The 54,925-nt window shown below is 67.5% G+C and carries 59 protein-coding genes (2 of these 59 only partly in view); 27 read left to right on the top strand and 32 right to left on the bottom strand.

The genetic code is table 11. The features are described 5' to 3' along the window. The 3 genes from fadD17 to AC0KS4_RS27695 all read left to right on the top strand — a co-directional run. Window positions 1-519, top strand: partial view of a long-chain-fatty-acid--CoA ligase FadD17 gene (gene fadD17, locus AC0KS4_RS27705; protein WP_238955703.1) — the 3' portion only. It extends 993 nt beyond the left edge of the window; only the last 519 of its 1,512 coding nucleotides appear in the window; its start codon lies off the left edge, out of view; it ends in the stop codon at window positions 517-519. A 57-nt stretch (window positions 520-576) separates the two neighbouring features. Continuing rightward, window positions 577-810, top strand: a complete 234-nt coding sequence (locus AC0KS4_RS27700) for a hypothetical protein (RefSeq protein ID WP_238955702.1) — start codon at window positions 577-579, stop codon at window positions 808-810. Window positions 811-948: 138 nt separating this feature from the next. Further along, window positions 949-1,662: a serine hydrolase gene (locus AC0KS4_RS27695; protein ID WP_238955701.1), complete on the top strand. Its 714-nt coding sequence runs from the start codon at window positions 949-951 to the stop codon at window positions 1,660-1,662. On the opposite strand, the gene AC0KS4_RS27690 is transcribed toward AC0KS4_RS27695, so the two are convergent. Genes AC0KS4_RS27690 through AC0KS4_RS27675 form a run of 4 tightly spaced genes read right to left on the bottom strand, consistent with a single transcriptional unit; the run spans window position 1,648 to window position 6,506 of the window. Then, window positions 1,648-3,198 carry an acetolactate synthase large subunit gene (locus AC0KS4_RS27690; protein WP_238955700.1) on the bottom strand — a complete coding sequence of 517 codons (1,551 nt, stop codon included), beginning with the start codon at window positions 3,196-3,198 and terminating at the stop codon, window positions 1,648-1,650. The genes AC0KS4_RS27695 and AC0KS4_RS27690 overlap by 15 nt on opposite strands. Next, window positions 3,195-4,019, bottom strand: coding sequence for an amidohydrolase family protein (locus AC0KS4_RS27685; protein WP_238955699.1), 825 nt, complete (start codon window positions 4,017-4,019; stop codon window positions 3,195-3,197). Before AC0KS4_RS27685 ends, AC0KS4_RS27690 begins: the two co-directional genes overlap by 4 nt. Before the next feature lie 36 nt (window positions 4,020-4,055). Then, the gene (locus tag AC0KS4_RS27680) at window positions 4,056-4,823 is read right to left on the bottom strand and encodes a fructosamine kinase family protein (protein ID WP_238955698.1); all 768 of its coding nucleotides are present in this window, start codon (window positions 4,821-4,823) and stop codon (window positions 4,056-4,058) included. A 30-nt stretch (window positions 4,824-4,853) separates the two neighbouring features. Then, entirely contained in the window at window positions 4,854-6,506 is a 1,653-nt protein-coding gene (locus tag AC0KS4_RS27675; RefSeq protein WP_225326290.1) for an acyl-CoA synthetase, read from the bottom strand. A gap of 64 nt (window positions 6,507-6,570) precedes the next feature. On the opposite strand from AC0KS4_RS27675, the gene AC0KS4_RS27670 reads away from it, so the two are divergent. Beyond that, on the top strand, window positions 6,571-7,383 hold the full coding sequence (locus tag AC0KS4_RS27670) for a crotonase/enoyl-CoA hydratase family protein (protein ID WP_308193076.1): 813 nt from the start codon (window positions 6,571-6,573) through the stop codon (window positions 7,381-7,383). A 110-nt stretch (window positions 7,384-7,493) separates the two neighbouring features. Beyond that, window positions 7,494-8,369: an endonuclease domain-containing protein gene (locus tag AC0KS4_RS27665; RefSeq protein ID WP_238955697.1), complete on the top strand. Its 876-nt coding sequence runs from the start codon at window positions 7,494-7,496 to the stop codon at window positions 8,367-8,369. Here the strand turns inward: AC0KS4_RS27665 and AC0KS4_RS27660 are convergent. Continuing rightward, a complete protein-coding gene (locus AC0KS4_RS27660; protein ID WP_275254105.1) occupies window positions 8,341-9,564 on the bottom strand; it encodes a cytochrome P450 in 1,224 nt (407 codons plus the stop codon). The two genes, AC0KS4_RS27665 and AC0KS4_RS27660, sit on opposite strands and share 29 nt — an antisense overlap. 42 nt (window positions 9,565-9,606) lie before the next feature. Here AC0KS4_RS27660 and AC0KS4_RS27655 point away from each other — a divergent pair, with 42 nt between their 5' ends. Further along, window positions 9,607-10,329, top strand: coding sequence for an acetoacetate decarboxylase family protein (locus AC0KS4_RS27655; RefSeq protein ID WP_238955696.1), 723 nt, complete (start codon window positions 9,607-9,609; stop codon window positions 10,327-10,329). A gap of 149 nt (window positions 10,330-10,478) precedes the next feature. Here the strand turns inward: AC0KS4_RS27655 and AC0KS4_RS27650 are convergent, their stop codons facing one another. After that, window positions 10,479-11,510 (bottom strand): LLM class F420-dependent oxidoreductase, encoded by a 1,032-nt coding sequence (locus tag AC0KS4_RS27650; protein ID WP_238955695.1) that lies wholly within the window; start codon window positions 11,508-11,510, stop codon window positions 10,479-10,481. Between the two features lie 63 nt (window positions 11,511-11,573). On the opposite strand from AC0KS4_RS27650, the gene AC0KS4_RS27645 reads away from it, so the two are divergent. Genes AC0KS4_RS27645 through AC0KS4_RS27630 form a run of 4 tightly spaced genes read left to right on the top strand, consistent with a single transcriptional unit; the run spans window position 11,574 to window position 15,264 of the window. Beyond that, window positions 11,574-12,569, top strand: a complete 996-nt coding sequence (locus AC0KS4_RS27645; protein ID WP_225326286.1) for a Zn-ribbon domain-containing OB-fold protein — start codon at window positions 11,574-11,576, stop codon at window positions 12,567-12,569. A 15-nt stretch (window positions 12,570-12,584) separates the two neighbouring features. After that, window positions 12,585-13,649: a thiolase domain-containing protein gene (locus AC0KS4_RS27640; protein WP_225326285.1), complete on the top strand. Its 1,065-nt coding sequence runs from the start codon at window positions 12,585-12,587 to the stop codon at window positions 13,647-13,649. Continuing rightward, a complete protein-coding gene (locus AC0KS4_RS27635) occupies window positions 13,649-14,848 on the top strand; it encodes a thiolase domain-containing protein (RefSeq protein WP_225326284.1) in 1,200 nt (399 codons plus the stop codon). Before AC0KS4_RS27640 ends, AC0KS4_RS27635 begins: the two co-directional genes overlap by 1 nt. Further along, window positions 14,845-15,264, top strand: coding sequence for a nuclear transport factor 2 family protein (locus AC0KS4_RS27630; protein WP_225326283.1), 420 nt, complete (start codon window positions 14,845-14,847; stop codon window positions 15,262-15,264). Before AC0KS4_RS27635 ends, AC0KS4_RS27630 begins: the two co-directional genes overlap by 4 nt. Here AC0KS4_RS27630 and AC0KS4_RS27625 read toward each other — a convergent pair. Continuing rightward, window positions 15,261-15,785, bottom strand: a complete 525-nt coding sequence (locus AC0KS4_RS27625; RefSeq protein ID WP_225326282.1) for a gamma carbonic anhydrase family protein — start codon at window positions 15,783-15,785, stop codon at window positions 15,261-15,263. The genes AC0KS4_RS27630 and AC0KS4_RS27625 overlap by 4 nt on opposite strands. A 114-nt stretch (window positions 15,786-15,899) precedes the next feature. Here AC0KS4_RS27625 and AC0KS4_RS27620 point away from each other — a divergent pair, with 114 nt between their 5' ends. Then, window positions 15,900-17,057 carry a Rieske 2Fe-2S domain-containing protein gene (locus AC0KS4_RS27620; RefSeq protein WP_225326281.1) on the top strand — a complete coding sequence of 386 codons (1,158 nt, stop codon included), beginning with the start codon at window positions 15,900-15,902 and terminating at the stop codon, window positions 17,055-17,057. A gap of 7 nt (window positions 17,058-17,064) precedes the next feature. Then, window positions 17,065-17,514: a hypothetical protein gene (locus AC0KS4_RS27615; RefSeq protein ID WP_225326280.1), complete on the top strand. Its 450-nt coding sequence runs from the start codon at window positions 17,065-17,067 to the stop codon at window positions 17,512-17,514. A gap of 69 nt (window positions 17,515-17,583) precedes the next feature. On the opposite strand, the gene AC0KS4_RS27610 is transcribed toward AC0KS4_RS27615, so the two are convergent. The 7 genes from AC0KS4_RS27610 to AC0KS4_RS27580 form a co-directional block, all read right to left on the bottom strand. After that, window positions 17,584-18,729: a sulfotransferase family protein gene (locus AC0KS4_RS27610; RefSeq protein ID WP_238955694.1), complete on the bottom strand. Its 1,146-nt coding sequence runs from the start codon at window positions 18,727-18,729 to the stop codon at window positions 17,584-17,586. Between the two features lie 47 nt (window positions 18,730-18,776). Beyond that, complete coding sequence (locus AC0KS4_RS27605) at window positions 18,777-19,559, bottom strand: SDR family oxidoreductase (protein ID WP_225326278.1); 783 nt, start codon at window positions 19,557-19,559, stop codon at window positions 18,777-18,779. After that, window positions 19,556-20,695: a hypothetical protein gene (locus AC0KS4_RS27600; protein ID WP_225326277.1), complete on the bottom strand. Its 1,140-nt coding sequence runs from the start codon at window positions 20,693-20,695 to the stop codon at window positions 19,556-19,558. The genes AC0KS4_RS27605 and AC0KS4_RS27600 overlap by 4 nt, the downstream gene beginning before the upstream one ends. A gap of 88 nt (window positions 20,696-20,783) precedes the next feature. Beyond that, window positions 20,784-21,086, bottom strand: coding sequence for a hypothetical protein (locus AC0KS4_RS27595; protein ID WP_225326276.1), 303 nt, complete (start codon window positions 21,084-21,086; stop codon window positions 20,784-20,786). A 43-nt stretch (window positions 21,087-21,129) separates the two neighbouring features. Then, a complete protein-coding gene (dmpG, locus tag AC0KS4_RS27590; protein ID WP_225326275.1) occupies window positions 21,130-22,191 on the bottom strand; it encodes a 4-hydroxy-2-oxovalerate aldolase in 1,062 nt (353 codons plus the stop codon). After that, window positions 22,188-23,120: an acetaldehyde dehydrogenase (acetylating) gene (locus AC0KS4_RS27585; protein WP_225326274.1), complete on the bottom strand. Its 933-nt coding sequence runs from the start codon at window positions 23,118-23,120 to the stop codon at window positions 22,188-22,190. The genes dmpG and AC0KS4_RS27585 overlap by 4 nt, the downstream gene beginning before the upstream one ends. A gap of 51 nt (window positions 23,121-23,171) precedes the next feature. Further along, window positions 23,172-23,957: a 2-keto-4-pentenoate hydratase gene (locus AC0KS4_RS27580; protein WP_225326273.1), complete on the bottom strand. Its 786-nt coding sequence runs from the start codon at window positions 23,955-23,957 to the stop codon at window positions 23,172-23,174. Between the two features lie 72 nt (window positions 23,958-24,029). On the opposite strand from AC0KS4_RS27580, the gene kstD reads away from it, so the two are divergent. Both kstD and AC0KS4_RS27570 read left to right on the top strand, forming a co-directional pair. After that, window positions 24,030-25,712, top strand: a complete 1,683-nt coding sequence (kstD, locus tag AC0KS4_RS27575) for a 3-oxosteroid 1-dehydrogenase (RefSeq protein ID WP_225326272.1) — start codon at window positions 24,030-24,032, stop codon at window positions 25,710-25,712. A 1-nt stretch (window position 25,713) separates the two neighbouring features. Beyond that, window positions 25,714-26,574, top strand: coding sequence for a MaoC family dehydratase (locus AC0KS4_RS27570; protein ID WP_225326271.1), 861 nt, complete (start codon window positions 25,714-25,716; stop codon window positions 26,572-26,574). 70 nt (window positions 26,575-26,644) lie between these two features. Here AC0KS4_RS27570 and AC0KS4_RS27565 read toward each other — a convergent pair whose 3' ends face one another. From AC0KS4_RS27565 to AC0KS4_RS27535, 7 genes are all read right to left on the bottom strand, one after another. Beyond that, window positions 26,645-27,484 carry a hypothetical protein gene (locus AC0KS4_RS27565; protein WP_225326270.1) on the bottom strand — a complete coding sequence of 280 codons (840 nt, stop codon included), beginning with the start codon at window positions 27,482-27,484 and terminating at the stop codon, window positions 26,645-26,647. A 137-nt stretch (window positions 27,485-27,621) separates the two neighbouring features. Then, on the bottom strand, window positions 27,622-28,803 hold the full coding sequence (locus AC0KS4_RS27560; protein WP_225326269.1) for a lipid-transfer protein: 1,182 nt from the start codon (window positions 28,801-28,803) through the stop codon (window positions 27,622-27,624). Continuing rightward, the gene (locus tag AC0KS4_RS27555) at window positions 28,804-29,205 is read right to left on the bottom strand and encodes a MaoC family dehydratase (protein ID WP_238955692.1); all 402 of its coding nucleotides are present in this window, start codon (window positions 29,203-29,205) and stop codon (window positions 28,804-28,806) included. It lies immediately after the preceding gene. Further along, window positions 29,202-30,164, bottom strand: coding sequence for a bifunctional MaoC family dehydratase N-terminal/OB-fold nucleic acid binding domain-containing protein (locus tag AC0KS4_RS27550; protein ID WP_238955691.1), 963 nt, complete (start codon window positions 30,162-30,164; stop codon window positions 29,202-29,204). The genes AC0KS4_RS27555 and AC0KS4_RS27550 overlap by 4 nt, the downstream gene beginning before the upstream one ends. Then, on the bottom strand, window positions 30,161-31,324 hold the full coding sequence (gene fadE29 / locus AC0KS4_RS27545; protein ID WP_225326266.1) for an acyl-CoA dehydrogenase FadE29: 1,164 nt from the start codon (window positions 31,322-31,324) through the stop codon (window positions 30,161-30,163). The genes AC0KS4_RS27550 and fadE29 overlap by 4 nt, the downstream gene beginning before the upstream one ends. Further along, the gene (locus tag AC0KS4_RS27540; RefSeq protein WP_225326265.1) at window positions 31,315-32,328 is read right to left on the bottom strand and encodes an acyl-CoA dehydrogenase family protein; all 1,014 of its coding nucleotides are present in this window, start codon (window positions 32,326-32,328) and stop codon (window positions 31,315-31,317) included. Before AC0KS4_RS27540 ends, fadE29 begins: the two co-directional genes overlap by 10 nt. Continuing rightward, entirely contained in the window at window positions 32,328-33,578 is a 1,251-nt protein-coding gene (locus tag AC0KS4_RS27535; protein WP_225326264.1) for a cytochrome P450, read from the bottom strand. The genes AC0KS4_RS27540 and AC0KS4_RS27535 overlap by 1 nt, the downstream gene beginning before the upstream one ends. 132 nt (window positions 33,579-33,710) lie before the next feature. On the opposite strand from AC0KS4_RS27535, the gene AC0KS4_RS27530 reads away from it, so the two are divergent. Genes AC0KS4_RS27530 through AC0KS4_RS27515 form a run of 4 tightly spaced genes read left to right on the top strand, consistent with a single transcriptional unit; the run spans window position 33,711 to window position 36,315 of the window. Next, on the top strand, window positions 33,711-34,874 hold the full coding sequence (locus AC0KS4_RS27530; protein WP_238955690.1) for a steroid 3-ketoacyl-CoA thiolase: 1,164 nt from the start codon (window positions 33,711-33,713) through the stop codon (window positions 34,872-34,874). 6 nt (window positions 34,875-34,880) lie between these two features. After that, window positions 34,881-35,273 (top strand): DUF8021 domain-containing protein, encoded by a 393-nt coding sequence (locus AC0KS4_RS27525; RefSeq protein WP_238955689.1) that lies wholly within the window; start codon window positions 34,881-34,883, stop codon window positions 35,271-35,273. 60 nt (window positions 35,274-35,333) lie between these two features. Further along, window positions 35,334-35,780, top strand: coding sequence for a nitroreductase family deazaflavin-dependent oxidoreductase (locus tag AC0KS4_RS27520; protein WP_225326261.1), 447 nt, complete (start codon window positions 35,334-35,336; stop codon window positions 35,778-35,780). A 37-nt stretch (window positions 35,781-35,817) separates the two neighbouring features. Further along, window positions 35,818-36,315, top strand: coding sequence for a nitroreductase family deazaflavin-dependent oxidoreductase (locus tag AC0KS4_RS27515; protein WP_238955688.1), 498 nt, complete (start codon window positions 35,818-35,820; stop codon window positions 36,313-36,315). 19 nt (window positions 36,316-36,334) lie between these two features. Here the strand turns inward: AC0KS4_RS27515 and AC0KS4_RS27510 are convergent, their stop codons facing one another. Then, window positions 36,335-37,240 (bottom strand): SDR family oxidoreductase, encoded by a 906-nt coding sequence (locus AC0KS4_RS27510; protein ID WP_238955687.1) that lies wholly within the window; start codon window positions 37,238-37,240, stop codon window positions 36,335-36,337. 14 nt (window positions 37,241-37,254) lie between these two features. Then, complete coding sequence (locus tag AC0KS4_RS27505; protein WP_238955686.1) at window positions 37,255-38,013, bottom strand: SDR family oxidoreductase; 759 nt, start codon at window positions 38,011-38,013, stop codon at window positions 37,255-37,257. Window positions 38,014-38,112: 99 nt separating this feature from the next. Between AC0KS4_RS27505 and echA20 the strand changes: the two genes are divergently transcribed. The 4 genes from echA20 to ipdC are packed head-to-tail and all read left to right on the top strand — an operon-like array spanning window position 38,113 to window position 41,565. Then, window positions 38,113-38,871: a (7aS)-7a-methyl-1,5-dioxo-2,3,5,6,7,7a-hexahydro-1H-indene-carboxyl-CoA hydrolase gene (gene echA20, locus AC0KS4_RS27500; RefSeq protein WP_238955685.1), complete on the top strand. Its 759-nt coding sequence runs from the start codon at window positions 38,113-38,115 to the stop codon at window positions 38,869-38,871. Then, a complete protein-coding gene (ipdA, locus tag AC0KS4_RS27495) occupies window positions 38,868-39,752 on the top strand; it encodes a cholesterol ring-cleaving hydrolase subunit IpdA (RefSeq protein ID WP_238955684.1) in 885 nt (294 codons plus the stop codon). The genes echA20 and ipdA overlap by 4 nt, the downstream gene beginning before the upstream one ends. Then, window positions 39,749-40,492 carry a cholesterol ring-cleaving hydrolase subunit IpdB gene (gene ipdB / locus AC0KS4_RS27490; protein WP_238955683.1) on the top strand — a complete coding sequence of 248 codons (744 nt, stop codon included), beginning with the start codon at window positions 39,749-39,751 and terminating at the stop codon, window positions 40,490-40,492. Before ipdA ends, ipdB begins: the two co-directional genes overlap by 4 nt. After that, window positions 40,492-41,565 (top strand): (3aS,4S,5R,7aS)-5-hydroxy-7a-methyl-1-oxo-octahydro-1H-indene-4-carboxyl-CoA dehydrogenase, encoded by a 1,074-nt coding sequence (gene ipdC / locus AC0KS4_RS27485; protein WP_225326254.1) that lies wholly within the window; start codon window positions 40,492-40,494, stop codon window positions 41,563-41,565. Before ipdB ends, ipdC begins: the two co-directional genes overlap by 1 nt. 69 nt (window positions 41,566-41,634) lie before the next feature. Here ipdC and AC0KS4_RS27480 read toward each other — a convergent pair whose 3' ends face one another. The 5 genes from AC0KS4_RS27480 to ipdE1 form a co-directional block, all read right to left on the bottom strand. Next, the gene (locus tag AC0KS4_RS27480) at window positions 41,635-42,504 is read right to left on the bottom strand and encodes a hypothetical protein (RefSeq protein ID WP_238955682.1); all 870 of its coding nucleotides are present in this window, start codon (window positions 42,502-42,504) and stop codon (window positions 41,635-41,637) included. Between the two features lie 101 nt (window positions 42,505-42,605). Continuing rightward, window positions 42,606-43,766 carry a steroid 3-ketoacyl-CoA thiolase FadA6 gene (gene fadA6 / locus AC0KS4_RS27475; protein ID WP_238955681.1) on the bottom strand — a complete coding sequence of 387 codons (1,161 nt, stop codon included), beginning with the start codon at window positions 43,764-43,766 and terminating at the stop codon, window positions 42,606-42,608. Window positions 43,767-43,820: 54 nt separating this feature from the next. Next, complete coding sequence (gene kstR2 / locus AC0KS4_RS27470; RefSeq protein WP_225326252.1) at window positions 43,821-44,423, bottom strand: TetR family transcriptional regulator KstR2; 603 nt, start codon at window positions 44,421-44,423, stop codon at window positions 43,821-43,823. A 46-nt stretch (window positions 44,424-44,469) separates the two neighbouring features. Further along, entirely contained in the window at window positions 44,470-45,258 is a 789-nt protein-coding gene (ipdF, locus tag AC0KS4_RS27465) for a (5R,7aS)-5-hydroxy-7a-methyl-1-oxo-2,3,5,6,7,7a-hexahydro-1H-indene-carboxyl-CoA reductase (protein ID WP_225326251.1), read from the bottom strand. Then, window positions 45,255-46,403 (bottom strand): acyl-CoA dehydrogenase IpdE1, encoded by a 1,149-nt coding sequence (gene ipdE1 / locus AC0KS4_RS27460; protein ID WP_238955680.1) that lies wholly within the window; start codon window positions 46,401-46,403, stop codon window positions 45,255-45,257. The genes ipdF and ipdE1 overlap by 4 nt, the downstream gene beginning before the upstream one ends. Window positions 46,404-46,519: 116 nt before the next feature. Between ipdE1 and fadD3 the strand changes: the two genes are divergently transcribed. From fadD3 to AC0KS4_RS27435, 5 genes are read left to right on the top strand one after another with little or no spacing between them, the layout of a single operon-like run. After that, window positions 46,520-48,055, top strand: a complete 1,536-nt coding sequence (gene fadD3 / locus AC0KS4_RS27455; RefSeq protein ID WP_238955679.1) for a 3-((3aS,4S,7aS)-7a-methyl-1,5-dioxo-octahydro-1H-inden-4-yl)propanoate--CoA ligase FadD3 — start codon at window positions 46,520-46,522, stop codon at window positions 48,053-48,055. Next, entirely contained in the window at window positions 48,055-49,200 is a 1,146-nt protein-coding gene (locus AC0KS4_RS27450; protein WP_225326248.1) for an acyl-CoA dehydrogenase family protein, read from the top strand. Before fadD3 ends, AC0KS4_RS27450 begins: the two co-directional genes overlap by 1 nt. Further along, window positions 49,197-50,150, top strand: coding sequence for an acyl-CoA dehydrogenase family protein (locus AC0KS4_RS27445; RefSeq protein ID WP_225326247.1), 954 nt, complete (start codon window positions 49,197-49,199; stop codon window positions 50,148-50,150). The genes AC0KS4_RS27450 and AC0KS4_RS27445 overlap by 4 nt, the downstream gene beginning before the upstream one ends. Then, window positions 50,147-51,097: an acyl-CoA dehydrogenase IpdE2 gene (gene ipdE2 / locus AC0KS4_RS27440; RefSeq protein WP_238955678.1), complete on the top strand. Its 951-nt coding sequence runs from the start codon at window positions 50,147-50,149 to the stop codon at window positions 51,095-51,097. The genes AC0KS4_RS27445 and ipdE2 overlap by 4 nt, the downstream gene beginning before the upstream one ends. Continuing rightward, the gene (locus AC0KS4_RS27435) at window positions 51,094-52,260 is read left to right on the top strand and encodes a pyridoxal phosphate-dependent aminotransferase (protein ID WP_238955677.1); all 1,167 of its coding nucleotides are present in this window, start codon (window positions 51,094-51,096) and stop codon (window positions 52,258-52,260) included. Before ipdE2 ends, AC0KS4_RS27435 begins: the two co-directional genes overlap by 4 nt. 7 nt (window positions 52,261-52,267) lie before the next feature. On the opposite strand, the gene AC0KS4_RS27430 is transcribed toward AC0KS4_RS27435, so the two are convergent. The 4 genes from AC0KS4_RS27430 to hsaD form a co-directional block, all read right to left on the bottom strand. Further along, on the bottom strand, window positions 52,268-53,098 hold the full coding sequence (locus AC0KS4_RS27430; RefSeq protein WP_238955676.1) for an arylamine N-acetyltransferase family protein: 831 nt from the start codon (window positions 53,096-53,098) through the stop codon (window positions 52,268-52,270). A gap of 114 nt (window positions 53,099-53,212) precedes the next feature. Next, window positions 53,213-53,776: a 3-hydroxy-9,10-secoandrosta-1,3,5(10)-triene-9,17-dione monooxygenase reductase subunit gene (gene hsaB, locus AC0KS4_RS27425; protein WP_225326243.1), complete on the bottom strand. Its 564-nt coding sequence runs from the start codon at window positions 53,774-53,776 to the stop codon at window positions 53,213-53,215. A gap of 2 nt (window positions 53,777-53,778) precedes the next feature. Beyond that, a complete protein-coding gene (gene hsaC, locus AC0KS4_RS27420) occupies window positions 53,779-54,681 on the bottom strand; it encodes an iron-dependent extradiol dioxygenase HsaC (RefSeq protein ID WP_238955675.1) in 903 nt (300 codons plus the stop codon). Beyond that, window positions 54,678-54,925, bottom strand: partial view of a 4,5:9,10-diseco-3-hydroxy-5,9,17-trioxoandrosta-1(10),2-diene-4-oate hydrolase gene (gene hsaD, locus AC0KS4_RS27415; RefSeq protein WP_225326241.1) — the end only. 628 nt of this gene lie beyond the right edge of the window; the window shows 248 of its 876 coding nt (coding positions 629-876); its start codon lies beyond the right edge, outside the window; it ends in the stop codon at window positions 54,678-54,680. Before hsaD ends, hsaC begins: the two co-directional genes overlap by 4 nt.

Here is a 54,925-nt window from a genome sequence, read left to right as displayed (position 1 = left end):
TCATGCCCACCGGGCGTGGTCGGCGAACTGGTGAACGTCGCCGGGCCGGGCCGTTTCGAGGGTTATTACAACGACGACGTCGCCGAGGCCGAGCGGATGGCCGGCGGGGTCTACCACAGCGGCGATCTCGCCTACCGTGACGACGCCGGCTATGCGTATTTCGCTGGCCGGCTGGGTGATTGGATGCGCGTCGACGGCGAAAACCTCGGCGCCGCGCCGATCGAGCGGGTGTTGCTGCGCCACCCCGACCTCAGCGAGGTGGCGGTGTACCCGGTGCCCGACGCGATAGTCGGCGACCAGGTCATGGCCGCGGTGGTGATGGCGCCGGGCACCGAGTTCGACGAAGGGAAGTTCCGCGCGTTCCTGGCCGAGCAGCCGGACCTGGGACCCAAGCAATGGCCGTCGTACGTGCGGGTCAGCGCCGAGCTTCCGCGGACGGTCACGTTTAAAGTGCTGAAGCGACAGTTGGCCGCTCAGGGTGTCGACTGCGGCGACCCGGTCTGGAAGATCCACCGCTAGGGGTGCGGACGGGCGTTGCGGCCGGATGCGCCGCCCAAGCAGTAAACTCAGCGCTTGATGAAAATCCGCGAAATGATCGCCGGCTCGATCCTGGTTGGGTCGCTGGGTGGCGCCGCACTCGGGCTGGGCGCCGGTTTCGCCGCCGCGGAACCGCCCCCGCCGCCTCCCCTGCCTCCACCACCGCCGCCGCTGGTGTGGTCGCCGCCGACGCCGGACTCCGAACCCTGGGAAGCCCCTCCCCCGCCCGAGGACGGGCCGCCGCTACCGCCGCTGCCCCCGCCATCGGGCTGATGGTTATCGCCCGGCGCACGGCGTAGCTGAGCGCCGATCCGCACCGAACACGCCGCAACGACAAGGAGACCCGATGGTTGATGCGCCGGTCCCCCACCTCGGCGTCGCTGTCCCGCACGCCGAAATCGGCACCAGCGCATGACGGCACGGCCTCTCGAGCTCGCGTTGGAAGCCAGCTTCGAACAGCTTTCCGCCGCGGTGCCGGCGAACGTCGGCGTCGCGATCGCCCGGCCGGATAGGACATTTTCGCTGGGCAGCTGGTGGTCCGGCGTGGCATGGTCGACGATCAAGGTGCCCCTGGCGGTGGCGGCGCTGCGCAACGATTGGCTGGGCGCCCGCGATTTCGCCGTGAAGGCCATCACCGAATCCGACAATCGCGCGTCCGAACAGTTGTGGTCGCAGTTGGGCGAGCCGGCCGACGCGGCACGGCAGGTTCAGGCGGTGGTGGCCGAAGGCGGTGACACCGCGACGGTGGTCGAGTCACGCCGACTTCGTCGCGGCTTCACCGCGTTCGGCCAAACGCAGTGGAGCCTGCAGCGCCAGGCGCGCTTCGCCGCGGAGCTACCGACCATCCCCGACGCCGGCGAGGTGATCGACCTGATGCAACGACTCACCAGCGGTGACCAATGGGGGCTGGCGGCCAAAGGGATCGCCGCAAAAGGGGGTTGGGGGCCGGGCGTGCACGGCGAGTACCTGGTCCGGCAATTCGGGATCGTTCCCACCCCGTCCGGGCAGTGGGGCGTGGCGCTGGCGGCGGACGCGCACGACGGCGCGTTCGAGACCGGCGTCGACGTGGTCAATACGATGACTGACTGGTTGCTGAGCCGGCTGCCGACCCTAGCCCGTTATTGACGGCACCACGGCGTCGATCAGATGCGGGCCGGGTTCCGCGAACGCGGCGCGCAGCGCATCGGCGAACTCCTCGGCGGTGGTGACGCGACGGGCCGGCACCCCCATGCCCTCGCTGAGTTTCACGAAATCCATTGTGGGGTCGGACAAGTCGAGCAGGGACAGGGCCTCGGGCCCGGGGGCCGACCCGGCGCCGACCCGTTGCAGCTCGATGCGCAGGATGTCGTAGGCGCTGTTGTTGTACACCACGGTGGTGACGTTGAGGTTCTCCCGCGCCTGGGTCCACAACCCCGCAATCGTGTACATGGCTGAGCCGTCGGATTCCAGGCACAGCACCGGCCGGTCCGGGGCGGCGATCGCCGCACCGACCGCCGCGGGAATGCCGTAGCCGATCGCCCCACCGGTCAGGGTCAGCCAGTCGTGTGCCGGCGCCCCGGCGGTGGCCTGCGCGAGCAGCAGTCCGGAGGTGTTCGACTCGTCGACCACGATCGCCCGTTCCGGCATCAGCGCCCCGATCACGTCGGCGGCCGACGCCGACGTCAGCGCGCCGGTCGGCAGCTTCGGGCGCGACGCGGCCGCCACCGCCGCCACCGTCCCGGGCGCGACCTGATCCGCCAAGGCGGTCAACGCATCCGCCGCGCCGCTGTGTTCGGCGAGCACGTGCACCTCGCAGCCGGCCGGCACCAGGTCGCTGGGCATGCCGGGGTAGGCGAAGAACGACACCGGCGACTTGGCGCCGGCCAGCACCAGATGTTTGGCGCCGTCCAGCTGGGCCGTGGCGGCTTCGGCGAAATAGGCCAGCCGGTCGACGGCGGGGATGCCGGCGCCGCGTTCGAGCCGGGCGGGGAACGTCTCGCACAGCACCCGCGCGCCGGTGGCCGCGGCGATCCGGGTGGCCGCGGCCAGGCCCGCGCGGCGGGTGGCGTCGCCGCCCACCATGATCACCGTCGGCTCCCCGGAGCCGAGCACCTCGGCCACCTCCGGCGCCAGCAGGGGGTCGGCGCCCGCCGGCTGTGCCTCCAGGTTGGAGAACAGCTGGGCGCCGTCGGACCAGGACACGTCGGCGGGCAGGATCAGCGTCGAGATCTGCGAACCCCACCGGCTGGCGGCGATGCCCTCGACGGCGTCGGCCGAAACCTGGGAGGCGTCACCCGTTCGGCGCACCCACCCCGAGACGGTGCCGGCGAGGGCGTCGATGTCGGATTCCAGTGGGGCGTCGTACTTTTTGTGATACGTGGCGTGGTCACCGACGACCACCAGCATCGGCACCCGGGCGCGGCGCGCGTTGTGTAGATTGGCCAGGCCGTTGCCCAATCCGGGGCCCAGATGCAGCAGCACCGCCGCCGGGCGATCGGCGATGCGGGCATAGCCGTCGGCCGCGCCGGTGGCGACCCCCTCGAACAAGGCCAGCACGCCGCGCATCCGCGGAACGCTGCCCAGGGCCGCGACGAAGTGCATCTCCGACGTGCCCGGGTTGGCGAAGCACACGTCGACGCCGCCGTCGACCAGGGTGTTGATCAGGGCCTGAGCGCCGTTCACGTGTTTGCCTCCAGTCGGAACACTCGTTCGGCATTGCCGCGCAAGAAGTCTCGGCGAGCGTCGTCGGACAGCCCGAGGTCGTCCAGGCCCGCCAACGCGTGCTCGTGGGTGATCATCGGGTAATTGGTGCCGAACAGCACTTTCCGTTGTCCGGTACCGGTTTTCATGAATCTGATGAGCTCGTCGGGCAGCCGCTTGATCGTGTACGCCGAGGTGTCGATGTAGACGTTTTCGTGCTTGCGGGCCACCGCGACCATCTCTTCGGTCCACGGGTAGCCGACGTGGCCGCAGACGATCGCGAGTTCCGGGAAGTCGAGGGCCACCTCGTCGATGTAGGGAATCGGCCGGCCGGTCTCCGAGGGGCGCAGCGGGCCGGTGTGGCCGACCTGGGTGCAAAACGGCACGCCGGACTCCACGCACTGGGCGAACAGCGGATAGTAGCGGCGATCGGTGGGCGGGGCGTTCCACAACCACGGCACCACCCGCAGGCCGACGAATCCCTCTTCGACTCGCCGTCTCAACTCCCGGACCGCCTCCATCGGGCGGTCGAGGTCGACGGTGGCAAGCCCGGCGAACCGGTCCGGATGCGCGGCAATCCATTGCGCCACCTCGTCGTTGGAGACGAGGTCTTGGCCGTTCGGGCCGCGCCAGGCGCTGAGTATGCCCAGTTGAACGCCGGCGGCGTCCATCGACGCCAGCGACGCCTCGATCGGGATCTCGGTGTCGGGGATCGACCCGCCCGTCCAGCGCCGCAGGGACGCGAGCATGTCGCTGCGCAGGAACCGCAGCGTCGGGTGTTGCATCCAGACGTCGATCGTCATCGGGATCGACAGTAACCCGGCTGCCGTAGACGGCGTTCAGACGGCCAGCGCGGCGCGGGCGGCGGCGGCGGTCTGCCGCGCGTACCCGCCGCCGAACAGCACGACGTGGGCCAGCAGCGGGAAGAGCTGGTGCAGCCCGATGCGGTTACGCCAGCCGGGTCGCAGCGGCCGCACCCGCTGGTAACCGTCGACGATGGCGTCGTGATGCGGGCAGCCGAACAGCGCGAGCATCGCCAGGTCGGTCTCGCGGTGGCCGCCGTGCGCGGCCGGGTCGATCAGCACCACCCCGCCGGGGGTCCACATCACATTGCCGCTCCACAGGTCGCCGTGCAGGCGGGCCGGCCGGTCGTCGTCGTCGAAATCGCCCGCACGGCAACGGGCCGCGACGGCGTCGACGGCCTCGCGGGTCGCCGCGTCGAGCCGCGGTGCCGCGAGTTCGGCCATCGGGGCCAGCCGCTCCTGCGCGTAGAACTCGCCCCAGCGTCGGTGCGGCCGCAGCGACATCGGCAGGGGCTGGGACAGCGGCCCGAAGAAGCCGGGCCCGTCCCACCCGTCGGGCCCCGCGCCGAAACCCGCAGCGCCGGCGTCGTGCGTGATGGCCAGCTGGCCGCCGAACGCGCGCGCCGCACCGGGCGTCGGGCCCACCGAATCGAGGCGCCGCAGCGTCAGGCTGGTCGCGGTGACGGAAACGACTTGCGCGCACGGCACACCGCCGTCGACACCGGAAAGCCATTGCAGGCCCGCGGCTTCCGCCGCGAAGAAACGGGCTGGCGCGTCCGGGTTGTGCTTGACGAAGTCGGTCACGCCGCGCGCGGTCCTAGCGCTTGGAGCGTGTCACGCAGTGGCGTGAGCGGCGTGCACGTCGTCGGCCGGGCGCGCCTCGGTCTGCTCCTTGGCCCAGCGGTAGTCGGGTTTGCCGGCGGGCGAACGCTTGACCTCGTCGACCAGCCACAGGCTGCGCGGCACTTTGTATCCCGCGATCTCGGAACGCACGAAGGCGTCCAGCTCCGACAGCGGGGGCCGGGTTCCCGGCCGCGGCTGGACGACGGCCGCGACGTGCTGGCCGTATCGGGCGTCGGGCACGCCGACCACCAGGGCGTCGAAGACGTCGGGGTGCCCCTTGAGCGCGGCCTCGACCTCCTCGGGGTAGATCTTCTCGCCGCCGCTGTTGATCGACACCGAGCCGCGGCCCAGCATCGTGACGGTGCCGTCCTCCTCGACCGTCGCGAAGTCGCCGGGGATGGCGTAGCGCACGCCGTTGATGGTCTTGAACGTCTCGGCGGTCTTCTTCTCGTCCTTGTAGTAGCCGACGGGAATGTTGCCCTTCTTCGCGATGAAGCCGCGCACACCGGAGCCGGGCTTGACCTCGTTGCCGTCCTCGTCGAGGACGACGGTGCGGTGATCGATCGTCACGCGCGGGCCTCCGCTGTGCGGCGCGTCCTTGGCCACGACGCTGGTGCCGCCGAACCCGGTTTCCGACGATCCGATCGAGTCGGTGATGACCCGGTTGGGCAGCAGCTCGAGGAACTTCTCCTTGATGCTCGGCGAGAACAGCGCCGCGGTGGAAGCGAGCAGGAACAGCGACGACAGGTCGTACTCGTTACCCTTGTCCTGGTGCGCCAGCAGCGCGTCCAGCAGCGGCCGCGCCATCGCGTCACCGGTGAAGAACAGCAGGTTCACCTTGTGGTCGTGAATCGTGCGCCAGACCTCGTCGGCGTTGAATTCCGGTGCCAGCACCGTGGTTTGGCCCGAGAAGATCGACATCCAGGTCGCCGACTGGGTGGCACCGTGGATCATCGGCGGAATCGGGTGGCGGACCATCGGCGGATTGGCGGCCGCGGCTTTGGCGAGGTCGTACTCGTCCTTGACGAATTCGCCTGTGGCGAAGTCGGTTCCGCCGAACAGCACCCGGTAGATGTCCTCGTGGCGCCACATCACGCCCTTCGGGAACCCGGTGGTGCCGCCGGTGTAGAGGAGGTAGATGTCGTCGGCGCTGCGCGGGCCGAAGTCGCGCTCGGGTGAGCTCTGGGCGATCGCGGAGTAGAACTCGACGCCGCCGTAGCGCTGGTAGTCGTTGTCGCTGCCGTCCTCGACGACGAGGATCGTCTTGACGCCTGGGGTCTCGGGCAGCACGTTGGCCACCCGGTCGGAGTACTGGCGCTCGTGGACCAGCGCGACCATGTCGGAGTTGTCGAACAGGTAGCGCAGCTCGCCCTCGACGTAGCGGTAGTTGACGTTCACCAGGATGGCGCCCGCCTTGACGATGCCGAGCATCGCGATGACGATCTCGATGCGGTTCCGGCAGTAGAGGCCCACCTTGTCGTCCTTTTTCACCCCCTGCTCGAGCAGGTAGTGGGCAAGGCGGTTGGCCTTCTCCTCCAGTTGGGCGTAGGTCAGCTTCTCGTCGCCGCAGATCAGGGCGACACGCTCGGGCACCGCGTCGATGGCGTGCTCTGCAAGATCGGCAATATTCAAGGCCACGGCCACCAAATTAGAACGTGTTACATTTCGAGGCAAGCTCGTGACCATTGTCGAGGGAAAGGCGGTAGCCGTGTCCGTGGCGTCAGCAAACGAGGAAACCGGTCCTGACGCGCTGGTGGAGCAGCGTGGTCACACCCTCATCGTGACCATGAACCGGCCCCACCGCCGCAACGCCCTGAGCACCGAAATGATGGAAATCATGGTCCAGGCCTGGGATCGCGTCGACAACGATCCCGACATCCGCTGCTGCATCCTGACCGGCGCCGGTGGCTACTTCTGCGCGGGCATGGACCTCAAGGCCGCAACCCAGAAGCCGCCGGGGGAGTCGTTCAAGGACGGCAGCTACGACCCGTCACGAATCGATGCCCTGCTGAAGGGCCGCCGGCTCAAGAAGCCGCTCATCGCCGCCGTCGAGGGCCCGGCCATCGCCGGGGGCACCGAGATCCTGCAGGGCACCGACATCCGGGTGGCCGGCGAGAGCGCCAAATTCGGCATCTCCGAGGCCAAGTGGAGCCTGTACCCGATGGGCGGGTCCGCGGTGCGACTGGTGCGCCAGATCCCCTACACGGTGGCGTGCGACCTGCTGCTGACCGGACGGCACATCACCGCCGCCGAGGCCAAGGACATCGGCCTGATCGGCCACGTCGTTCCCGACGGGCAGGCGCTGACCAAGGCCCTCGAAATCGCCGAGGTGATCGAGAACAACGGGCCGCTGGCCGTGCAGGCGATCCTCAAGACGATCCGCGAGACCGAGGGGATGCACGAGGACGAGGCCTTCAAGCCCGATACCGCCAACGGGATACCGGTGTTCCTCTCCGAGGACTCCAAGGAAGGCCCCCGGGCGTTCGCCGAGAAGCGCAAGCCCAACTTCCAAAACAAGTAAGCGGCGGGGCCGGTTGCGCCGAACGTGACGTCACGGCGACTTCTCGGCCGATTTTTCGGCCTGACGTCACACTCGGCGTCGCTGTCAGTCCTTGGCGCCACACTGCTCGCGTGCGCGAACCCTTCATCGGCAGCGAGGCGCTCGCAGCCGGCACCCTTACCCGGTACCGGCTGCGGAGCCGGTTCGTCGCGCTGCACCCCGACGTCTACGTGGACCCCGGCACGGAACTGACCGCCACAAGACGCGCATGCGCCGCGTGGCTGTGGTCGCGGCGGCGGGGCATCGTCGCAGGACGCTCCGCCTCGGCACTGCATGGGGCCAAATGGGTCGACCACCGGGCGCCCGCGCAATTGGTCTACCAGCACCGCCGTCCGCCGGCCGGCATCACCACGTGGTCGGATTCGCTGGCACACAACGAAATCCGCTTGATCGGCGACATACCCGCGACCTCCGCGGCCCGTACGGCCTTCGATATCGCTTGCCGCAATCCCATCGGCAAGGCCGTCGCGGCTCTCGACGCGCTTGCTCGGGCGACGAGACTCGCCTTCGCCGAAGTCGAGTTGCTCACCGAACGCTACAAGGGCCATCGGAATGTCCGCCGGGCGCGGCGCGCGCTGACCCTGGTCGACGCGGGGGCGGAGTCACCACGCGAGACGTGGTTGCGATTGCTGCTCATTGACGCCGGTTATCCACGCCCGAAGACGCAGATCCCCGTCTACGGCGAGTACGGCGAGCTTGTCGCCGTACTCGATATGGGTTGGGAAGACATCAAAGTCGCGGTCGAATACGACGGAGATCATCACCGTAGCGATCAGCGGCAATTCAACAAGGACATTCGACGCGCGGAGACCCTGGCGGAGATTGGTTGGACGGTCGTTCGCGTCACGATCGAAGACACACCGGGCGGCATCATCGCCAGGGTGGCAGCGGCGTGGGCGAAACGGGGCCCAAACGCGATCAGCCCAGCAGCGGCGCGCTCGGCGTGAACACCATGGGCATCGCTTCCAGGCCGCTGACGAAGTTCGCCGGCCGCAGCGGCAGGGTCGAGTCGTCGTCGGCCAGTCTCAGATCCGGCAGCCGCTTGAGCACCCGCTCGGTCATCATCGACAGCTCGAGGCGGGCCAGCTGGTTCCCCAGGCAGAAGTGGGTGCCGAAGCCGAAAGCCATGTGGCTATTCGGGTTTCGCCGGATGTCGAAGCTGTCCGGGTCCTCGAACACAGACTCGTCGAAGTTGCCCGACTCGAACAGCAGCATGATCTTCTCGCCCTCACGCAGCGAGGTGCCGTGGAAGTCGGTATCAGCCGTCAAAGTCCTGCACATGTTCTTGACCGGCGACGTCCAGCGCAGCATCTCCTCGATGGCGCCCGGAAGCAACGACGGATCGCGCACCAGGGCGTCCCACTGGTCGCGGTGGCGCACCAGCTGTTCTGTCCCCCCGCTCAACGTGTGCCTCGTGGTCTCGTCGCCGCCGATGAGGATGAGCAGCGTCTCCATGACGATCTCGTCGTCGGACATCCGCTGCCCCTCCACCTCGGCGTTGACCAGGATGGAGAACAGGTCGTCGGTGGGCTCGGCGCGCCGCTTGGTGATGATGTCCGTGGTGAATTCGGTGTACGCGGCGAATGCGGCCATCACCGCCTGGGCCACGTCCGACGTGGGGTCGATGTGCGAACTCAACCCGCAGACCAGGTCGTCGGACCACTTCAACAGCATGCTGCGTTCGTCGGGCAGCACACCCAGCATGTCGCCGATCACTGCCATCGGCAGCGGGGCGGCGATATCGCGGACGAAGTCACACTCACCGCGCTCACACACCGCGTCGATCAGGGTGTCGCACAGCCTCGCGATCGACGGCTCCTTCTCCTTCACACGCTTGCGAGTGAAGCCGGCGTTGACCAGCTTGCGCCGCAACAGATGTGCGGGATCGTCCATGTCGATCATGTAGGGCATGCCCGGCTGGTCGGGACGGATGCCGCCCGTGCTGGAGAACAACTCCGGATTGCGCTCGGCGTCGAGGATGGCCTGATAGGTGGTGGCGCCGGCCAGCCCGTTGCGATCGCGAAACACCGGCTGGTTGGCGCGCATCCAGCGATAGGCCTCGCGCGAGGTGTGACGGTCGGCGTAGAAATTGCCGTCGGTCAGGTCGATGTTCGAGATTGCTTCCGGGATGGTCGAAGTCATCTACAGCCTCCAAATGTTGACGAACGGATTACAGTAACCGGCATGGCTGAGTCACAACACGTCGTTGCAGGGACAGTCCTCACCATGCCGGTGCGGATACGAAAAGCGGACGTGCACACCGCGATGTTTTCGGTGGATGCGCAAGCGGCGCAACGCCTTATCGACTACAGCGGTCTGCGAGTATGCCAGCACCGCCCGGGCCGGGCGGTGGTCAACCTGATGCTGGCCCGCTATATCGACGGCGACCTGGGGCAGTACCACGAATTCGGCACCTGCGTGATGGTCAATCCCCCCGGCTCGACCGCGCGCGGCTGGCGCGCGCTGGGCGACGCGGCCGCGTTCATCCACCATCTGCCGGTCGATCAGAGCTTCACCCTGGAAGCGGGACGCTCCATTTGGGGGTTCCCGAAAATCATGGCCGACTTCACCATTCGCGAGCAGGGCCGGTTCGGATTCGACGTCAGCGCCGACGGCGCACACATCGCGGGCATCGACTTCGCCCGCGGATTGCCGGTGCCGTCGCTGTTCACCTCGCGTCCGCAGGTCCTCAAGACCTACACCTACGCCGACGGCACCACCCGGGAAGTGCCCTGGGAGATGCGGGTGCGCGGGCTGCGCGGTCAGGTCGGCGGCGCGACGTTGCGACTGGGCGACCACGCCTACGCCAAGGAGCTGGCGTCGCTGGGCCTGCCAAAGCGGGCCATGATCTCTGGATCCGTCGGACACGTCGAGATGACATTCGGCGACGCCCACCCGCTCGGCTGACCGGTCGGGCCGGTGTCGATTGCCCGGCTCCGCCTCATCGCGCTGCGCGCTCGGCATCGTCGTCGGGCGTGTCATCCGGACAATCTAGAACGCGTTCTCACCCGCTGGCAAGAAAATTAGAACGTGTTCTAGTCCGCGCTGGGCTGGGGTCAGATCAGGCTCGCCAGCTCGCGGACCTGCTCTGTACTGCGCCCGGACACCACCATCATGGTCACGCCGGCGGCCTCCCAGGCCTTGATCTGCTTACGCACGTAGTCGATGTCGCCGACGATCGCGGCGTCATCGATCACCTCGTCCGGGATGATCTCCGCCGCCTTGTCCTTCTGGTTGCTGCGGAACAGCTTCGTCACGTCGTCGACGACCTCGGAGTAGCCCATCCGCCGGTAGACGTCGGCGTGGAAGTTGGTGTCCTCGGCGCCCATCCCGCCCATGTAGAGCGCGATGTAGGGCTTCATGGCCGCGAAGGCGGCGCTGCGGTCCTCGGTGATGACGATGTTGGCCGTCGCGCAGATCTCGAAGTCCTCGCGGCTGCGGCGCGCGCCCGGGCGGGCGAACCCCTCGTCCAGCCATTCGTTGTAGGTGTCGGCCATGCGCGGCGTGTAGAAAATCGGCAGCCAGCCGTCGCAGATCTCGGCGGCCAGCGCGACGTTCTTCGGCCCCTCGGCGCCCAGCATGATCGGGATGTCGGCCCGCAGCGGATGGGTGATCGGCTTGAGCGGTTTGCCCAGACCTGTTGCGCGCTCGCCGTTCAGCGGCAGCGGGTAGTGCGGCCCGCCGCTGGTCACCGGCGCCTCCCGCGCCCACACCTGCCGGATGATGTCGATGTATTCGCGGGTACGGGCCAGCGGCTTGGGGAACGACTGGCCGTACCAGCCCTCGACCACCTGCGGCCCGGAGACTCCGAGGCCCAGCACATGCCGGCCGCCGGACAGGTGGTCGAGCGTCAGGGCGGCCATCGCGCAGGCCGTCGGGGTCCGCGCGGACAGCTGCACCACCGAGGTGCCCAGCCGCACCCGGGACGTCGACGATCCCCACCAGGCCAGCGGCGTGTAGGCGTCGGATCCCCACGCCTCGGCAGTGAAGACGGCGTCGTACCCGGCCTCCTCGGCCGCGGCGACGAGCTCACCGTGGTTCTCCGGCGGTTGCGCGCCCCAATATCCCAGCTGCAGTCCCAGCTTCATCGTCTTCGCCCTTCCGCAGACCCGATGTTGAATCCGTTCTTAGAACCTGTTCTACTCGATGGCGTGACAGCCAGCTCGAGTAGCCCGCCCCTGATGGATCACCCTGAGCCACCGCTCTCCGCGCCACTGACGTTGGCCTTCGACTACACCCGTTCAGTCGGCCCCACGCTGAGTAAGTTCTTCACCGCACTGCGTGACCGCCACGTCCTGGGTGTACGCGGATCGGATGGCCGGGTACATGTGCCGCCGCCGGAATATGACCCGGTCACCTATGAGCCGCTGGGCGAGATGGTACCGGTCTCCAGCGTCGGCACCGTCGTCTCGTGGACCTGGCAGCCCGAACCGATCGAGGGCCAGCCGCTCGACCGGCCGTTCGCCTGGGCGTTGATCAAGCTCGACGGCGCCGACACCCCGTTGATCCACGCGGTGGATGCGGGCGAGCCCAACGCCATCAAGTCCGGCACCCGGGTGCATGTGCACTGGGCCGACGAGCCGGTGGGCGCCATCACCGACATCGCGTATTTCGCGCTCGGCGAGGAAGCTGAAGCCGTCGCGGAGCGGTCGGACGGCGACAAAGACCCGGTGACCATGGTCGTCACACCGGTCTCGCTGACCATTCAGCACACCGCCTCGCACGAGGAGAGCGCCTACCTTCGCGCCATCGCCCAGGGCAAGCTGCTGGGTGCGCGCACCGGCGAAAGCGGGAAGGTCTACTTCCCGCCGCACGGCGCCGACCCGGCCACCGGTCAGCCGACCACCGAGTTCGTCGAGCTGCCGGACAAGGGCACCGTGACGACGTTCGCGATCATCAACATCCCGTTCCAGGGCCAGCGCATCAAGCCGCCCTACGTGGCCGCCTACGTGCTGCTCGACGGGGCCGACATCCCGTTCCTGCATCTCGTCGCCGACATCGACGCGCACGAGGTGCGGATGGGCATGCGCGTCGAAGCGGTGTGGAAACCCCGCGAGGAGTGGGGTTTTGGCATCGACAACATCGAGTACTTCCGGCCGACCGGGGAACCCGACGCCGACTACGACACCTACAAGCATCACCTGTAAAGGGCTTACGAACACATGAGCGCTCGCAACGTTGCGGTGGTCGGCTTTGCCCACGCCCCGCATGTCCGCCGCACCGACGGCACCACCAACGGCGTCGAGATGTTGATACCGTGCTTCGCCCAGCTGTACGAGGAGCTGGGCATCGAAAGGACCGACATCGGCTTCTGGTGTTCCGGATCGTCGGATTACCTTGCCGGAAGGGCCTTTTCGTTCATCTCGGCGATCGACTCCATCGGCGCCGTTCCGCCGATCAACGAATCGCACGTCGAAATGGACGCGGCATGGGCCCTCTACGAGGCCTACATCAAAATCCTGACCGGTGAGGTCGACACCGCACTGGTGTACGGCTTCGGCAAGTCCTCGGCCGGGATCCTGCGCCAAATCCTCTCGCGGCAGACCGACCCTTACACCGTCGCGCCGCTGTGGCCCGATTCGATCTCGATGGCCGGGCTGCAGGCCCGCATCGGGCTCGACACCGGCAAGTGGACCGAGGAGCAGATGGCGCGCGTGGCCTTCGACTCCTTCGCGAACGCGCGCCGGGTCGACAAGATCGAGGGGTCGATCAGCGTGGCCGAATTGCTCGAACGGCCGTTTTACGCCGACCCGCTGCGGCGCCACGACATCGCGCCGATCACCGACGGTGCCGCGGCGATCGTGCTCGCGGCCGGCGACCGGGCACGCGAACTGCGCGAAAACCCGGCCTGGATAACGGGAATCGAGCATCGCATCGAAACCCCGTCGCTGGGCGCGCGCGACCTCACCGAGTCCCCGTCGACCAAGGCCGCGGCCCACGTGGCCACCGGCGGCAGGACCGACAACCTGGACGTGGCCGAGATCTGCGCACCCTTCACCCACCAGCACCTGATCATCGAGGAAGCCATCCGGATTCCGGGACCGACCAAGGTCAACCCGTCCGGCGGCGCTCTGGCGGCCAATCCCATGTTCGTCGCCGGCCTCGAGCGCATCGGCTTTGCAGCACAACACATCTGGAATGGTTCGGCTGAGCGGGTGCTGGCGCACGCCACCAGCGGGCCTGCGCTACAACAGAACCTGGTCGCGGTCATGGAAGGAAAGAACTGATGGCCGGTGCAGGGCCAAACATCGCTGCGGTACTAGGTACCGGACAGACGAAGTATGTCGCCAAGCGCCAGGACGTTTCGATGAACGGCCTGGTGCGCGAGGCGATCGATCGGGCGCTGGCCGACTCGGGTTGCACGTTCGACGACATCGACGCCGTCGTGGTCGGCAAGGCGCCGGACTTCTTCGAGGGCGTCATGATGCCGGAGCTGTTCATGGCCGACGCCATGGGCGCGACCGGCAAGCCGCTGATCCGGGTGCACACCGCGGGATCGGTCGGCGGCTCCACCGGCGTGGTGGCCGCCAGTCTGGTGCAGTCCGGCAAGTACCGGCGCGTGCTGGCGATGGCCTGGGAGAAGCAGTCGGAATCAAACGCGATGTGGGCGTTGTCAATTCCGATCCCCTTCATCAAGCCGGTGGGCGCCGGCGCGGGCGGCTACTTCGCCCCGCACGTGCGCTCCTACATCCGTCGCTCGGGGGCGCCGACCAACATCGGTGCCATGGTCGCGGTCAAAGACCGGCTCAACGGCGTCCGCAACCCGCTGGCGCACCTGCATCAGCCCGACATCACCGTGGAGAAGGTGATGGCGTCGCCGATGCTGTGGGACCCGATCCGTTACGACGAGACCTGCCCGTCCTCCGACGGCGCGGCGGCGGTCGTGATCGGCAACGAGGAGGCCGCCGAAGCCCGCCTGGCGCAAGGCAATCCGGTGGCATGGATTCACGCCACCGCGTTGCGCACCGAGCCGCTGCAGTTCTCCGGGCGCGACCAGGTCAGCCCGCAGGCCGGCCGTGACGCGGCCGCCGCGCTGTGGAAGGCCGCCGGCATCACGAGCCCCGTCGATGAGATCGACGCCGCGGAGATCTACGTTCCGTTCTCCTGGTTCGAGCCGATGTGGTTGGAAAACCTGGGGTTTGCGCCCGAGGGCGAAGGCTGGAAGCTCACCGAAGCGGGCGAGACCAGGATCGGCGGTCGGCTGCCGGTGAACCCGTCGGGCGGCGTGCTGTCGTCCAACCCGATCGGCGCCTCGGGCCTGATTCGCTTCGCCGAAGCGGCGATCCAGGTCATGGGCAAGGGTGGCGACCACCAAGTACCCAACGCGCGAAAGGCCTTGGGACACGCCTACGGCGGCGGCTCGCAGTACTACTCCATGTGGGTCGTCGGCGCCGACAAGCCGGCGGCCCAAAAGGTCGAGGCGTGAGCGCGCCCAAGACTGAGCATCCCGCGCACGAGGCCGGCCGCCGCTCCCGCGAGGCGGTGGCGGCCCGGGACAAGGACGCCTGGCTGGCGGTGTTCGCCGACGACGCCATCGTCGAAGACCCGATCGGCCCCTCCGCGTTTGACCCCGAAGGCAAAGGGCATCGGGGGCGCGACGCGATTTCGGCGTTCTGGGACAAGGCGATCGCCCCGACCGCGAAGATCGAGTTCGTGTTCCGCGACACGTATCAGTGCGGCAACGAGGAGGCCAACGTCGGGCACATCCTCATCACGACGGGCGAATACCAGACGACCGCCGAGGGCGTGTTCACCTACAAGGCCAACGACGAGGGCAAGCTGGTGGCCCTGCGCGCCTATTGGGAGATGGACCGCGCGGCGGCCAACACGCGCAAGGTCTAAATCGGTTCCAGCCCGGCCAGATGCCGCTGTGCGAGGTCGCGGTAGGCCTGTGGATTCAGCTTGAGCCACATCTCCGCGCCGGTGCCGGCGACCGGGCCGCGGATTTGGGCGGGGGCGCCGACCGCCAGCATCCCGGCCGGGATCTGGGTGCCGGCGGTGACCAATGAGTGCGCGGCGACCAGGCTGCGCGCGCCGATGACCGCGCCGTCCAGCACGGTGGCGTGGTTGGCGATCAGCGCCTCGGGCCCCACGTGCACCCCGTGGACGACGCACAGGTGCGCCACGGTCGCGCCAGGACCGATGTCGACCGGGATACCGGGCGGGGCATGCAGCACCGATCCGTCCTGCACGTTGGCGCCCTCCCGGACCACGATGGGCGCGTAGTCGCCACGCAGGACGGCGTTGAACCAGATCGAGGCCCCCGCCTCCACGACAACGTCGCCGATCAGAGTGGCCGTGGGGGCCACGAAAGCGGTGGGATCGACCCGTGGTGACCGGCCCTCGAATGCAAACAGCGGCATCGTTTACATATACCCCAGCACGCATATGTCCCAGCCAGGCTCGCCGTCGTTGCGCGCCCCCGCCGCAAAACTGTAACGTGTTCTAGTTAGAGGGCTACGAGTTGGAGGTGACAGGTGAGTACCGACACCAAGGCGGTCGGCATCCGGGAGATTGATCCCGGCGCGTTGCCGACCAGGTACGCCCGCGGCTGGCACTGCCTGGGCGTCGCGAAGGACTTTCAGGACGGTAAGCCGCATTCGATCGAGGCTTTCGGCACCAAGCTTGTGGTCTTCGCCGACTCCCACGGGGACATCAAGGTCCTCGACGGCTATTGCCGACACATGGGCGGAGACCTGTCGGAGGGCACCATCAAGGGCGACGAGGTCGCCTGCCCGTTCCACGACTGGCGCTGGGGCGGTGATGGCCGCTGCAAGCTGGTGCCGTACGCCAAGCGCACGCCGAAGACGGCCCGCACCCGGTCGTGGGCGACCGATGTGCGCGGCGGCCTGCTGTTCGTCTGGCACGACCACGAAAACAATCCGCCGGACCCCGCCGTGCAGATTCCGGACATCCCGGAAGCCCACAGCGACGAGTGGACCGAGTGGCGGTGGAACAGCATCCTCATCGAGGGGTCCAACTGCCGCGACATCATCGACAACGTCACCGACATGGCGCACTTCTTCTACATCCATTTCGGATTGCCGACGTACTTCAAGAACGTGTTCGAGGGGCACATCGCGTCGCAGTACCTGCACAACGTGGGCCGGCCCGATGTCAACGATCTCGGCACGTCTTACGGTGAGGCGCACCTGGATTCCGAGGCGTCCTACTTCGGCCCGTCGTTCATGATCAACTGGCTGCACAACAGCTACGGCGGCTACAAGGCCGAGTCGATCCTGATCAACTGCCACTACCCGGTCACCCAGAACTCGTTCGTGCTGCAGTGGGGTGTCATCGTCGAAAAGCCCAAGGGCATGGACGAAAAGATGACCGACAAGCTGGCGAAGGTGTTCACCGAGGGTGTCAGCAAGGGCTTCCTGCAGGACGTCGAGATCTGGAAGCACAAGACTCGCATCGACAATCCGCTGCTGGTCGAAGAGGACGGCGCGGTCTACCAGCTGCGCCGCTGGTATCAGCAGTTCTACGTCGACGTCGCCGACATCGAGCCGGAAATGGTGGAACGCTTCGAGATCGAGGTCGACACCACCCGCGCCAACGAGTACTGGAATTCCGAGGTCTCCGAGAACCTCAAGGCCAAGGAATCCGAAGACGTTCCGGCGGAGCAGCACTAAGGACCCCATGGGCGACGATCAGCCGCAGGTACCTGACGTCGATCGGCTTGCGCGATCGATGTTGGCGCTGCACGGCGATCATCACGACCACGAGGAGAAGCCGGGCCGCGACAGCGGCTCCGGATCGTGGTCGAAGTCAAGGGATTTCGCCAACGATCCGCAGCGCGCGGCCGCCGTGGCCGAAGCCAGCCGCGCCGACCGTGAGCGCTACCTCAACTCGGGCCTGCTGCCGGTGGACTGCCGCTTCTGCCACGTCCGCGTCACGGTGCGCAGGCTTGGCCCCGGACACACTGCGGTGCAATGGAACACCGAGGCGTGGCAGCGCTGCGCGCACTTCACCGAAGTGCGGGAGGCCGGCGGTGACACCGCGCGCACCCGGTCCTGCCCCAAACTGAGCGACAGCATCGAGCATGCCGTCGCCGAGGGCTACCTCGACGACGATCCGGACGCAGACTGACTCCGCGAGACTGTAACTACCGACGGCGCCACTCGGGAAATGTGTCGCCAGTTGCAGTCTCGCGACGGATCACAGGCCCGCGAACCGCTCCTTGACCGTCTCGGTGCTGAGGCCATAGTCGGCCAGCGAGTAGGTGTGCTTGGGCGCCCGCTCGCCGGACCGGCTGTCGGCATGGGTCTTTTCCATGGCGGCTTTGGCCTCTTCGGTCAGGGTCAGGCCGAAGTGCCGGTAGATGTCGGCCACGGTGCCCATCGGGTCGGCGATCAATTCCTTGTAGTCGACGTCGTAGAACTGGTCCGGGCTGTATCTGGCCCGGGCGGTGTTGAACCGCTCCAACCCCCGCGACCAGGTTTCCATTGCGTCAGCACCGATTTGGGCGCCTGTGAACGTCGTCGACCAGCCCTCGGCGGTGTGCTGCGCGAGCGAGCACATCGAGGCCATGATCGTTTCGACCGGCCGATGGGTCTGGATCACCAGCGCGTCGGGGTAGGTCGCCATCAACGCGTCCAACGCGAACAGGTGACTGGGATTCTTCAGCACCCACCGCTTGTCGGCGTCGTTGAGCCCGATCAGCTGAAGGTTCTTGCGGTGCCGCCGATATGACGGCGTCCAGTCCTGCTCGGAGAGCCACTGCGCGTAGCTCGGCAGGTGCGCCAGCGTTTCGTAGGACACCGAGTGCAGCGACTGCCGCAGCAGCTGCCAGCACTCCTCCAGCTCGTAGGCGGCCATGAAGTGCAGCCCGGTGTAGCCGGGGTTTTCCTGGTGGTGCTGGGTGAATTGCGCGTCGAGCTGGCGATACAGCGGGTGCGACTCCCAAGTCTCGCGCGGGGGGCGCGGTTGCGGGAATTCCGCCAGCCACATGTGCAGGCCCTGATGCGCGGGATCGGCGCCCAGGAGCCGGTGCAGCGCCGTGGTTCCGGTGCGCACCAGACCGGTGACGAAGATGGGGCGTTCGATGGCAACGTCGGCGTACTGCGGGTACTGCTTCCAGGCGGCCTCGGACAGCAACCGCGCCACCAGCGCCCCACGCAGGAAGAAGCGATTCATCTTGCTGCCCAACACCGTAAGCCCGGCCTCGGTCCGGTAGGAGTCCAGCAGCACCGAGAGCGCTTCGCGATAGTTGTCGTCGTCGACGCCGAAGTCGTCGAGCCCTGTCAGCTTGGTGGCCGATGCGTGGAGCTCGTCGACGGTACCGATATCGGTGCGATCACTCATTGTTGCGCCGCTTCCTCCTCATCGCTTCTGCATCGTCAGCGCCGACATCACGTGTGATACTCCCCGCAGTTGACGTCCAATGTCTGGCCGGTGATGCCGCTGGACAGATCGCTGGCCATGAACAGGATCGCCGAGGCAACCTCGTCCTCGGTTGGCAGCCGCTTCAGATCGGAGCCGGCCGCGGTGGCCTCGTAGATCTGCTCGGCCGTGGTGCCGTACTTGCCGGCCTGGTGGTTGAAGTAGCCCTGCAATGTCTCGCCCCAGATATAGCCGGGTGCAACGGAATTGACCCGGATCCCCTGCTCGCCCAGCTCGGTGGCCAGCGAATGCGACATGGACAGCAGCGCCGACTTGGCCATCTTGTAGGCGCCGTACTTCGCCTGCGAGTGCCGCAACACCATGGAGTTGACGTTGACGATCGAGCCCTTCGACTCGGCCAGCGCCGGCGTGAACCCCTGGATGAGCCGCAGTGCGCCGAGCGCGCTGAGTTCGATCGCGTCGCGGATATGCTGAAAGCTGGTGCCGGAGAACGGTTTCAGCGACGGCACCCGGAATGCGTTGTTGATCAGCACGTCGACCTTGCCGTAGGCCTCCAAGGTGGCATCGACCAGGTTGCTCACCTGGTCGTCCTCGGTGATGTCCGTGCGCACCGTCGTCGCCCGGCCTCCGAGGTCGGCGATCTGCTTGGCGACGTCGTCCAGGCGTTCCGGCGTGCGGGCCGCCAGCACCAGGTCGGCACCTTCTCGCGTGCATCGGTGCGCCAGCGTCGTGCCCAGACCCGGGCCGACGCCGCTGATCACCACTACCTTGCCGTCGAGCAACTTCGTCATCCCAGCATCCTCGCCTGAATTTGTTGGTGGCGCAACGCAATACGCGCGCGCCAGTCGCCCTCTGAGATCTTGTTGTGATCGTAGTACGGCAACGCGGCCGGAACCTTGTCGATGTCGACCACCTCGACGCTCGGACCGTCGGCATCGGTGAGCTCACGCGACACCCGCTGCCAGCGGAACTGCAGGAAGCCCCGCCGATGGCCGAGCGTCTCGACCCAGTTGGTCACTCCCGGGTTCTGGTCGGCGACGACGATGCGCACCTTGCCGTCCGGATCCGCCTGCGCCTGCGTGTTGTTCAGCGAAGTCTGGTGGTTGATGTAGTCCAGCGAGATGTACCAGAGGCTGCCCAGCTGGAAGCCGAGGTAGGGCGCGTCGGTGACCGGGATGGTGATGACCATCGCCTGATCCGGTCGCAGGTCGAAGTGCCCGACCGACGAGTACTGTGTGGCCAGTCCGCCCGGAGTCAGCCGCGGCGCCACCATGGTGTTGACCGGCAGGTCGAGATAAAACCATTGCGGGAATTGCAGCCAGGTCTTCACTCGCTGGACAAGCTGCTTTCCCGCCGTGGCGTAACGCTTTTCGATGAGCTCGCGGGTCAGCGGCGGCGGTGCGGTGCCCGCCGTGTCGAGCCGCGAGATCGCCAGCGTGCCGCGCTGGGCCGACCAGTCCCCGTACACCTCGCGGATCACCAATTGTCCGGGGCTGGTGGGTCGCACCCGCCACTCGAAGCTGCCGTCGGGCGCGATCTCGAGCTCGCGATCGTCGAACGCGGCCTGGCTGACGGGCACGAAGTCGTCCGTGTATTCGCCGCCGAGTAGCTGGAAACTCAAATCGGTGGTGGTTCCGCGCCTGCCGGTGACCACGTAATCGTGGTTGGCGTGCACCCGGGTACCGAAGTAGAGGGTGTCGGGGTTGTCCAGGCCCATCTTGGTGAACGGCCCGGTACCCGACTGCAGGAAGGGATGGTCGCGGTCGTAGTCCACGGCCAGATGGATGCAGGCCGAGATGCAGCCGGCCAGGTACTGCAACCCTTCGAGGAGGTCGGCTTCGGTCTCGATGAACGGCGCATCGGCCACCAGCTGTTCGGCCTCAGCGATCGCTTGGGTGAGCGGGCCGGAAAAGGAATTTGCGGACACGCCTAGACGCTAGAACGTGTTCTACTTTTTCGTCAATGGCGAACATTCCGGCGCGTCGGCCGCGGGGTTCAAGGACGAGGCAGCTTCGCTACGGCGGGCAGGCGTGGGACAGCTCGATCAGGTGCTGGCGCACGTCGGGATGCCGGTTCAGGTAGTCGATCACGCTGCCGTTACCGCCCTCGCCCTTTGACTTGTCGATCAGTTGCTGGTGGAGGTCGGGATGGCGCTGCAGGTACGAGTCGATGGAACTACCCACGTCCTGATTACACCCGGGATCCGCGTTGGCCACCGGCAGCGCGATCAACGTTGCCGCGGTGGCGGTTAGTAGCCCCCCGACGAGCAGGCCGTGCAGCCCACGGCGGCGGGCGCCGACTGTCTTGGATGTGCTCATGCGCGCCAGGTTACTCGCGCTACCTTTGCGTGCCCTGTGTGTGCTAGCGAGCGGTCGCGGCGCCGCTTTCCTGCTCGCGCTTGATCTCCAGCGCGATGTCGATCAGCTGGTCCTCCTGGCCGCCGATGAGCTTGCGCTGGCCGGCCCGGTGCAACAGCTCATGCGGCGGGACGCCGTAGCGCTCACCCTGGCGGATGGCGTGCTTGAGGAAGCTGGAGTAGACCCCGGAGTAGCCCATGATGAGGGCGTTGCGGTCGAGCAGGCACTCGGCGGGCATGGCGGGGGCGACGACCTCTTCCGCGGCGTCGGCGATGTCGAAGAAGTCGATGCCGGTTTTGACGCCGATCTTGTCGAACACCCCGATCAGCGCCTCGACGGGCGCGTTGCCCGCCCCGGCGCCGAAGCGGCGGCACGAGCCGTCGATCTGCTTGGCGCCGGCGCGCACGGCCTCGACGCTGTTGGCCACCCCGAGTCCGAGGTTCTCGTGGCCGTGGAAGCCGACCTGGGCGTCGTCGCCGAGTTCGGCGACCAGCGCGGCGACCCGGTCCCGCACGCCTTCGAGGACCAGCGCCCCGGCCGAGTCGACCACGTAGACGCACTGGCAGCCGGCATCGGCCATGATGCGGGCCTGGGCGGCCAGCTTCTCCGGGGAGATGGTGTGGCTCATCATCAAGAAGCCGACGGTTTCCAGGCCGAGTTCGCGGGCCAGGCCGAAGTGCTGGATCGAGACGTCGGCCTCGGTGCAGTGCGTGGCGATCCGGCAGATCGAGCCGCCGTTGTTCTGGGCCTCTTTGATGTCCTCCTTGGTGCCCACACCGGGCAGCATCAAGAAGGCGATCTTGGCCTCTTTGGCGGTTTCGGCGGCGAGCTTGATCAGCTCCTGCTCGGGGGTCTTGGAGAACCCGTAGTTGAAGCTCGAGCCGCCCAGCCCGTCGCCGTGGGTGACCTCGATGACGGGCACACCCGCGGCGTCCAGGGCGGCCACGATGGCGCCGACCTCGTCCTTGGTGAACTGGTGGCGTTTGTGGTGCGAGCCGTCGCGCAGCGACGTGTCGGTCATCCGGACGTCCCAGACCGGGTTGAAGAAGATGTCGGTGGTACTCATGCTTGCGCTCCTCCGGCCGTCGCGGTCAAGGATTCCTTGGCGATCTCCTCGCCGACCTTGGTCGCCGCGGCGGTCATGATGTCCAGGTTGCCCGCATAGGGGGGCAGGTAATCGCCGGCGCCCTCGACTTCGACGAACGTGGTGACCAGCGCCTGGCCTCCGGAGTTGATCGACGGATCGTCGAACTGGGGTTCGTTGAGCAGCCGGTAGCCGGGCACGTAGGTCTGCACCTCGGCGACCACGTCGTGGATGGATTGGGCGACCGCGTCGCGGTCGGCGTCCTCGGGGAGGGCGCAGAAGATGGTGTCGCGCATGATCATCGGCGGGTCGGCCGGGTTCAAGATGATGATCGCCTTGCCGCGGGCGGCACCGCCGATGGTCTCCACGCCCTTGCTGGTGGTCTTGGTGAACTCGTCGATGTTGGCCCGGGTGCCCGGCCCCGCCGACAGCGAGGCGACCGAGGCGACGATCTCGGCATACGGCACGCCACCGAGGTCGGCGACCGCGCGCGACACCGCGTACACGATCGGAATGGTGGCCTGGCCACCGCAGGTGATCATGTTGACGTTCGGCGCATCCAGGTGCTGGCGCAGGTTGGCCGGCGGGATCACCGCCGGACCCACCGCGGCCGGCGTCAGGTCGATGGCCCGGATGCCGGCGGCCTCGTACTTGGGTGCGGCGTCGCGGTGCACGTAGGCGCTGGTCGCCTCGAAGACCAGGTCGGGTTTGTCCGACTGCGCCAACAGCCAGTCCACGCCCTCGTGGGTGGTCTCCAAACCCAGCTTGCGGGCCCGCGCCAGACCCTCGCTTTCGGGGTCGATGCCGACCATCCAGCGCGGCTCCAGCCAGTCCGACCGCAACAACTTGTAGAGCAGGTCAGTGCTGATGTTGCCCGACCCGACAATGGCCACACTCGCCTTGGACGGCATGATGCCCCTTTTCGAACTACTGAGATTTAAGTTGGTCGATTTAATTCGAGCCTATTCGAACGCCAGACGCACCGAACCGAGGCCTGCGAAGTCGGCGACGAACTCGTCGCCGGGGTGCGCGTCGATCGCCCGCGTGCACGATCCGGGCAGCACGACGTCGCCCTTGCGTAACCGCACGCCGAACCCGTCCACCTTGCGGGCCAGCCACGCCACCGCGGTGACGGGGTTGCCCAGCACCGCGTCGGTGCGGCCCTCCGCGACGACCTCGCCGTTGCAGCGCAGCACCGCGTCGATCCCCTTGACGTCGATGTCGCGGGGGGACACCCGGGCCTGACCCAGCACGAAACCGGCCGACGACGCGTTATCGGCGATGGTGTCGCACAGCTCGATCTTCCAGTCGGTGATCCGGGTGTCGATCAACTCGATGGACGGGACCAGCGCCTCGGTGGCCGCCAGTACGTCGTCCTCCGTGCAACCGGCCCCCGGCAGGTCCGCGTTCAACACGAAACCGACCTCGACCTCCACCCGCGGATACAGGTAGCGGTTCGCCTTGACCGGGGTGTCTTCGAACAGCTGCATCTCGTCGAGCAAATGCCCGTAGTCGGGCTCGTCGACGCCCATCATCTGCTGGATCGCCAACGACGACAGCCCCACCTTGTGGCCCAGCACGCGGGCGCCCTCGGCGACCCGCTGGCGGATGTTGATCAGCTGAATCTCGTAGGCGTCGACGACGTCGATGTCCGGATAGGCGGCGGTCAGCGGCGGGATCGGCTCACCGCTGCGCTCAGCCTGCGCCAAGTCGGCAGCGAGCTCGTCGCGGGTAGCAACACTGAGCATTTCTCTACGTCTCCTCGTACGGTCGACCGGGCCAGTAGCGGCCGCCCCGGGCAATTCTATAACGTGTTCTACATGTCAGCGCAGGAGTACGACGTCGTCGTGGTCGGGAGCGGCGGGGCCGGCATGGTGGCCGCCCTTACCGCCGCTCACCGGGGTCTTTCCACAATAGTCATCGAAAAGGCCCCGCACTTTGGCGGCTCGACCGCACGCTCGGGCGGCGGCGTTTGGATCCCAAATAACGAAGTGCTCAAGCGTGACGGGGTCAAGGACACCGCGGAAGCCGCCCGCACGTATCTGCACGGGATCATCGGCAACGTCGTCGAGCCGGAACGCATCGACACCTACCTCGAGCGCGGGCCCGAGATGTTGTCGTTCGTGCTCAAGCACACGCCGCTGAAGATGTGCTGGGTGCCGAAGTACTCCGATTACTACCCCGAGTCGCCGGGCGGGCGCGCGGAGGGCCGCTCGATCGAGCCGAAGCCGTTCAACGCCCGCAAGCTCGGGGCCGACGAGCGCGGCCTGGAGCCCGCGTACGGCAAAGTGCCGCTCAACGTCGTGGTGATGCAACAGGATTACGTGCGGTTGAACCAGCTGAAGCGGCACCCGCGCGGCGTGCTGCGCAGCCTGAAGGTCGGCGCCCGCACGATGTGGGCCAAGGCGACCGGCAAGAACCTCGTCGGCATGGGCCGGGCGCTGATCGGGCCGCTGCGAATCGGGTTGCAACGGGCCGGTGTTCCGGTGGTGCTCAACACCGCCCTCACCGACCTGTACGTCGACGACGGCGTGGTGCGCGGGGTCTACGTACGCGGCGCCGGCGAAGCCGAATCGGGTGAGCCCCAACTGATCCGGGCCCGTCGCGGCGTGATCCTGGCGTCGGGCGGGTTCGAGCACAACGAACAGATGCGGGTCAAGTACCAGCGCGCGCCGATCACCACCGAATGGACCGTCGGCGCGGTGGCAAACACCGGCGACGGCATCGTCGCCGCCGAAAAGCTGGGCGCCGGACTCGAATTGATGGAAGACGCCTGGTGGGGGCCCACCGTCCCGTTGGTCGGTGCGCCGTGGTTCGCACTGTCGGAGCGCAACTCGCCGGGATCGATCATCGTCAACATGTCCGGCAAACGGTTCATGAACGAGTCGATGCCCTACGTGGAAGCCTGCCATCACATGTACGGCGGCGAATACGGCCAGGGGCCGGGGCCGGGTGAGAACATTCCCGCGTGGCTGGTCTTCGACCAGCAGTACCGCGACCGCTACATCTTCGCGGGATTGCAACCTGGACAACGCATTCCGCGTAAGTGGCTGGAGTCGGGCGTCATCATCACGGCCGACACGCTGGCGGAGCTGGCGACCAAGGCCGGACTCCCGGTGGACGAATTCACCGCGACCGTGGAACGTTTCAACGGTTTCGCGCGCTCCGGTGTGGACGCGGACTTCCAGCGCGGCGAGAGCGCCTACGACAGGTACTACGGCGACCCGACCAACAAGCCCAACCCCAACCTCGGCGAGATCAGCCACGCGCCGTACTACGCCGCCAAGATGGTGCCCGGCGACCTGGGGACCAAGGGCGGAATCCGCACCGATGTCCACGGCCGGGCGCTGCGCGACGACGGCAGTATCATCGAAGGGCTTTACGCCGCGGGCAATGTCAGTGCCCCGGTGATGGGCCACACGTATCCCGGTCCGGGTGGCACCATCGGTCCGGCCATGACGTTCGGCTACCTGGCGGCATTGCATATAGCGGGAGAGAACTGACATGCCTATCGACGTAGACGTCGCGCTGAACGCCGAGCTGGATCCCATCGAATTCTCTTGGGCCAGTAGCGATGTGCAGCTTTACCACCTCGGGCTGGGCGCGGGCGCCGATCCGATGGATCCGCGCGAGCTGCGCTACCTGGTCGACGACACCCCGCAGGTGCTGCCCACGTTCGGCAACGTGGCCGCCACCTTCCACGCCACGAAACCGCCAACCGTGCAGTTCCCGGGCATCGACATCGAACTGGGCAAGGTGCTGCACGCCAGCGAGCGGGTGGAGGTGCCCGGGCCGTTGCCGCCGTCGGGCTCGGCGAAGGCCGTCACCCGGTTCACGGACATCTGGGACAAGGGCAAGGCCGCGGTGATCTGGAGCGAGACCACGGTGACCGCGCCGGACGGCACGCTGTTGTGGACGCAGCGACGGTCCATCTTCGCCCGCGGCGAAGGCGGTTTCGGTGGTGAGCGCGGGCCGTCGGGGGGCGACGCCGCGCCCGACCGCGCCCCCGATCTCGAGGTCGACGTGCCGATCCTGCCGCAGCAGGCGCTGCTCTACCGGCTGTGCGGCGACCGCAACCCGCTGCACTCCGATCCCGAATTCGCCGCTGCCGCAGGCTTTTCGCAGCCCATCCTGCATGGGCTGTGCACGTACGGGATGACCTGCAAGGCGATCACCGACGCGCTGCTCGACGGTGACACCGCCGCGGTGGCCGCCTACGGTGCGCGTTTCGCCGGGGTGGCATTCCCCGGCGAGACGCTCAAGGTCGGCATCTGGAAGGAGAGCGGCCGGTTTGTGGCCAGCGTCGTCGCGCCCTCGCGCGACAACGCCGTCGTGCTCTCCGGCGTCGAGCTGGTCCCGGCGTAGGGTTCCGGCCCTTCCGCCGAGCTCCAGCGCGCGGCTAGCTTCACGTTCGCGCTCTACTGTGCGGCCAGCTTCACGTTCGGCTGGCGCGGGCCGCTCGGACCCGACGAACGATATCGGCCGGTCGATTCCCAGCCACCACCCGGATTATCGTCCATCCACGACGCTGCATTCTCTCTAATCGCGTGATGTCCCAGTTGTATTGCGAACGATCGCTGCGATGGTGGTCGCCGTCGTACTCAACAGCGACTTTGACATCCTCCCAACCCATATCCAGATAGCCGATCACGCTGGCGAATTCGTCGAGCACCGGGATCTGTGTCTGCGGCTTCGGCAGGCCGGCTTGGATCAAGACAACGCGCAGCCACGACTCCTTGGGTGACTGGGCCCCAGCGTCGAATAGCTCCAACGCATGTCGTGCTCGCGCAATACCCCTGCGTCCCGCATACCTGCGACCCAACAAGTCGATATCCGCTGCTTTGATCTCCGTCGCTCGGGCGAGCGCATCGATGCCCGCAACAGCAGCCATGAGCGGGTACCAGCAACCCAGATCGAGTGCGGTCCTTGCCGGTGTCGTGACCGGCACCCCGCCAATGATTTCGACTTCGTCGTCCTCGATGAAATCGCCATGCACCTGGATTCCCGGAACGCGGTGGCGATTGTCGTGGATCAGCTCCACCACCCGCCGGTCATCCACCCACTTGCTGCCGTGTAGGGCCGCCGCCGAAAATCCCGCGACCACTCCCCGACGCCCGGCCCACAACCACCCCGCCTTCGCCCTCAGTGCCGCTGTGACGTCGGTGTCGGGATCGACGTAGACATCGCGGAACAACCGCATGTAGCGCGTGTACAGCCGGCTTTTGGTCACGATGCCACGCGCAACCGCCTCACTGCCTATGAACGGCTCGGCCATGACCGCAGCGTTGCATGCGACCGCTAGGGCGTCACTTCAGTTGACGAACGTGAAGCTAGTTTCACGTTCGTCGTCGAGCGTGCGGCTAGTCGCACGCTCGGCGGCAAGCTCGGCGGCAAACCGGCAGCCGAAGGCGGCTAGCCGAGGATGAGGCCGGAGGTGGGCACGCCCGTACCCGCGGTGACGAGGACGTGCTCGACATCGGGCACCGGGTTCACCGAGGTGCCCCGCAGTTGCCGCACTCCTTCGGCGATGCCGTTCATGCCGTGGATGTAGGCCTCACCGAGTTGGCCGCCATGGGTGTTGATGGGGAGCCGGCCGCCGATCTCGATCGCGCCGTCGGCGATGAAGTCCTTGGCCTCGCCACGACCGCAGAACCCCAACTCCTCCAACTGAATCAGCGTGAACGGGGTGAAGTGGTCGTACAGCACAGCGGTCTGGATGTCGGTCGGCTTCAACCCCGATTGCGCCCACAACTGCCGGCCGACGACCCCCATCTCGGGCAGGCCGAGTTCGGGCCGGTAGTAGCTGACCATCGTGTACTGGTCGGGGCTGGAGCCCTGCGCCGCCGCCTCGATGATCGCCGGACGCTGCTTGAGGTCCCGCGCGCGCTCGGGCGAGGTCACCACGATCGCGACCGCACCGTCGGTCTCCTGGCAGCAGTCCAGCAGCCGCAGCGGCTCGGCGATCCACCGCGAATTCTGGTGGTCCTCAATGGTTATCGGCTTCTCGTAGAAGTATGCCTTCGGGTTCTTGGCCGCATGCTTGCGGTCGGCCACCGAAATCGCGCCGAAGTCCCGGCTGGTCGCCCCGGACAGGTGCATATAGCGCTGGGCGATCATTGCGACCTGCGCCGCAGGCGTCGAAAGCCCGTGCGGGTAGGAGAAGGAATTGTCGGCCGTGGTCGAATCCGCTTGTGCGCGGGCATCTCCCGCCAGCCGGGTCTGGACCTGACCGAACCGCATGCCGGAGCGCTCGTTGAACGCCCGGTACGCGACGACGACGTCGGCCACCCCGGTGGCGACGGCGATCGCGGCCTGCTGAACGGTCGCGCACGCGGCGCCGCCGCCGTAACCGATCTGCGAGAAGAACTTCAGGTCACCGATGCCGACCGCACGCGCCACCGCGGTCTCGTTGTTGGTGTCCATCGTGAAGGTGGTCAGCCCGTCGACGTCGGACGGGCTCAGCCCGGCGTCGTCCAGGGCATCCAAGACCGCCTCGGCGGCCAACCGCAACTCGCTGCGACCGGAGTCCTTCGAGAAGTCGGTCGCGCCGATGCCGACGATGGCGGCTCGGCCGTTCAATAAACCCGCTGACATCTACGCACCCCCCATCGTCAGCGTCACGGTCGCGATGACGTGGTCGCCAAGGCTGTTGCGCCCGAACACCTTCACGGTGGCCAGGCCATCCTCCACGGCGGTCACCTCACCGGAGAACGTCACGCTGTCGTAGGCGTACCACGGCACCCCGAGGCGCAACCCGATCGACTTGATCAGCGCCGACGGCCCGGCCCAGTCGGTGACGTAGCGCTGCACCAGCCCGGTGTCGGTCAGGATATTGACGAAAATGTCCTTGGAGCCCTTCGCGACCGCCTTGTCACGGTCGTGGTGCACGTCCTGAAAGTCCCTGGTGGCCAAGGCGGTTGAGATGATGAACGTCGGGTCGCCGTAGAGCTTGAGCTCCGGCAGCGTGGTGCCGACCTCGATGACCGGCGCGCTCATGCCCGAGCCTCCGCGGGCTCCCAGGCATAAAGGCTCCAATCCGGCCCGGTGTCACCGGCCGGGAAGTCGATATAGGTTGCCCGCACAGGCATTCCAATCTTCACGTTGGCGGCCTCGACGTTGCGCAACTCGCCGAGCATACGCACGCCCTCCTCGAGTTCGACGAGGGCAATCACGAACGGCAGGGTGCGGCCGGGCACCTTCGGCGCGTGGTGCACCACGAAACTGAACACCGTGCCCTTGCCGCTGGCCACCACATAATCGATCGGTGCGGCCTTTTCCTGCCACACCGCCGGCACCGGCGGGTGCTGCAGGCTGCCGTCGGGACGCCGCTGGATCCTCAGCTCGTGCTCCTTGACGCCTTCCCAGAAGAACGCCGTATCGCGCGACGACGAGGGCCGCATCATCGCGGCCGGGTCGAGGTCGTCGGGCACCGACGACGCGGGCGCCTCTGCCTCGCGGGGCTTGAACTTGAGGATGCGCCAATTCATCTCGGCGACGTCCTCGTCGCCCACCCGCCAGATGATGTGCTGGTTGATGAAATAGCCTTCACCCAAACCGGTCTGCTTGGGCCCGACCACATCACCCATCTCCGAGGTGATGCTGACCTGCTCACCGGGCTGCAGGTAGCGGTGATAGGTCTGCTCGCAGTTGGTGGCGACCACGCCGATGTAGCCGGCGTTGTCGAACAGCTCCATGATGGGGCCCATGGCGTCGTCCTTCGGACGCTCCCCGCCCAGGCCGAACATGGTCCACACCTGAATCATGGCCGGTGGGGCCACAATCCCGGGATGCCCGACGGCGCGGGCGGCGGCCTCGTCGACATAGATCGGGTTGCTGTCGCCGATGGCCTCCACCCAGTTGTTGATCATCGGCTGGTTCACGGCATCACGGCCGGCGCGCGGCTTGGGCCCACCGGCGGCCTTGATTTCCGCGATGGCGTCCTGGATTTCGGTCATCGAGGCACCCTCGGCACTTTGAGTCCGGCGGCGGCGATCATCTCGCGCATCACTTCGTTCACCCCACCTCCGAACGTGATCACCAGGTTGCGCTTGGTCTGGGAGTCCAGCCAGTTGAGCAGGTCGGCGGTGTCGGAGTCCGCGGGGTTGCCGTACTTGCCGACGATTTCCTCGGCGAGCCGGCCGATGTACTGAACCCGCTCCGTGCCAAAGACTTTGGTCGACGCGGCGTCGGCGACGTTGATGTCCTCGCCGGCTGCGGCCACCTGCCAGTTGAGCAGTTCGTTGATCCGCCACATGGCGTGAATCTCGCCGAGCGCCCGCTTGACGTCGGCGTGGTCGATCGGCGTGACCCCGTCACTGCCCGGCTTGGACGCCCAGGCGTGTACCCGGTCGTAGATGCCGGCGGTGCGGCCGGCCGGGCCGAGCATGACCCGTTCGTTGTTGAGCTGGGTGGTGATCAACCGCCACCCGCCGTTCTCCTCGCCGACCAGCATGTCGGCGGGCACCCGCACGTCGTTGTAATACGTCGCGTTGGTGTGGTGGGCGCCGTCGGACAGGATGATCGGCGTCCAGGAGTAGCCGGGATCCTTGGTATCGACGATCAGGATCGAAATGCCCTTGTGCTTCACGGCTTCCGGGTCCGTGCGGCAGGCCAGCCAGATGTAGTCGGCGTCGTGGGCGCCGGTGGTGAAGATCTTCTGCCCGTTGACGATGTACTCGTCGCCCTGACGCACTGCGGTGGTCCGCAGGGAAGCCAGGTCGGTACCGGCCTCGGGCTCGGTGTAGCCGATCGCGAAGTGCACCTCGCCGGCCAGGATCGCCGGAAGGAACTTCTTCTTCTGCATCTCGCTGCCGAACTGTTGCAGGGTCGGACCCACCGTCTGCAACGTGACCGCGGGCAGGGGCACGTCGGCCCGATGCGCCTCGTTGACGAAGATCGACTGTTCGATCGGTCCGAAGCCCAAGCCGCCGAACTCCTTTGGCCATCCGACGCCGAGCTTGCCGTCGCGGCCCATCCGCCGGATCACCGCGCGGTAGGCCTCGTTGTGGCGGTCCTGCTCCATCGCCTTCATCTCGTCGGACGAGATCAGGTTCGAAAAGTATTCCCGTAGTTCCGCTTGCAGCTGACGCTGCTCCGGAGTCAGGTCTATGAACATTGCGCTCCCACCAGATCGAGACGATGAGAAGGACCGCCGAGCAACCGGGTCAGGTCCTTGATCGTGGAGTAGTACCGGTGCATCGGATAGGTGATGTCCATGCCCATGCCGCCGTGCAGGTGGTGGCAGAGCTGCATCACCGGCGGCGCCTGCGAGGTGACCCAGTACCCGAGGACATCGAGATCGTCGTCCGCGTCGCGGCCTTCGGCCAGCCGCCACACGACCGACTTCGCCACCAAATCGATGGTGCGCGAGGCGATGTAGACCTCGGCGAGCTGGGCGGCCACGGTCTGGAACGTCGACAGCGGCTTGCCGAATTGCTTCCGGTTGGCCACGTAGTCCGCGGTGAGGCGCAGCGCGCCCGCCACCAGCCCGTCGGCGTAGGCGCCGATGGAAGCCAGCGCCAGCTGGTTGACGCGGGGTGCGGTGGCACCCGCCAAGACATCGGAGTCGTCGACGGCGACGTCGGTGAACGTGACCGTGTACTCGTCGGAGTCGTTCGATGTCGGCGTTTGGACCACCTCGACGCCGCCGGCCTTCGGCGACACCACGACCACCGCGCTGTCGGCGGTGACGATCATCCAATCCGCTTGTCCGGCAAAGCCGACGCCGACCTTGGTGCCCGACAACCGGCCGCCCGCGAACGTGGTCGACGGCCGGTCCGGCAGCGCGGCGCCGGGCTCGTTGAGCGCCGCGGTCAGCACCCCGCCCTTCGCGACGCCCGCCAAAAACCGGTCCTGCTGGTCGTCGGAAGCCAGATCAAGCAGCGGCACCACGCCGAAACCCAGCGTGGCCAGGGCCGGTGTGATGGCGCCGTGGCGACCGATCTCCGTCAGCACGGTGGCGACCTCGGGCAGTCCCACCCCGTCGCCGCCGAGGCGCTCGGGCACCGGCAGCGCCGTCACACCCCCGTCGACCAAAGCGTCCCAACTCAATTCACGCTCGGACACCGACGTCACGACGTCGGCGACCGCCTGTTGCGTCGCGGTGAGATCGAAGTCCATCAGGACGTCACCGCGGACTTACCCGTGTAGTCGACCTGCCAGTGCTTGATCCCGTTGAGCCATCCCGACCGCAGCCGCTCGGGCTCCGAAATCGGCTTCAGGTCGGGCATGTGGTCGGCCACGGCGTTGAAGATCAGGTTGATCGTCATGCGCGCCAGGTTCGCGCCGATGCAGTAGTGGGCGCCGGTGCCGCCGAAGCCGACATGGGGATTCGGGTCGCGCAGGATGTTGAAGGTGTGCGGGTCTTCGAAGACCTCTTCGTCGAAATTGGCCGACCGGTAGGACATGACGACCCGCTGGCCCTTCTTGATTTGCACGCCGGCCAACTCGGTGTCCTCGTTGGCGGTGCGCTGGAAGGCCGATACCGGGGTGGCCCACCGGATGATCTCGTCCGCGGCGGTCGATGGGCGCTCCTTCTTGAAGAGCTCCCACTGATCGGGGTTGTTCGCCATCGCGATCATGCCGTGGGTGATGGAGTTTCGCGTCGTCTCGTTGCCCGCCACGGCGAGCATGACCACGAAGAAGCCGAACTCGTCATCGGAGAGCTTTTCGCCGTCGATGTCGGCTTCGATGAGCGTGGTGACGATGTCGTCGGTGGGATTCTTGCCCCGCTCCTCGGCCATCGCCATCGCGTACGTGATCAGCTCCATCGACGACTGCGCGGGATCGACGTGCGCGTACTCCGGATCGGTGCCGCCGGTCATCTCGTTGGACCACCGGAAGAGCTTGTCGCGATCCTCCTGAGGGACACCGAGCAGACCCGCGATGGCCTGCAGCGGCAGCTCGCACGACACCTGCTCGACGAAGTCGCCGGCGCCCTCGGCCGCCGCGGTCTTGGCAATGTTCTGGGCCCGCTGGTCCAGCTCGGCCTCCAGCCGCCCGATGGCCCGTGGCGTGAACCCGCGGGAGATGATCTTGCGCAGCCGGGTGTGGTGGGGCGCGTCCATGTTGAGCATGACGCTGCGCTGCAACTCGACCTGCTCGCGCTTCATCTCCGGCGGCCACGTCGGGATGGCGCCGTTCATCCAGCTCGAAAAGACTTCGCTGCGCTTCGACACGTCCTTGACGTCGGCGTGCTTGGTCACGAGCCAGTAGCCGTGGTCCTCGAACCCGCCCGCGCCGTCGGGGATGTCGACCCAGTGGATCGGCTCCGCCTTGCGCAGCCAGGCGAGCTCCTCGACGGGCAACCCTGCGAGGTTGACGTCAGGGTCGAGGAAGTCGAAGTCGGCGGGAATGTTTGGGGGTGCCATGTAGAGTGCGCTCCTTTTACAACACTAATTGCAACGTGTTCTAGTGCCAGTAAAACACGGCTCCTGCGCAGATAAAAGGCAGGTCACCATCCTCGCTTGTCAGAGTAATGAAACGTGTTCTAGCCTGACGGAATGGGTAACCCGGTAATCGTCGAAGCCACCCGCAGCCCGATCGGCAAGCGCAATGGATGGCTCTCAGGACTCCACGCCACCGAACTGCTCGGCGCGGTGCAGAAGGCACTCGTCGAGAAGGCCGGCATCGACGCCGGCGACGTCGAACAGGTCATCGGCGGTTGCGTCACACAGTACGGCGAGCAGTCCAACAACATCAGCCGGGTCAGCTGGCTGGTGGCCGGCCTGCCGGAACACGTCGGCGCCATGACCGTGGACTGCCAGTGCGGCAGCGGCCAGCAGGCCAACGGCCTGGTCGCCGGGCTGATCGCGGCGGGTGCCATCGACATCGGCATCGCCTGCGGAATCGAGGCCATGAGCCGCGTCGGGCTCGGCGCCAACGCCGGCCCCGACCGCAGCATCCTGCGGCCCGCGTCGTGGGACATCGACCTGCCCGACCAGTTCACCGCCGCGGAGCGCATCGCCAAGCGGCGCGGCATCACCCGCGAGGAGATCGACGAGTTCGGCTTCTACTCGCAGGCCAAGGCCAAGCAGGCCTGGGACGAGGGCCGATTTGACCGGGAGATCTCCCCGATCGAAGCCCCGGCGCTCGACGAGAACAAGCAGCCGACGTCGGAGCGCGTCACCATCTCCCGCGACCAGGGCCTGCGTGAGACGACCCTGTCGGGTCTGAGCGCGCTGAAGCCGGTCCTCGAAGGCGGAATCCACACGGCGGGAACGTCGTCGCAGATCTCCGATGGTGCGGCGGCCGTGCTGTGGATGGACGAGGACAAGGCCAAGGCCCTCGGGCTGCGGCCGCGCGCCCGCATCGTCAGCCAGGCGCTGGTCGGCGCCGAGCCCTACTACCACCTCGACGGACCGGTGCAGTCGACGGCCAAGGTGCTGGAGAAGGCCGGCATGAAGATGGGCGACATCGACCTCGTCGAGATCAACGAGGCCTTCGCCTCGGTGGTGTTGTCCTGGGCGCGCGTGCACGAGCCGGACATGGCCAGGGTCAACGTCAACGGCGGCGCCATCGCGCTGGGCCACCCGGTGGGATCGACCGGCAGCCGGCTGATCACCACCGCCCTGCACGAGCTGGAGCGCACCGACCAGACCACCGCGCTGGTCACGATGTGCGCGGGCGGCGCATTGTCGACCGGCACCATCATCGAGCGCATCTAGTTCCCCTTGCTCGTCTCCGAAGAGCGCCGCATCGCCGCGGCGCAGTCCTACATCGACGCGCTGGTCAGCCATGACGGCGACGCCGTCCCGTTCGCGGCCGGCTGCACCCGCATCGAACAGGGAATCAAGAACGGGTTCTCCGGAAATCATCTGCGGCGCAGCCTCAATCGTGGGCCGCAGTATCGGTTGCTCGCGCACACGACGACGCCGGAGTACCGCATCGACGGCGACGACGTGCACGCCGCGTACCAGGTGCTGACCAAGGCGGCGTTCGGCGGCCGTCGGCTCGCCGCGCACGTCACCGAGACCTTCGTCATCCCGGCCGAAAGCCCAAGCGGGAAAGCCGAAATCCACCACATCAAAGTTCGCTTCCACCCCTTCATTCAGCAGCGCCGGTAACGACGCGGCCCGCATGGCGGGGTGCGGCGGAGCCGGCCAGATCGAGCACAGAGGACCGCAATGGAAAAGCCCAAATCTCTGAATTCGCCCGTCACCGGCTTCTTCATCAAGTGGATGTCGCGGGTCAACACCTGGATGTATCGCGTCAGCAAGGGCAAGTGGGGCGGCACATTCCAGAAGAGTCCGGTCGCGCTGCTGACCACCACGGGCCGCAAATCCGGGCAGCCACGCGTGAGCCCCCTGCTCTATTTGCGCGAGGGCAATCGGGTGATCCTGGTGGCATCTCAAGGCGGCCGCGACAAGCACCCGCTGTGGTACCTCAACCTCAAGGCGGACCCGAAGGTCTCGGTGCAGATCAAGGACGAGGTGCTGCATCTGCAGGCGCGCGACGCGTCGGAAGAAGAGCGCAAGGAGTACTGGCCGAAGTTGGTCGCCATGTATTCCTCGTTCGACGATTACCAGTCGTGGACCGATCGGGTGATCCCGGTCGTCATCTGCGACCCCTAAGTTTCGATTCGCCCGGATTGGGAACATCCTGGGCAAGATGTCCGACCGTCACTGGATCCGCAATTCTCGCCCGATTGCGCTGCTGCTCAAGTACTTCGCGCGCGCGCACATTTGGGTGTACCGCCGAACCAACGGCAGGATCGGCGCGAAACTGCTGAGGTTCCCGGCGGCGCTGCTGACGACGACCGGACGCAGGTCGAACGAGCCGCGGACCACCGCAACGCTCTACCTGCGCGACGGAGAACGGGTGATCTTGCCCGCCTCCTTCGGCGGGCGCGACGAGGATCCGCTGTGGTATCTGAACCTTCAGGAGAATCCCGAGGTGCGGGTGCAGATCCGTGCCCAGCGCCTGGAATTGATCGCGCGCGACGCGACCGACGCCGAGCGCGAACGTTATTGGCCGCCCCTGATGCGGATGTACCCGCCGTACCGCAGGTACCGCGAAGCCGCCGACCGGGTCATCCCGCTCGTCGTGTGCGAACCCCCTCGGCGAACGTGCACTGACGGCGAGAAATCGACGAAATCATCGCCGTGAGTGCACGTTCGGCGCCGCGCTAGGCGCCGTAGACCGGAACCGGCGGGCGCGCCTTGGCGAGCAGGTCGGCGACGACGCGCCCCAGCTCCGCTGGATCCCACCGCGCCCCCTTGTCGATCTCGGGCCCGTGCGCCCAGCCCTCGGCGACACGGATCTTGCCGCCCTCGACCTCGAACACCTTGCCGGTCACGCCGCGCGATTCGGCGCTGCCCAGCCAAACCACCAGGGGGGAAACGTTTTCCGGGGCCATCGCATCGAAGTCCTGGTCCTGGGTGGACATCATCTCGGCGAACACGGTCTCGGTCATGCGGGTGCGGGCCGACGGCGCGATGGCGTTGACGGTGACGCCGTAGCGACCCATTTCCGCCGCGCCGACGAGCGTCATCGCCGCGATGCCTGCCTTGGCGGCGCTGTAGTTGCCCTGACCGACGCTGCCCTGCAGGCCGGCACCCGAACTGGTGTTGATGATCCGAGCGTCAACGGTTTTGCGCTCTTTGGACAGCCCGCGCCAATATGACGCGGCGTGCCGCATCGTGGCGAAGTGGCCCTTGAGGTGCACAGCGACGACGGCGTCGAACTCGTCCTCGCTGGTGTTGGCCATCATCCTGTCGCGCACGATGCCGGCGTTGTTCACCAAAACGTCCAGGCCGCCGAAGGTTTCGACCGCGGTCCGGATCAGGCCGGCCGCCTGGTCCCAGTCGGCGACGTTGGAACCATCGGCGACGGCCTCGCCACCGGCGGCGGTGATCTCGTCGACCACACCCTGGGCCGCGCTGCCGCCGCCCGCCGGCGAACCGTCGAGGCCCACCCCGATGTCGTTGACCACCACCCGCGCACCCTCGGCGGCGAAGGCCAGCGCATGCGCGCGACCGATACCTCCGCCCGCTCCGGTGACGATGACGACGCGGCCGTCAACCACTCCCATAGTTGTTGTCTCCTCTACTTGACCGCGCTCGCGGTGGTGGTGGACAGGTAGTGCGGCGGCTCGCCGCCGCCGTGCACCTCCAACGAGGCCCCGCTGATGTAGGAGGCCGCGTCCGAGGCCAAAAACGCTGCGGCCCAACCGACATCATCGGGCTTGGCCAGCCGGCCCAACGGCACGTTCTTCGAGATCGCGGCGATCGATTCGGCGTCACCGTAGAACAGTTCCGACTGCTCGGTCTCCACCATGCCGACCACACAGGCGTTCACCCGGACCTTCGGCCCCCATTCGACCGCCAGGGTCTGGGTGAGGCTTTCCAGGCCCGCCTTGGCCGCACCGTAGGCGCCGGTGCCGGGCGAGGGCCGCCGGCCGGACAGGCTGCAGATGTTGACGATCGACCCGCCGCGCGGCTGGCCTTGCATCTTGTCGTTGGCGTGCTGCGAAACCGAGAGCGCCCCAATCAGATTGAGTTCGATGATCTTGCGGTTGAACTTGGCGCTGGACTCCGCGGTCAGCACGTAGGGCGATCCCCCGGCGTTGTTGACCACGACGTCGAGGCCGCCGTGCCGCTCCGCGACGGAGTCGATCAATTCCTTGACCGCGTCGTCATCGCGGACGTCGCAGGAGTGGAACTCATACGGCAGCCCCTCGACCGGCCGTCGCGCGCAGGTGACGACGGTGGCACCCTGGGCGGCGAAAACCGCGCTGATGCCGGCGCCCACCCCGCGAACGCCGCCGGTGACCAGAACCACCCGCCCGGCCAGCCCCAAGTTCATGACTTCTTCAAATGGGGGGCATGCTTCGGCGCGAGTCACTGTGCTAGCGTACCAAGCAAGTGCTTGCTTAGGTAGTTACCCCCACAAGGAAGTGGCACCGTGCCCATCACATCCAAAACCACCGAACCGGGCATCGTCGCGGTCACCGTCGACTTCCCGCCCGTCAACGCCATCCCATCGCGCGGCTGGTTCGAGCTGGCCGACACCATCACTGCGGCCGGCCACGACCCGCAAACCCACGTCGTCATCCTGCGGGCCGAGGGCCGCGGCTTCAACGCCGGGGTCGACATCAAGGAGATGCAGCGCACCGAGGGATTCACCGCGCTGATCGACGCCAACCGCGGCTGCTTCGCCGCGTTCCGCGCGGTCTATGAGTGCGCGGTGCCCGTCGTCGCGGCCGTGAACGGATTCTGCGTCGGCGGCGGCATCGGCCTGGTCGGCAACTCCGACGTCATCGTCGCCTCCGAGGATGCCACCTTCGGGCTGCCGGAGGTGGAACGCGGCGCCCTCGGCGCGGCCACCCATCTGTCCCGGCTGGTGCCCCAGCACCTGATGCGGCGGCTGTTCTTCACCGCCGCCACCGTCGACGCCGCCACCCTGCACCACTTCGGTTCGGTGCATGAGGTGGTGCCGCGGGACCAGCTGGACGAGGCCGCATTGCGGGTCGCGCGGGACATCGCCGCCAAGGACACCCGGGTCATCCGGGCGGCCAAGGAGGCGCTGAACCTGATCGACGTGCAACGGGTCAACTCGAGTTACCGCATGGAACAAGGCTTTACGTTCGAACTCAACCTGGCCGGCGTGGCCGACGAGCACCGCGACGCGTTCGCCGGTACGACGAAGGGCAAGGACGCGTGAGCGACAAGAGAACCACTCTCGACGAGGCCGTCGCGCAGGTGCGCAGCGGCATGACCATCGGCATCGGCGGCTGGGGATCGCGGCGCAAGCCAATGGCATTCGTGCGCGCCCTGCTGCGCACCGATGTCACCGACCTGACCGTCGTCACCTACGGCGGACCCGACCTGGGGCTGCTGTGCTCGGCCGGCAAGGTGAAGCGCGTCTACTACGGCTTCGTCTCGCTGGACTCCCCGCCGTTCTACGACCCGTGGTTCGCCAAGGCCCGGGCCGCCGGGGCGATCGAGGCCCGCGAAATGGACGAGGGCATGCTGCGCTGCGGGCTGCAGGCCGCCGCACAACGACTGCCGTTCCTGCCGATCCGGGCCGGGCTGGGCAGTTCGGTGCCCGACTTCTGGGAGGGCGAGTTGCAGACCGTCACCAGCCCGTATCCGGCGCCCGGCGGCGGCCACGAGACGCTGATCGCCATGCCGGCGCTGCGCCTGGACGCCGCCTTCGTGCACCTCAACCTCGGCGACGCCCAGGGCAACGCCGCCTACACCGGCATCGACCCGTACTTCGACGACCTGTTCCTGATGGCCGCCGATAAGCGCCACCTGTCGGTGGAGCGCGTCGTATCCACCGAGGAGCTGGTCAAGGCGGTGCCACCGCAGGCCCTGCTGGTCAACCGGATGATGGTCGACAGCGTCGTGGAGGCGCCCAACGGGGCCCACTTCACCACCGCCGCACCGGATTACCGGCGCGACGAGAAATTCCAGCGGCACTACGCCGAGGCGGCCTCGACCGACGAGGGCTGGCAGAAGTTCACCCAGACCTACCTGTCGGGCAGCGAGGACGACTACCAGGCGGCGGTCCGCGCATTCGCAGAGGAGGCGTCCAAGTGAGCAGCACCCGCGCCGAGGTGTGCGCAGTGGCCTGCGCCGAATTGTTCAGGGACGCAGGCGAGATCATGGTCAGCCCGATGACCAACATGGCCTCGGTCGGGGCGCGGCTGGCCCGATTGACGTTCTCCCCCGACATCTTGCTGACCGACGGCGAGGCCCAGCTGCTGGCCGACACCCCGGCGCTCGGTGCGACCGGAGCCGTGGAGGGTTGGATGCCGTTCGGCCGGGTGTTCGAGACGCTGGCCTGGGGCCGCCGCCACGTGGTGATGGGCGCCAATCAGGTTGACCGGTTTGGCAATCAGAACATCTCGGCGTTCGGCCCGTTGCAGCAGCCCAAACGTCAGATGTTCGGCGTCCGCGGCGCCCCCGGCAATGCCATCAACCACGCGACCAGCTATTGGGTGGGTAACCACTCCAAGCGCGTGTTCAGCGAGAAGGTGGACGTGGTCTGCGGGATCGGCTGGGACAACGTCGATTCCGGCAATCCGGCATTCCGCTTCGCCAACACGTACCGGGTGGTGTCGAACCTCGGCGTGTTCGACTTCGGCGGGCCCGACCGGACTATGCGGGCGCTGAGCCTGCATCCCGGGGTCGCGCCGGAGGAGGTCCGCGAAGCTACCTCGTTCGAGATTCATGGGCTCGAGGACGCCGAGGAGACCCGGCTGCCCACCGAGGACGAACTGCGCCTCATCCGCGAAACGATCGACCCGAAGTCGTTGCGCGACCGAGAGATACGCTGATGCCCAGATTGCGCACGCCGCTGACCGAGCTGGTCGGTGTCGAGCACCCGGTGGTGCAAACCGGGATGGGCTGGGTGGCCGGGGCGCGCCTGGTTTCGGCCACCGCGAACGCGGGCGGGCTGGGCATTTTGGCGTCGGCCACCATGACGCTGGACGAATTGGCGACGGCCATCGCCAAGGTCAAGGCCGCCACGGACAAGCCGTTCGGCGTGAACATCCGCGCCGACGCAGCCGACGCCGGCGATCGGGTCGATCTGATGATCCGGGAAGGCGTCAAGGTGGCGTCCTTTGCCCTGGCGCCCAAGCAGGAGCTCATCGCCCGGCTCAAAGAGGCCGGCGCGGTGGTGATTCCGTCGATCGGCGCGGCCAAGCACGCCCGCAAGGTCGCCGGGTGGGGCGCCGACGCGATGATCGTGCAGGGCGGCGAGGGTGGCGGGCACACGGGCCCGGTCGCCACGACGCTGCTGCTGCCCTCGGTGCTGGACGCCGTGCGGGGCACCGGCATCCCCGTCATCGCCGCGGGCGGATTCTTCGACGGGCGCGGCCTGGCGGCCGCCCTGAGTTACGGCGCCGCCGGCGTCGCGATGGGCACGCGCTTCCTGCTGACCTCGGATTCGACCGTGCCCGACGCGGTCAAGCGGCGCTACCTGGAATCGGCGCTGGACGGCACCGTCGTCACCACCCGCGTCGACGGCATGCCGCACCGGGTGCTGCGCACCGGCCTGGTCGAGAAGCTGGAAAACGGGTCGCCGGTACGGGGTCTGACCGCCGCGGTGCGCAACGCGGCCAAGTTCAAGCACATGTCACGGATGACCTGGCGGTCGATGATCAGCGACGGCATGGCGATGCGGCACGGCAAGGAGATGACCTGGTCGCAGGTCGTCATGGCGGCCAACACCCCGATGCTGTTGAAAGCCGGTCTGGTGGATGGCAATACGGACGCCGGGGTGCTGGCCTCCGGGCAGGTGGCCGGCATTCTCGAGGACCTGCCGTCGTGCGCCGAGCTGATCGATTCGATCGTGCGTGACGCCATTGAGCACCTGCGGGCAGCCTCGTCCTTTATCGAGGACTGACAGCTCCGCCGAGTGTGAATTCTGCGACGCGGCACGCCGATGGGGCGTCGCGGAATTCACTATCGGCGGTCAGGGACGCCAGCCGGCGGCGGTCAGCGCTGAGCCCACCCGGTGGGTCAGGGTGCCCTGGCGGTACCTGAGCATGTCGCCGCTCACCCGGATGATCGTCCAGCCGTTCTCAGAGAGTTCGGCGTGGCGATCGATGTCGCGGTTGCGTTGCATCGGGTCCGTCCAATGCTGCGCGCCGTCGTACTCCACTCCGACAAGGAACTCCTCCCAACCGATGTCGATGCGTGCAATGAGATAGCCGCCGGGAACGACAACAGGGATCTGGGTACGAGGAACAGGAAATCCTGCGTCTAGGAGCACCAAGCGAGTTCGCGTCTCCTGTGGGGACTCCGAGCCTCCGTCGACAAGCGGCAGTATCCGTCGCAACCGAACCACACCGCGCGCACCGGTTTTCTCGGCGGCGATGGCCTCGACATCACTGGCTTTCACGTCGGTTGCGTTCATGAGCGCGTCGAGCCGCTGAACGGCCTGCAGCCGTGGGATGGTGCGCCGCCCGATATCGAATGCGGTTCGAGCCGGCGTGGTTACCGCAACGTCGCTGACCGTGAGCACTTCGTGCGGGCTCAAGGTATCCGTGTGGACCGTGATCCCGCGCGGAGGCCGTCGGTTGTCGTGCACGAGTTCGGCGTCGAGTACCGGGCTTACCCACTTCGTTCCCAGCAACGCCGCCGCCGAATTGCCCGCGACGACTGCCTTGCGTCGCGACCACAGCCACGCCGCATATGCACGCTGGGCGGCGGTCAGCTCGATGCCGGCCGGCGCGTACACGCCGGGATAGATGGGTTCGTGCAGGGCACGCATCGCCCGCTCCGGCAGGGCCTTCGCTGCCAACGTCTCCGAGCCCAAGAATGGCCACGGGTGTTCTTTCATGGGCGAATGCTGGCACCACCCACCGACGCCTCCGCCGAGTGTGAATTCTGCGACGCGACACGCCGAGCAAGCGTCGGCTGGTTCACACTCGGCGCAAGAGGCTACAGGCGCTCGATGATGGTGACGTTGGCGGTGCCCCCGCCTTCGCACATCGTCTGCAAGCCGTAGCGGCCGCCGATGCGCTCGAGCTCGTTGAGCATGGTGGTGAACAGCTTGGCACCGGTGGCGCCCAGCGGGTGCCCGAGCGCGATCGCGCCGCCGTTGGGGTTGACCTTCTCCGGGTCCGCCTTGACCTCCTTGAGCCACGCCAAGACCACCGGCGCGAACGCCTCGTTGATCTCGACGGTGTCGATGTCATCGATCGACAGCCCGGTCTTGTCCAGCGCGTAGCGGGTCGCCGGAATCGGCCCGGTCAGCATGAACACCGGGTCGGCGGCGCGGGCACTGATGTGGTGGATGCGGGCCCGTGGCTTGAGCCCATGCTCCTTGACGGCCCGCTCGGACGCCAGTAGCACGGCGCTGGCCCCGTCGGAGATCTGGCTGGCCATCGCCGCCGTCAGCCGGCCGCCCTCGACCAGCGGCTTGAGGCCGGCCATCTTCTCCAGCGACGACTCGCGCGGGCCCTCGTCGACCCGGAACGGGCCGGATTCGGTTTCGACGGTGATGATTTCGTTGTCGAAGTGGCCGCCACGGATCGCCGCGAAGGCTCGCTCGTGACTGGTCAGCGCGTAGCGCTCCATCTCTTCGCGCGACAGGTTCCACTTCTCGGCGATCAGCTCCGAACCGCGGAACTGCGAGATCTCCTGATCGCCGTAGCGGTGCAGCCACTGCTTGGACTCGTTGGTCGGCGAGGTGAAGCCGAACTGTTCGCCCACGGTCATGGCCGACGAGATCGGGATCTGGCTCATGTTCTGCACGCCCCCGGCGACGATGAGGTCGGCGGTGCCGGACAGAATCGCCTGTGCGCCAAAGGAAATGGCCTGCTGGCTGGATCCGCATTGCCGGTCGACGGTGACGCCGGGCACCTCTTCGGGGTAGCCGGCAGCCAGCCACGAGAGCCGCGCGATGTTGCCCGCCTGGGCGCCGATCGCATCGACGCAGCCGGCGATCACGTCGTCGACGGCGGCGGGGTCGACGTCGACCCGGTCGAGAAGTCCGCGCCATCCCAGGGCACCCAGGTCGACCGGATGCACCCCGGCCAGCGATCCGCCGCGCTTGCCGACCGCGGTACGCACCGCGTCGATGACGTAGGCCTCAGCCATTGTGTCGCTCCTCCTCATCGCTTCGCTCTGCATCGTCGCCGACACGAGCCATGTTCAGATTCCTTCTTTGGTGATCCCGCCAAGAACGATGGCGAGGTATTGCTGACCCACCTGCTGCGCGGTGAGCGGACCGCCGGGCTGATACCAGCGCACCGACACCCACGTCGTGTCACGGATGAAACGGTAGACGAGGTCGACGTCGAGGTCGGGCCGGAAGTAGCCCTCGTCGACGCCCTGATGGAGCAGCTCGAGCCACATCTTGCGCTGCTGCCGGTTCATGTCCTCGATGTAGGAGAACCGGGGTTGCGACAGCAGCCGCTGGGCCTCGTCCTGGTAGATGACGACCTGCGCGTGCCGGTGCTCGATCGCCTCGAACGACGCCATGAACAGCCCCTTGAGCCGCTCCAGGGGGTTGGCCTCGCCGTCGACGATTTCGCGGTAACGGGTGAACAACCAGTCCAAGAAGCTGCGCAACAGCTCGTCGACCATCTCCTCTTTGGACGAGAAGTGGTGATAGAGACTGCCGGACAGGATGCCGGCACTGTCGGCGATGTCGCGCACGGTGGTGGCGCGCAGGCCACGCTCGGCGAACATGGTCGCGGCAAGCTCCAGCAACTCGTCTCGCCGGCTGTTGGCCTGACCGGTCACTCGGTCCACTCGACCAGAGTATCAACCAAGCGCTTGCTTGGCTAGCGGGCGGCGCTCACGGGTGCTGACTGGATACCGAGATGACCTCGCCGGTCAGGTAGCTCGAGTAGTCGCTGGCGAGGAAGGCGATGGTGGCCGCGACCTCCCACGGCTCGGCGGCCCGGCCGAAGGCTTCGCCGGCCGAGAGCCGATCGAGTAACTCCGACGAGGACGTCTTCTCGAGGAACTTGTGCCGCGCGATGCTCGGCGACACCGCGTTGATCCGTACCCCATACTCGGCGGCTTCGATTGCGCTGCACCGGGTTAGGGCCATCACGCCGGCCTTGGCGGCCGCGTAGTGCGACTGCGAGTGCTGGGCCCGCCAGCCCAGGACGCTGGCGTTGTTGACGATGACGCCGCCGTGTGGTGCCTCGCGGAAGTAGCGCAGCGCCGCGCGCGTGGCACGCAGCACCGACGTCAGCGTCACGTTGAGGACGCGATCCCATTCCTCGTCGGTCATGTCGACGACCGGCGTCTGTCCGCCGAGCCCGGCGTTGTTGACCAGCACGTCGATCCGGCCCATCCGGGCGGTGGTCGAAGCGATGAGGGCGTCGACTTGAGCGGTCGAGGTCACGTCGCAGACCACGTGCTCGACGCGGCCCTGGCCCAGCGCGGACAGCTCCTCGGCCGTCTCGCCCAGGCGCCGTTCGTGGTGGTCGGAGATCAGCACGTCGGCCCCCTCGGCCAGCGCCCGCCGCGCAGTCGCCGCGCCGATCCCGGTGCCGGCGGCGGCGGTCACGACCACCACCTTGCCCTGCAGAAGTCCGTGTCCGGCAATCTCTTTGGGAGCTTCGGACAGACTCATCCCTTGACCTCTCGGGGTAGGCCGAGCACCCGCTCGGCAATGATGTTGCGCTGGATCTCGTTGGACCCGCCATAGATGGTGTCGGCGCGGGTGAACAGGAACAGCCGCTGCCACTCGTCGAACTCGCCGTCGGCCAGGGTCAGGCCCGGTTTGCCGACGACGTCCATCGCCAGCTCGCCCAGATCGCGATGCCAGTTGGCCCACAACAGCTTCGACACGTTGTCCTGCCCCGGCTGCTCGACGTCCATGGTGGCCAGCGCGTACGAACGCATGGCCCGCAACCCGGTCCACGCCCGCGTCAGCCGCTCGCGGATGAACGGATCGTCGGCCGCGCCGGTGCGCTGCGCGAGCTCGGCCAGGTTGGAAAGCTCACGGGCGTAACGGATTTGTTGCCCGAGCGTCGACACGCCCCGCTCGAAGGTCAGCGTGCCCATGGCGACCCGCCAGCCGTCACCGGGCTCGCCGACCACCAGGTTCGCGTCGGTGCGGGCGTCGTCGAAGAACACCTCGTTGAATTCCGAGTCACCGGTCAGCTGGATGATCGGCCGCACTTGAACGCCCGGCTGGTCCAGCGGCACCAGCAGATACGACAGCCCCGCGTGCCGCTTGGAGCCCTTTTCGGTGCGCGCGACCACAAAGCACCATTGCGCCCAGTGCGCCAACGACGTCCACACCTTCTGGCCGTTGATCACCCAGTGGTCGCCGTCGAGTTCGGCGGTGGTCGCCACGTTGGCCAGGTCGCTGCCGGCGCCCGGCTCCGAATAACCCTGGCACCACAGCTCGGTGACATCCAGAATCCGCGGCAGGAAACGCTGCTGCTGCTCGGGCGTCCCGAACGCGATCAGCGTCGGCCCCAGCAGCTCCTCGCCGAAGTGATTGACCTTGTCCGGGGCGTCGGCGCGGGCGTACTCCTCGTAGAACGCCACCCGGTGCGCGGTGGAAAGACCGCGGCCGCCGTGCTCGACCGGCCAGCCCAGGCAGGTGAGTCCGGCCTTGGCGAGATGTTGGTTCCAGGCCCGGCGTTCCTCGAATGCCTCGTGCTCACGGCCGGGACCACCAAGGCCCTTGAGGGCTGCGAATTCGCCGACCAGATTGTCGGCGAGCCAAGAGCGGACCTCGGCCCGGAACTCCTCGACGTCCTGCATGCCTTGTAGGCTAACCTACCAAGCACTTGCTTTGTAGCTCGGTCACGAGGCATGCCATGTGGCGGCATGAGGAGGAACCGAGCGATCGCACTCAGAGCATTCGAGGAGCGTCGCCGATGACCACCGATCCCCGCACCGTGCCCGCGGCGCTGGATCGTTTCGCGGGCCGACTCCCCGATCACGACGCCCTGATCACCGAGGAACGATCCTTCACCGCCGCCGCCTTGCGCGACGAGGTACACCGGGCGGCGGCAGCACTGATCGCGCTGGGTGTGCAGGCCGGCGACCGGGTGGCGATCTGGTCCCCCAACACCTGGCATTGGGTGGTGGCCTGCCTGGCCATCCACCACGCCGGCGCCGCCATGGTTCCGCTGAACACCCGCTACACGGCCGCGGAGGCCGGTGACATCCTGGCCCGGGTCGAGGCGCCGGTGTTGTTCGGCATGGGCGAGTTCCTGGGCAACGACCGCGTCGCCGATCTGGATCGGGCGGCGCTGCCCGCGTTGCGGCACATCGTGCGGATACCGATCGACGCCCCAGATGGCACCTGGGACGAGTTCGTCGCCGGCGGCACCGACCTCGACGCGGTCGCCGCCCGGGCCGCGGCGGTCACGCCCGACGACGTCAGCGACATCCTGTTCACCTCGGGCACCACCGGCCGCAGCAAAGGCGTGCTGTGCGCGCACCGGCAGTCGCTGTCGGCCTCGGCGTCGTGGGCGGCCAACGGCAAGATCACCGCCGACGACCGCTACCTGTGCATCAACCCGTTCTTTCACAACTTCGGCTACAAGGCCGGCATCCTGGCCTGTCTGCAGACCGGCGCGACGCTGATCCCCCACCTCACCTTCGACCCGCTGCGCGCGCTGCAGGCGATCGAGCAACACCGCATCACCGTATTGCCCGGTCCGCCAACGATTTACCAGACCTTGCTGGATCATCCGGCTCGCGACGATTACGACCTGAGCTCGCTGCGCTTCGCGGTGACCGGGGCGGCCACCGTGCCGGTCGTGTTGGTCGAGCGCATGCAGTCCGAACTCGACATCGACATCGTGCTGACCGCCTACGGGCTCACCGAGGCCAACGGCATGGGCACCATGTGCCGCGCCGACGACGACGCCGTCACCGTCGCCACCACCTGCGGGCGCCCGTTCGCCGACTTCGAATTGCGCATCGACCCCGGGGAATCCGGCGAATCGGGAGAGGTGCTGCTGCGCGGGCCCAACGTGATGCTGGGCTACCTCGACGACCCGCGGGCCACCGCGGCCGCCATCGACGCCGACGGTTGGCTGCACACCGGTGACATCGGCGTGCTCGACGCGGCCGGCAACCTGCGCATCACCGACCGGCTCAAAGACATGTACATCTGCGGAGGATTCAACGTGTACCCCGCCGAGATCGAGCAGGTGCTGGCCCGCCTCGACGGTGTGGCCGACGCCGCGGTGATCGGGGTTCCCGACGAGCGGCTCGGCGAAGTGGGCCGGGCGTTCCTGGTCACCCGGCCCGGCGCGCAACTCGACGAACAATCTGTGATCGCTTACACCCGTGAGCATTTGGCGAACTTCAAGGCGCCGAGGTCGGTGCGGTTCGTCGACGCGTTGCCGCGCAATGCGGGCGGCAAGGTGGTCAAACCACAACTGCGAGAGCTGGACTGATGGATCTGGATCTAGACGACGACACCTTGGCCTTCCAGGCCGAGGTCCGGGAATTCTTGTCGGCCAACGCCGAGTCGATCCCGACGAAGTCATACGACAACGCCGAAGGCTTTGACCAGCACCGGCGTTGGGACCGGGTGCTGTTCGACGCCGGGCTTTCGGTGATCACCTGGCCGAAGCGCTACGGCGGCCGCGACGCGCCGCTGCTGCACTGGGTGGTGTTCGAAGAGGAGTACTTCCGCGCCGGGGCGCCGGGCCGGGCCAGCGCCAACGGCACCTCGATGCTGGCGCCGACCCTGTTCGCGCACGGCACCGAAGAGCAACAGGCCCGGATCCTGCCGAAAATGGCCAGCGGCGAAGAGATCTGGGCGCAGGCGTGGTCGGAGCCCGAGTCCGGCAGCGACCTGGCGTCGCTGCGGTCCACCGCCACACAGACCGACGGCGGCTGGCTGCTCAACGGGCAGAAGATCTGGAGCTCGCGGGCGCCGTTCGCCGAGCGGGGATTCGGGCTGTTCCGGTCCGACCCCGGCGCCGAGCGCCACAACGGGCTGACCTACTTCATGTTCGACCTGAAGGCCAAGGGCATCACGGTGCGGCCGATCGTCCAACTCGGCGGCGACACCGGATTCGGCGAGATCTTCCTCGACGACGTCTTCGTTCCCGACGAGGACGTGATCGGCACCCCGCACGAGGGCTGGCGGGCGGCCATGAGCACGTCGAGCAACGAACGCGGCATGTCGCTGCGCAGCCCGGCCCGCTTCCTGGCGACGGCGGAACGGTTGGTGCAGCTGTGGAAGGACAGCGGCGCGCCGGCCGCGTTCGCCGACCGGGTCGCCGACGGCTGGATCAAGGCGCAGGCCTACCGGCTGCAGACCTTCGGCACGGTGACCAGGCTGGCCCTCGGCGGCGAGCTGGGCGCCGAATCGTCGGTGACCAAAGTGTTCTGGTCCGACCTCGACGTCGAACTGCACCAGACCGCGCTCGACCTCCTCGCCGCGGACGGGGAACTCGCCGGCCCGTGGACCGAAGGCCTGCTGTTCGCGCTGGGCGGTCCGATCTACGCCGGCACCAACGAAATTCAGCGCAACATCATCTCCGAGCGGTTGCTGGGCCTGCCGCGCGAGAAGTCCGGAGGCAAGAAGTGAAATTTGCGCTAGACGAACAGCAGCGTGACTTCGCCGCCAGCATCGATGCCGCGCTCGGCGCCGCGGACCTGCCCGGCGCCGTGCGCGCGTGGGCCGCGGGCGACACCGCGCCGGGCCGCAAGGTGTGGGAACAGCTGGCAAACCTGGGCGTCACGGCCCTGGCCGTGCCGGAGAAATTCGACGGCATCGAGGCAGAGCCGATCGACCTGGTCGTCGCCCTCGAGCGCCTCGGGCACTGGTGCGTGCCCGGCCCGGTGGTCGAATCCATCGCTGTGGCACCGATATTGCTCGCCTCCGACGACCACGCCGAGCGGTGTGCCGGGCTCGCGTCCGGCGAACTCATCGCCACGGTCGCGCTGCCGCCGCGGGTACCGCGGGCCGTTGACGCCGACGCGGCCGGCCTGGTGCTGCTGGCCGGCTTAAACGAGACTGACGGGGTCACCGAAGCCACCGCGGGTGACGAGCACGAGTCCGTCGACCCCAGCCGCCGGTTGTACGACGTGACCCCGACCGGCTCGACGTGGCGGGCGGACACCAAGCGCGCCTTCGAGTTCGGCGCGCTGGCCACCGCGGCGCAACTGGTCGGCGCCGCCGAGGCGCTGCGCGACGCCGCCGTCGACTACGCCAAGCAACGCACCCAGTTCGGCCGGGTGATCGGCTCGTATCAGGCGATCAAACACAAGCTCGCCGATGTGCACATCGCCATCGAGCTGGCCCGGCCGCTGGTGCACGGCGCGGCGTTGACGCTGGACCCGCGCGACGTGAGCGCGGCCAAGGCGGCGGCGTCCGAGGCCGGACTGCTGGCGGCGCGCTCGGCGCTGCAGACCCACGGCGCGATCGGCTTCACCCAGGAACACGACCTGTCGCTGTTGCTGCTGCGGGTGCAGGCCTTGCGGTCCGCGTGGGGGACGCCGGAGGAACATCGGCGGCGAGTGCTGGAGGCGCTATGACTGAAGAACGCGAGCTGCTCCGTGAGACCGTTGCCGCCCTGGTGGCCAAGCACGCCGGCCCGGCCGCGGTGCGCGCCGCCATGGAATCCGACCGCGGCTACGACGAATCGCTCTGGCAGCTGCTGTGCGAGCAGGTCGGCGCCGCGGCCCTGGTGATCCCCGAGGAGCTGGGCGGCGCCGGCGGCGAATTGGCGGACGCCGCAGCGGTTTTGCAGGAACTGGGCCGCGCCCTGGTGCCCTCCCCGCTGCTGGGCACCACGCTCGCCGAACTGGCGCTGCTCAGCGCGCCCGAGCCGGACGCCGCGACGCTGGAGCGCCTGGCCGAGGGCGCCGCGATCGGCGCGCTGGCGCTCGATCCCGACTACGTGGTCAACGGCGACGTCGCCGACGTCGTGGTCGCCGTCGAGGACGGCCGGCTGAGCAGGTGGACCCGGTTCAGCGCGCAGGCCGTCACCACCATGGACCCGACCCGACGCCTGGCGCGGGTGCAACCGGAGGAGACCGAGGCGATCGGGACGGACCCGGGCCTGGCGGACACGGCGGCCATCCTGCTGGCCGCCGAGCAGATCGGCGCCGCCGAACGCTGTCTGGAGCTGACCGTCGAATACGCCAAGGACCGAGTGCAATTCGGCCGGCCCATCGGCAGCTTTCAGGCGCTCAAGCATCGGATGGCCGATCTGTATGTCACCGTCGCCGCGGCGAAGGCCGTCGTGTCCGACGCGTGTGACGACCCCACTCCCACCAACGCCGCCGCCGCCCGGCTGGCCGCCACCGAGGCGCTGAACACCGTGGCCGCCGAAGGCATCCAGCTGCACGGCGGCATCGCGATCACCTGGGAACACGACATGCACCTGTACTTCAAACGCGCCCACGGCAGCGCGCACCTGCTGGATTCGCCCCGACAGTTGCTTAACCGCCTGGAATCCGAGGTACTCCAGACGCCGTGACCGACCGTGTCTCGCTGCGCGCGGGCATCCCACCGTTCTATGTGATGGATGTCTGGCTGGCGGCCGCCGAACGCCAGCGCAGCCACGGCGATCTGGTCAACCTGTCGGCGGGCCAGCCCAGCGTGGGCGCGCCCGAGCCGGTGCGGGCGGCTGCCGCGGCGGCGGTGCACTCCAACGAGCTGGGTTATTCGGTGTCGCTGGGCATTCCCGAGCTGCGCGCCGCGATCGCCGCGGACTACCGGCGCCAGCACGGGCTCGACGTCGAACCCGACGCCGTGGTGATCACCACGGGCTCCTCGGGCGGATTTCTACTCACCTTCCTGGCCTGCTTCGACGTCGGCGACCGGGTGGCGCTGGCCAGCCCCGGTTACCCGTGCTACCGAAACATCTTGTCGGCGCTGGGATGCGAGGTGGTGGAGATCCCCTGCGGGCCGCAGACCCGCTTCCAGCCCACCGCGCGGATGCTCGCCGAACTCGACCCGCCGGTGCAGGGAGTCATCGTGGCGAGCCCCGCCAACCCCACCGGAACGGTCATCGCCCCGGACGAGCTGGCCGCGATCGCCGCCTGGTGCGATGCGTCCGGAGCGCGGCTGATCAGCGACGAGGTCTACCACGGGCTGGTCTACGAGGGCGCGCCGCAGACCAGCTGCGCGTGGCAGACATCGCGAAATGCCGTGGTGGTCAACAGCTTTTCGAAGTACTACGCGATGACGGGCTGGCGGCTGGGCTGGCTGCTGGTGCCGGCCGAGTTACGCCGCGCGGTGGATTGCCTCACCGGGAACTTCACCATCTGCCCGCCCGTGCTCTCGCAGCTGGCCGCGGTGGCGGCCTTCACCCCGGAGGCCACCGCCGAAGCCGACGGCCACCTGCACCACTACGCCACCAACCGCTCGCTGCTGCTGGACGGGCTGCGCGGCATCGGCGTCGAGCGCCTGGCCCCCACCGACGGTGCCTTCTACGTTTACGCCGACGTCTCGGATTACACCGACAACTCGATGGAGTTCTGCTCAAAACTGTTGGGAGAGACCGGCATCGCCATCGCGCCCGGTATCGACTTCGATACCGCCCGCGGCAATTCGTTCGTCCGGATGTCCTTCGCCGGGCCCACCGCCGACATCGAGGAAGCGGTGCGACGGCTCGGCCCGTGGCTTTCGGCCCGCTAGCCGAGGACTAGGCGTCCAGCACCTGCCCGATGCGCGCCTCGAGCGCACCGCGCTCGCCGATCCCGGTCACGTCGATGCCGAATCGGTCACCGAGGACATCGACGACCGCCGCCGCGTCGTCGAGCCGGATTTTCTCGCTACCGTCGGCGCGGTGGATGGTCAGGTTGCGGCCGGCCAGGTTGTAGCGGGCGTCGACGGTCGTCACCGCGGCCATCAGCGCGGTCACGAAGTGCGACTCGGGGTGCGTGGAGACGTACCAGCTGCCCACCCTCAGATCGATCTGCGGAACGGTCTGGGTGCCGAACACGTACAGCGGTTTCCACTCGTCGCGGAGCAGGGCTTGCAGCACCAGGCCGTCGCCGCGATCGTTGAGCCGGTACGGCTCGTGCGTTGTCTGCTGGGCGTTTCCGGTCTCGAAGCGGATGGGGGACGTCAGCGTCTGACCACCGAACCCGACGTCCACCAGATAGGAACCCTGCGAGCCCGGGAACGTCACCGCCAACGCCGTGTGTGTCTGGGCACCCAGCGGCGCGTCGGGCGGCTGCATCCACACCACCCGCCCGGCCAGGCGGCGCACCCGGAAGCCGATCTCGGCCAGCACGTACCCCATCAGGCCGTTCTGCTCGTAGCAGTAACCGCCCCGGCGCCGGTACACCAGCTTGTCGGTGAGGGCTTCGGGGCTCAGGTCGTCGACCGGCACCCCCATCAGCGGATCGAGGTTCTCGAACGGGATCGACCCGGTGTGCGCGGTCATCAGATCCTGCAGCACCTCAAGATTCGGCTCGGCCGCGCCGCGGTAGTCGATGCGATCGAAGTACGCGCCCAGATCCAGCGTCATGGAACCATTCTGGGCCCCGCGCGGGGCTCTACGGCGGCCGGGTGTCCCGCGGCCGTAACGCCACGGCGGAAGAACACGCGAAAAGTCGCCGTGGCGTTACGCCCGCGGGACGCTCTAGAGCCAGGTGTCCTGGGTGGTGGTGGTGAGGAAGGCTTCCAGGTCATCGCGCCACTGCGCCGGCGTCGTCTTGTCCGGTTCGATGCCCGTGTATTCACCGCGATAGAACAGCAGCGGGCGCGGCTTGATCTTGGGCGCCTCCGAAAGCGATTGCACCGCACCGAACACCACGAAGTGGTCTCCCCCGTCGTGCGCGGAGGCCACCGTGCAGTCGATGTAGGCCAGCGACCCGTCGATGATCGGTGACCCGAGATCGGAAGGGTGCCAGTCGATGCCGGCGAATTTATCGGGTTCCTTGGAGCCGAACCTGGCCGAGACGTGCTTCTGGTGCTCGGTCAGCATGTTGACGCAAAACCGGCCGGAGGCCTCGATGGCCTTCCAGGACCGTGACACCTTGGTCGGGCAGAACAGCACCAGCGGCGGGTCCAGCGACAGCGCCGCGAACGACTGGCAGGCGAAGCCGACGGGGGCGTCGTCGTGCATCGTGGTGATGATGGTGATGCCGGTGCAGAACTGGCCCAGCACCTGCCGGAAGGTCCGCGGATCGATGGGCGCTGACATGGTCAGCCGCGCATGCCGACGGTGAAGTCGTGGCCCCACAGGCTGACCGCGGTGCTCTCCCGGGCGACCCAGTCGTTGTCTTCGACTTGCCTTCCCTCGCAACCGAATTCGATGTCGAACCCGCCGGGTGTCTTCATGTAGAACGACAGCATGAGGTCGTTGACGTGACGGCCGAGGGTGGCCGACATGGGCACCTTGCGGCGCAGCGCCCGGTCCAGGCACAGCCCCACGTCGTCGGCGTTCTCGACCTCCATCATCAGGTGCACGATCCCGCTGGGCGTCGGCAGTGGCAGGAAGGCGAGGCTGTGGTGGCGCGGGTTGCAGCCGAAGAAGCGCAACCAGGCCGGCGCCCCGTCGGCGGGCCGGCCCACCACCTGCGGCGGCATCCGCATCGAGTCGCGCAGCTTGAACCCGAGTACGTCACGGTAGAAGTGCAGCGCCTCGTCGTCGTCGCGGGTGGACAACACCACGTGTCCCAGGCCCTGCTCACCGGTGACGAACTTGTGCCCGTAGGGGCTGACCACGCGGCGGTGCTCGAGGGCGACGCCGTGGAAGACCTCCAGGCAGTTGCCCGACGGGTCGGAGAACCGGATCATCTCGACGACCCGGCGATCGGACAGTTGCGCGGCGGTGGCTTCCTTGTAGGGGACGCCCTCGACGTCGAGCCTGTCCCGGATCTCTTGAAGGCCTTCGGCGTTCGCGCACTCCCAGCCGGCCTCCATGAGGTGGTCGCGTTCGCCGGGCACGATGACCAGCCGGGCCGGGAAGTCGTCCATCCGCAGATACAGGGCGCCCTCGGTGTTGCCGCTGCCCTCGACCATGCCGAGAACCTTCAGGCCGTACTCACGCCAGGCCGCCATGTCGGTGGCCTCGATGCGCAGATAGCCCAGCGAACGGATGCTCATCTCGCACCTCCCAGGAAATCGATGGTGAGCTTGTTGAACTCGTCGAACTTCTCCACCTGCGCCCAGTGCCCACATTGCCCGAAAACGTGCAGCTGCGCACGCGCAATGGTCTTGAGCGCGACCAGCGCCCCATCCAGGGGGTTGACCCGGTCCTCGCGGCCCCAGATCAGCAGCACGGGCTGGCGCAGGCGGTGCACCTCGCGCCACATCATGCCGAGCTCGAAATCGGTGCCCGCGAACGACA

This window comes from Mycobacterium sp. NTMscope_MAC_12 (assembly GCF_976985675.1).
The sequence above is the reverse complement of the archived record's forward strand: the minus strand, read 5'-3'. Positions and strand labels throughout refer to the sequence as shown.

Coding starts and splice junctions, on each gene's coding strand:
- AC0KS4_RS27700 (WP_238955702.1), top strand. CDS start 577: ATGAAAATCCGCGAAATGATCGCCGGCTCGATCCTGGTTGGGTCGCTG.
- AC0KS4_RS27695 (WP_238955701.1), top strand. CDS start 949: ATGACGGCACGGCCTCTCGAGCTCGCGTTGGAAGCCAGCTTCGAACAG.
- AC0KS4_RS27685 (WP_238955699.1), bottom strand. CDS start 4,019: ATGACGATCGACGTCTGGATGCAACACCCGACGCTGCGGTTCCTGCGC.
- AC0KS4_RS27660 (WP_275254105.1), bottom strand. CDS start 9,564: ATGACTTCGACCATCCCGGAAGCAATCTCGAACATCGACCTGACCGAC.
- AC0KS4_RS27655 (WP_238955696.1), top strand. CDS start 9,607: ATGGCTGAGTCACAACACGTCGTTGCAGGGACAGTCCTCACCATGCCG.
- AC0KS4_RS27650 (WP_238955695.1), bottom strand. CDS start 11,510: ATGAAGCTGGGACTGCAGCTGGGATATTGGGGCGCGCAACCGCCGGAG.
- AC0KS4_RS27640 (WP_225326285.1), top strand. CDS start 12,585: ATGAGCGCTCGCAACGTTGCGGTGGTCGGCTTTGCCCACGCCCCGCAT.
- AC0KS4_RS27635 (WP_225326284.1), top strand. CDS start 13,649: ATGGCCGGTGCAGGGCCAAACATCGCTGCGGTACTAGGTACCGGACAG.
- AC0KS4_RS27625 (WP_225326282.1), bottom strand. CDS start 15,785: ATGCCGCTGTTTGCATTCGAGGGCCGGTCACCACGGGTCGATCCCACC.
- AC0KS4_RS27615 (WP_225326280.1), top strand. CDS start 17,065: ATGGGCGACGATCAGCCGCAGGTACCTGACGTCGATCGGCTTGCGCGA.
- AC0KS4_RS27610 (WP_238955694.1), bottom strand. CDS start 18,729: ATGAGTGATCGCACCGATATCGGTACCGTCGACGAGCTCCACGCATCG.
- AC0KS4_RS27605 (WP_225326278.1), bottom strand. CDS start 19,559: ATGACGAAGTTGCTCGACGGCAAGGTAGTGGTGATCAGCGGCGTCGGC.
- AC0KS4_RS27595 (WP_225326276.1), bottom strand. CDS start 21,086: ATGAGCACATCCAAGACAGTCGGCGCCCGCCGCCGTGGGCTGCACGGC.
- dmpG (WP_225326275.1), bottom strand. CDS start 22,191: ATGAGTACCACCGACATCTTCTTCAACCCGGTCTGGGACGTCCGGATG.
- AC0KS4_RS27585 (WP_225326274.1), bottom strand. CDS start 23,120: ATGCCGTCCAAGGCGAGTGTGGCCATTGTCGGGTCGGGCAACATCAGC.
- AC0KS4_RS27580 (WP_225326273.1), bottom strand. CDS start 23,957: ATGCTCAGTGTTGCTACCCGCGACGAGCTCGCTGCCGACTTGGCGCAG.
- kstD (WP_225326272.1), top strand. CDS start 24,030: ATGTCAGCGCAGGAGTACGACGTCGTCGTGGTCGGGAGCGGCGGGGCC.
- AC0KS4_RS27570 (WP_225326271.1), top strand. CDS start 25,714: ATGCCTATCGACGTAGACGTCGCGCTGAACGCCGAGCTGGATCCCATC.
- AC0KS4_RS27565 (WP_225326270.1), bottom strand. CDS start 27,484: ATGGCCGAGCCGTTCATAGGCAGTGAGGCGGTTGCGCGTGGCATCGTG.
- AC0KS4_RS27560 (WP_225326269.1), bottom strand. CDS start 28,803: ATGTCAGCGGGTTTATTGAACGGCCGAGCCGCCATCGTCGGCATCGGC.
- AC0KS4_RS27555 (WP_238955692.1), bottom strand. CDS start 29,205: ATGAGCGCGCCGGTCATCGAGGTCGGCACCACGCTGCCGGAGCTCAAG.
- AC0KS4_RS27550 (WP_238955691.1), bottom strand. CDS start 30,164: ATGACCGAAATCCAGGACGCCATCGCGGAAATCAAGGCCGCCGGTGGG.
- fadE29 (WP_225326266.1), bottom strand. CDS start 31,324: ATGTTCATAGACCTGACTCCGGAGCAGCGTCAGCTGCAAGCGGAACTA.
- AC0KS4_RS27540 (WP_225326265.1), bottom strand. CDS start 32,328: ATGGACTTCGATCTCACCGCGACGCAACAGGCGGTCGCCGACGTCGTG.
- AC0KS4_RS27535 (WP_225326264.1), bottom strand. CDS start 33,578: ATGGCACCCCCAAACATTCCCGCCGACTTCGACTTCCTCGACCCTGAC.
- AC0KS4_RS27530 (WP_238955690.1), top strand. CDS start 33,711: ATGGGTAACCCGGTAATCGTCGAAGCCACCCGCAGCCCGATCGGCAAG.
- AC0KS4_RS27520 (WP_225326261.1), top strand. CDS start 35,334: ATGGAAAAGCCCAAATCTCTGAATTCGCCCGTCACCGGCTTCTTCATC.
- AC0KS4_RS27515 (WP_238955688.1), top strand. CDS start 35,818: ATGTCCGACCGTCACTGGATCCGCAATTCTCGCCCGATTGCGCTGCTG.
- AC0KS4_RS27510 (WP_238955687.1), bottom strand. CDS start 37,240: ATGGGAGTGGTTGACGGCCGCGTCGTCATCGTCACCGGAGCGGGCGGA.
- AC0KS4_RS27505 (WP_238955686.1), bottom strand. CDS start 38,013: ATGAACTTGGGGCTGGCCGGGCGGGTGGTTCTGGTCACCGGCGGCGTT.
- ipdC (WP_225326254.1), top strand. CDS start 40,492: ATGCCCAGATTGCGCACGCCGCTGACCGAGCTGGTCGGTGTCGAGCAC.
- AC0KS4_RS27480 (WP_238955682.1), bottom strand. CDS start 42,504: ATGAAAGAACACCCGTGGCCATTCTTGGGCTCGGAGACGTTGGCAGCG.
- fadA6 (WP_238955681.1), bottom strand. CDS start 43,766: ATGGCTGAGGCCTACGTCATCGACGCGGTGCGTACCGCGGTCGGCAAG.
- ipdF (WP_225326251.1), bottom strand. CDS start 45,258: ATGAGTCTGTCCGAAGCTCCCAAAGAGATTGCCGGACACGGACTTCTG.
- ipdE1 (WP_238955680.1), bottom strand. CDS start 46,403: ATGCAGGACGTCGAGGAGTTCCGGGCCGAGGTCCGCTCTTGGCTCGCC.
- fadD3 (WP_238955679.1), top strand. CDS start 46,520: ATGACCACCGATCCCCGCACCGTGCCCGCGGCGCTGGATCGTTTCGCG.
- AC0KS4_RS27450 (WP_225326248.1), top strand. CDS start 48,055: ATGGATCTGGATCTAGACGACGACACCTTGGCCTTCCAGGCCGAGGTC.
- ipdE2 (WP_238955678.1), top strand. CDS start 50,147: ATGACTGAAGAACGCGAGCTGCTCCGTGAGACCGTTGCCGCCCTGGTG.
- AC0KS4_RS27430 (WP_238955676.1), bottom strand. CDS start 53,098: ATGACGCTGGATCTGGGCGCGTACTTCGATCGCATCGACTACCGCGGC.
- hsaB (WP_225326243.1), bottom strand. CDS start 53,776: ATGTCAGCGCCCATCGATCCGCGGACCTTCCGGCAGGTGCTGGGCCAG.
- hsaC (WP_238955675.1), bottom strand. CDS start 54,681: ATGAGCATCCGTTCGCTGGGCTATCTGCGCATCGAGGCCACCGACATG.